Source organism: Streptomyces sp. GQ60, assembly GCF_059758875.1.
Map to the genome: position 1 here is coordinate 280,686 of NZ_JCAXEG010000003.1, position 56,435 is coordinate 337,120.

A 56,435-nucleotide genomic window follows, 5' to 3' on the forward strand; every position below is an offset into this window, starting at 1 on the left:
CGCCACCGCGGCCACCGGCCGGGCCGACGTGCACACCGCGCTCCGGGCCGGCCTGGCCGTCGTACCACCCCGGTCCCGCCTCGCCGAGGCCGTGCGCTTCGGGATCCGGGCGGCCGCGGACGCGCGGGGCACCGCCGCCGGGTTCGATACCGTCGTCGATCTGCTCCACGCCCGCTACGGCCACTACCACTGGGTCCACGCCGTGCCCAACACCGCCGTGATCGCCGCCGCCCTCACCCACGCCGACGGGGACTTCACCCGGTCCGTCTGCCGAGCCGTGTCCGGCGGCTGGGACACCGACTCCAACGGTGCCACCGCGGGCGCCCTCGCCGGACTGGTCGCGGGCTCCCCGGACGCGATCCCGGACCGCTGGACCGCACCGCTGAAGAACCGCCTCGCCACCACCGTCCCCGGCTTCGACGGCATCGGCTTCGACACCCTCGCCCACCTCACCGCACAGGAGGCAGCACGCTCATGACGGCCATCGCCGTGCTCGGCAGTACCAACATGGACCTCGTCGCCTACGTCGCCAAGGCCCCCCGCCTCGGGGAGACCGTCACCGGCCGCTCCTTCCGCACCGTCCCGGGCGGCAAGGGGGCCAACCAGGCCGTCGCCGCCGCCCGTTCGGGCGCGGAGGTGGTGATGATCGGCGCGGTCGGGGCCGACGAGTTCGGCGTACGGCTGCGCTCCGCGCTCACCGACGCCGGGGTCGAGACGGCGGCCCTGCGCACCGTCGAGGGCGCCAGCGGCACCGCGCACATCACCGTGGACGACGAGGGCGGCAACAGCATCATCGTCATCCCCGGCGCCAACGCCCGCGTCACCTCGCTGGAACCGGGCGACGCCGCCCGCATCGGCGCCGCCGACTCCCTCCTCCTCCAGCTCGAACTGCCCCTGGCGGCCGTGCTCGCCGGCGCCCTCGCCGCCCGCGCCCACGGGGTCCGGACGATCCTCACCCCGGCCCCCGCCCAGCCGCTGCCGGCCGAACTCCTCGCCGCGACCGACCTGTTGGTTCCCAACGAGCACGAGGCCGCCGCGCTCACCGGCCTCACCGACGTCCACCTGGCCGCGGCGGCCCTGCTCCAGGACGTGCCGGAGGTGGCCGTCACCCTCGGCGCGGCGGGGGTCCTGTACGCCGCCCGCGGCCGCGAGCCGGTGACCGTGCCCGCGCCGCGCGTACGGGCCGTGGACACCACCGCCGCCGGAGACACCTTCGTCGGCTCGCTCGCCGTGGCCCTGGGCGAGGGCCGGCCGATGCCCGAGGCCCTGCACTGGGCCTCGGCGGCCGCCGCACTGTCCGTCCAGCGCCCGGGCGCCCAGGACTCGATGCCGACCCGCTCCCAGACCGACGCCTTCGCCCGCTCCGGAGCCGCCTCGTGACCCCCGCCGGCCGGGGCCCCGGCACCGCCGGCCCGCCCCTGCGAGGGCTCCGCGTCCTCGACCTCGCCACCCTCTTCGCCGGTCCCCTCGCCGCCACGCTCCTCGGCGACTTCGGCGCCGAGGTCGTCAAGGTCGAGCACCCGACCCGCCCCGATCCCTCCCGGGGCCACGGCCCCGCCAAGGACGGCATCGGCCTCTGGTGGAAGCTGCTCGGCCGCAACAAGCGGACGATGACCCTCGATCTGTCCACCCCCGGCGGCCGGGACACCCTGCTGCGCCTCGTCGCCACCGCCGACGTGGTGATCGAGAACTTCCGCCCCGGAACCCTGGAGCGCTGGGGCCTGGGCTGGCCCGAACTGTCCGCCGCGAACCCGCGGCTGATCCTGACCCGCGTCACGGCCTTCGGCCAGGAGGGCCCGTACGCCCACCGCCCCGGCTTCGGCACCCTCGCGGAGGCGATGAGCGGCTTCGCGGCGATCACCGGGGAGCCGGAGGGGCCGCCGACCCTGCCCCCGTTCGGGCTCGCGGACTCGATCGCCGCGCTGACCACCGCGTACGCCGTCATGGCGGCGCTCGCCGGGCGCGACCGCACCGGGCAGGGGCAGGTGGTGGACCTGGCGATCATCGAGCCGATCCTGACCGTCCTCGGGCCGCACCCGCTCTGGTACGACCAGCTCGGCTACGTCCAGCCGCGCACCGGCAACCGCTCCACCAACAACGCGCCCCGCAACACGTACCGCAGCCTGGACGGCCGCTGGCTGGCGGTCTCCGCCTCGGCCCAGTCCATCGCCGAGCGCGTGATGCGGCTCGTGGGACGGCCGGAGCTGATCTCCGAGCCGTGGTTCGCGTCGGGTTCCGGCCGGGCCGGCCACGCGGACGTGCTCGACGGGGCGGTCGGCGGCTGGATCGCCCGCCACAAGGCGGACGAGGTGACGGCCGCCTTCGAGGAGGCCGAGGCCGCCGTCGCGCTGGTCTACGACGTACGGGACGTCATGGCCGATCCGCAGTACGCGGCCCTGGACACGGTCACCGAGGTCGAGGACCCGGAACTGGGCCCGATCCGCATGCAGAACGTCCTCTTCCGGCTCTCCGAGACCCCGGGCTCCATCCGCTGGGCGGGCCGCCCGCACGGCGCGGACACCGATGCCGTCCTCGCCGAACTCGGCCTCTCCCCGGCCGAGATCACCGCTCTCCGCACGGAGGGGGCCCTGTGATCCTGACCTGGCTCTACGTACCCGGCGACCGCCCGGAGGTGGTCGCCAAGGCCCTGCACGCCGGAGCGGACGCCGTCATCGTGGACCTGGAGGACGCGGTGTCGGCCTCCCGCAAGGAGTACGCCCGCCACGCCACCGCCGACCTGCTCGGCGACCGGCACCCGGTGCCGGTCCACGTCCGCGTCAACGCCCTGGACTCCCCCTGGGGCGGCGCCGACCTGACCGCCCTCGGCGGGCGCCCGGGTCTCGCCGGACTGCGCCTGCCCAAGATCTCGTCGCCCGAGCAGATCGTCGCCGCCGCCGACCGCACCCCCGGGGTGGCCCTGTACGCCCTGCTGGAATCGGCGCTCGGCGTGGAACGGGCCTACGAGATCGCCCGCGCGCACCCCGCCCTGCGCGGGCTGTCCCTGGGCGAGGCCGACCTGCGGGCCGACCTGGGCGTCACCGCGGAGTCGGGCCTGGACTGGCCGCGCTCCCGGGTGGTGGTCGCGGCCCGCGCGGCCGGGCTCGCGCCGCCGGCCCAGTCGGTGTTCCCCGACATCCGGAACCTGGAGGCGCTGGCGGCCTCCTGCGCCCGGGGCCGGGCCCTCGGCTTCCTGGGGCGCGCGGCGATCCACCCGCGCCAGCTTCCGGTGATCGAGCGGGCCTACCTGCCCGGCCCGGCGGAGGTCAGTGCCGCCCAGGAGGTCGTGGCCGCGGCCCGCCGCACGCCGGGCGCGGTGGCCCTCCCCGACGGCCGCTTCGTCGACCCGGCGATGCTGGCGGGCGCGGAACGGATCATGGCCCTGGCCCGCCGGAACGCGCCCGTACCCTCCTGATCGACAAGGGCGCCGGCGCGGGTCAGCCGGCCGCTGCTGTTCCGGTGGCCGCGCGACGCGTGGGCCGAGGACCTCCTCGACCGCGCCGGTGAACGCAAGACGGGAGGGGCGCCGCGCGGATGCGCGGTGCCCCTCCCGTTCGACCGGTACCCCGGTCAGAGCTTCTTGGCCCCGGGGACCTCGGCCTTGTCCTTGTCCTTGTCCTTGCCGTCGGCTTCGCCTTCGGCGTCGGCCGGCTCGGCATCGTCCTTGGCTTCGGCCTCGGCCTTGTCCTGGGTCTTGTCCTCGGCAGCGTCCTCGGCGGAGTCGGCCCCGGCTCCGGCCTTCCCGGCCGGGGTGTCCCCGTCCTCGGCGCCGGCCACCGCGTCGGCGGCGTCCGGTTCGACGACCGCCTCGCGGCCCGGCCGCAGCTTCGCCGACAGCACCAGGTACGTGACGGCGAGCACGAAGACGACGATCGAGGTCCAGACGTTGAGCCGCAGGCCCAGGATGTGGTGGGCCTCGTCGACCCGCATGTACTCGATCCAGCCGCGCCCCGCGCAGTACGCGGCGACGTACAGCGCGAACGCCCGCCCGTGTCCGAGGGTGAAGCGGCGGTCGGCCCAGATCACCAACAGGGCGACACCGACACACCAGAGGGACTCGTAGAGGAAGGTCGGGTGGTAGGTCCCGGCGACCCGGTTCGGGCCGTCGGTGATCTCCACCGCCCACGGCAGATCGGTGGCGCGGCCGTACAGCTCCTGGTTGAACCAGTTGCCCCAGCGTCCGCAGGCCTGGGCCAGCGCGATGCCGGGGGCCAGGGCGTCGGCCCAGGCCGGCAGCGGGATGCCGCGCCGGCGGCAGCCGATCCAGGCACCGACCGCGCCGAGCGCGATGGCGCCCCAGATGCCGAGGCCGCCCTCCCAGATCTTGAAGGCGTCGACCCAGTCGCGGCCCTCGCCGAAGTAGAGCTGGTAGTCGGTGATCACGTGGTAGAGGCGACCGCCGACCAGGCCGAACGGCACCGCCCACACGGCGATGTCCGCGACCGTCCCCGGCTTACCGCCGCGGGCGACCCAGCGCTTGTTGCCGAGCCAGACGGCGACGAAGACGCCGATGATGATGCAGAACGCGTAGCCGCGCAGCGGGACCGGTCCGAGATGGAGCACGCCCGTCGACGGACTGGGAATGAAGGCAAGGTTCATGGCAAGACCCGACGCTACCTTGCCGGACGGTGGTGACCGCAACCCGCCCGGCAAGCTGCTGCCGAATCGAGATGGGCCTCAGTGCCCCATGGGCATCCCGGCGTGGTCCGGGGAGGCGCCCGCGGAGCCCGGCCCGCCCGTGGCCGACCGGCCCGCCGAGCCCGCGGCCGGGGCCGAGGAGGAAGCCGAGGGCGTGCCCGAGCGGGCGGAGGAGGCCTTCGCCGAGCCCGACGCGGACGGCGACGCGGACGCGGATCCGGTTCCGGACGCCGACTTGGCCGGGGAGCCGGACGCCGAGGGGGACGGGGAGCCCTTCACGCCGCCGGGGCCGCCCTTGCCGGCCGCTTCCACCTTCTCCTTCAGCTTCTGCGGGGTCAGCTGGTTGGCCTGGTCCCCGAAGATGTCCGTGCCGTCGAGCAGCACGGTCGGCGTCCCGCGGAACTTGCCCGCGCGGAAGGCCTCCTGCGACTTGTTCACCCAGCTGTCGTGCGTACCGTCCTCGACGCACGTCCGGAAGGCGGGGGTGTCCAGTCCGTCGACCTTGCCGGCCAGCTCCAGCAGCTTGGCGTTCTTGCCGTAGGCGTCGTCGGGCTCCTCGGGCTGGTTGTCGAAGAGCACGTCGTGGTACGGGGCGAACTTCCCGGCGTCCTGTGCGCAGGCCGCGGCGTTGGCGCTCTTGAGGGAGCCGCTGCCGCCCATGTTCCCGTCGATCAGGGTGACCAGGTGGTATTCGACCTTGAGGAGGCCCTTGGCCTCCAGCTCGTGGATGGTGTCGCGGTAGTTGACCTCGAAGGACTTGCAGGCCGGGCAGCGGAAGTCCTCCCACACGGTCAGCGTGGAGGGGGCCTCGCTCTTGCCGGTCTGGATGGCGAGCGCGTCCTTGCCCGTGGCCCCGGACGGGGCCACCAGCGGGCCGCCCTTGGCGGAGGATCCGCTCTTGCCCGTGTTCGCCGCGATCAGGCCGACGACGGCCGCCAGGCCGAGCACGCCGACCACCGCCGCCGACACGACGAGGGTCCGCCGGCGCTTGTCCCTCGCCTTCTGCTTCTCGCGCTCCGCCTGGAGTCGCTCGCGGGCCGATCGTTTCGTCGCATCGCGGTTCGCACCGTCGTTCATGTCGCTCACGTTCGGCCAAACGAAGCAGGGAGGCACTCTCGTGCCTCCCTGCCCCTACTTCCACCCGATCGGGCTACAGAACCCGCTCAGGGGTCCGGCTGCTCGATCGAACGCGCCGCCCGTCAGCTCCGGCGTACGCCTTCGGCGAGCTCGCCCGCGAGCGCCTTGACGGCGGCCAGCCCGGCGGGCAGGTCCGGCGCGTCGAGCAGGAGCTTCACGAAGGCCGAGCCGACGATCACGCCGTCGGCGAAGCCGGCGACCTCCTTGGCCTGGGCGGCGTTGGAGACGCCCAGGCCCACGCAGACCGGCAGGTCGCTGGTGGCGCGGGTGCGCCGCACCAGATCGGCCGCCTGGTTGCCGACCGATTCGCGGGTGCCGGTGACGCCCATCAGCGAGGCGGCGTAGACGAAGCCGGAGCCGGCCGCCGTGATGGTGGCGAGGCGCTCGTCCTTGCTGCTGGGAGCCACGACGAAGACGGTCGCCAGACCGTGCTTGGCCGCGTGCTCGCGCCACAGGGCGGACTCCTGGACCGGCAGGTCGGGCAGGATGCAGCCCGCGCCGCCGGCCTCGGCGAGCTCGGCGGTGAACCGCTCGACGCCGTAGCGGTCGATCGGGTTCCAGTACGTCATGACCAGGATCGGCGCGCCCGTGGCCTCGTGCGCCTCGCGGACGGTCCGCAGCGTGTCGGCGATCTTGACGCCGCCGCGCAGGGCGATGTCGTCGGCGGTCTGGATGATGGCGCCGTCCAGGACCGGGTCGCTGTGCGGGAGGCCGATCTCGACCACGTCCGCGCCGCCGGCGATGACGGCCTTGACGGCCTCGATGGCGCCGTCGACGGTCGGGAAGCCGGCCGGGAGGTAGGCGACCAGGGCCGCGCGGTCCTCGGCCTTCGCCTTCGCGAGGGTCGCCGACAGGAGTTCGATGGTGCCGCTCACTTGGTCTCCCCCTCGGAGGCGTCTGCGTCGTACAGGTCGAAGTAGCGGGCGGCGGTGTCCATGTCCTTGTCGCCGCGGCCGGACAGGTTGACGACGAGCAGCCCGTCCTTGCCGAGCTCCTTGCCGAGGTCCAGGGCTCCCGCGAGGGCGTGCGCGGACTCGATGGCCGGGATGATGCCCTCGGTGCGCGAGAGCAGCCGCAGGGCCTGCATCGCCTGGTCGTCGGTGACCGCGCGGTACTCGGCGCGGCCCGCGTCCTTGAGGTAGGAGTGCTCCGGGCCGATGCCCGGGTAGTCCAGACCGGCCGAGATGGAGTACGGCTCGGTGATCTGGCCCTCCTCGTCCTGCAGGACGTAGGAGCGCGATCCGTGCAGGATGCCGGGCTCGCCCGCGGTCAGCGTCGCCGCGTGCTCGCCGGTTTCCACGCCGTGCCCGGCGGGCTCGAAGCCGACCAGGCGGACGTCGGCGTCCGGGATGAAGGCGTGGAACAGGCCGATGGCGTTGGAGCCGCCGCCCACGCACGCCGCGACGGCGTCGGGCAGGCGTCCGGCGCGCTCCAGGATCTGGCGGCGGGCCTCGACGCCGATGACCCGGTGGAAGTCGCGGACCATGGCGGGGAAGGGGTGGGGACCGGCGACCGTGCCGAAGAGGTAGTGGGTGCGGTCCACGTTGGCGACCCAGTCGCGGAACGCCTCGTTGATGGCGTCCTTGAGCGTCCGGGAGCCGGACTTCACCGCGATGACCTCGGCGCCCAGCATGCGCATCCGGGCCACGTTCAGGGCCTGGCGCTGGGTGTCGATCTCGCCCATGTAGATGGTGCATTCGAGACCGAACAGGGCGCAGGCGGTGGCGGTGGCCACGCCGTGCTGGCCGGCTCCGGTCTCGGCGATGACGCGGGTCTTGCCCATGCGCTTGGTGAGCAGCGCCTGGCCCAGCACGTTGTTGATCTTGTGCGAGCCGGTGTGGTTCAGGTCCTCGCGCTTGAGGAAGATCCGCGCCCCGCCCGCGTGCTCGGCGAACCGCGGCACCTCGGTCAGGGAGCTGGGGCGGCCGGTGTAGTTGACCATCAGGTCGTCGAGCTCGGCCGCGAAGGCCGGATCGCCCTTGGCCTTCTCGTACTCGACGGCGACCTCGTCCACGGCGGCGACCAGCGCCTCCGGGATGAACTTGCCGCCGAAGTCACCGAAGTAGCCCTCGGCGTTCGGGATGTGACCCTCGGGGTCCGGGATGAAGAAACTGCTGGCGCTGGACATGCCCAGGTACTCCTACGGATGCGACGCGGATGTCTTCACCGTATTGCGCCGTCCGCCCGCGACGCGCACACCCCGCTGGGGCATGGGCGTACGAAGGTGCGGAGCGGCCCGCCCGGAGCCGGCGGCTCGGGGGACGGACCGTAAGGGGACGCCGACGGACGCGGTGTACGACGTACACCGTCCGGCGGGTCTCGTTACGACGCGACTCCGGGTCGCCATCGCATGCCGTTGACCTGACCGGGCTCGGAGCCGATCACGTACCGGACCCGCCGCCCCCGGACGCGCCGGGCCGGGGCGCGGCAGCCGCGAGGGCGGCAGCCGCGCGCCAGGGGCGCGTGCGCCGTCGGCACACCGGCCGGGCCGGAGCCCGGTCGGGTGCGGACGGAGGGGCGGTTTCGGGCCATGGGACGGGTCAGCTCCGCCCGTGGCGCAGGGCGGGGTGGGCGCCGGCGGCGACGAGGTCGGCCACGGCCGACTTCGGGTCGCGGCCGGTCACCAGGGACTCCCCGACGAGGACGGCGTCCGCGCCCTCGTTCGCATAGGCGATCAGGTCGTGCGGCCCGCGGATGCCGGACTCGGCAACCTTGACGATGTGGGCCGGGATCTCTCCGACGACGCGCTCGAAGGTGGAGCGGTCGACCTTGAGGTCCTTGAGGTTGCGGGCGTTGACGCCGATGATCTTGGCGCCGGCGGCGACCGCGCGCTCCACTTCCTCCTCGTCGTGGACCTCGACGAGCGGGGTGAGGCCGATGGACTCGGCCCGCTCGATGAGGGAGACGAGGGCCTCCTGCTCCAGGGCCGCGACGATCAGCAGCACGAGGTCGGCGCCGTAGGCGCGGGCCTCCCACAGCTGGTACGCCGTGACGATGAAGTCCTTGCGCAGGATCGGGATGTCCACGCGGGCGCGGACGGCCTCCAGGTCGGCCAGCGAGCCACCGAAACGACGCTGCTCGGTGAGGACGGAAATGACCGCCGCACCGCCCGCTTCGTAGTCGGCGGCGAGCCCGGCCGGATCGGCGATGGCGGCCAGCGCACCCTTGGAGGGGCTGGAGCGCTTGACCTCGCAGATCACCTTGACGCTGTCGCCACGCAGGGCAGCGACGCCGTCCTTGGCCTGGGGCGCCTTGGCGGCACGCTCCTTGAGCTCGTCGAGGCTGACGCGCGCCTGCCGTTCGGCAAGGTCTTCGCGGACCCCTTCGATGATCTCGTCGAGCACACTCACGCGAGCGGCCCCCTTCCGGGTCGATGACGGTCGGCCGCCTTGCAGACACGTACAACTGCAAGGTCAGCAGTTCAAATGGTATCCGCAGGACGCCTTGCCCTCCGCACGCGGTTGACGGCGTCCCATTAAATGGACATCCGGAATCTTTACTTCAGCTATACCTCAGGGGGCCAGGAAAGAGCCCACGGGCAGGTTCCGGACAACGGAGAACACCAGGGCCACCGCACCGATCCCCCACCAGTACAACGGCCGTACGACGAGCCTCGGGGCCGGTACCCCCCGATAGGCGCGAACCAGCCACAGAACCATGAACCCGGCGAAGAAGAAGTAGCCGGCGACCGCCATCGCATTTGCCCCGATAGCTGTCACGAGATCGCCATGGGCGAACGCGTGGGCGCTGCGCAGCCCGCCGCAGCCCGGGCACAGGACCCCGGTCAGCCGGAACAGCGGGCAGGCCGGATAGTGGCCGGGCTCGTTGGGGTCCACGGTCCCCACGTACGCGAGGGCCGCGGCGGCCGCTGCCAGCGTGAGCGCCGGACGCGCCAGCCGGCCGGCCCGGGACACGGGCGCGGGAGGCGGCGCGAGGCCGGTCGTTCCAGAGGAGGCGTCCACTCGCTGATTCTCTCCGCTCATGACAAAAGGCGCAGCCCGACAGGGCCGCGCCTTTCGAAAACCGGCGTACCGACTGCCGCCCGGTCAGACCTTGGCGGCGACCCGGTTCGCGGCGATGACCTCGGCGAGGTCCTGGTGCGCGGCCTTCGGCGCACCCATGCCCGCGGCCTTCATCGCCATGCCCACGACACCGCCGATGGCGACGACGACGAAGCCCGCCCAGAAGCCCAGCGGGTTCGCCAGGACCATGAAGGCGCCGGAGATGCTGAAACCGATGAAGGCGATGATGACACCGGTCCAGGCGGCCGGGGTGTGTCCGTGGCTAGTGCCCGCCATGAGTTGCTCCTCGTACTCGGGTGTGCTCTGTCGCACGCCGCACGTGCTGTGTCGAACGCTCGATGGTCATTGTCCCGCACCAGGGGGCGACCTCGTTCACGGGGTCGGCTCCCGGTTCCCGCGGTGGTTCACGGGGTCGGGCGGTCCGGGCCGGTGGGGTCCTCGCCGCGGTCCATGGCCTTCCACAGGTCCTCGGGCCGGTCCGGATCCACCACGGCCGCCTTGCGGGGGCGCGGGCTGCCGTCACGTTCGTAGCGGCCGCCCATCGTGGGCCAGGAGCTCCCGAAGCGCAGCGCGAGCAGGCCGGCCAGCAGGATCAGCGCCCCGCCGGCGGCCGTCACGTAGGGCCACGCCGTGTGGGTCAGGCCGGCCACGTGGGCCGCGGTGTCGGCCGTCGTACGGGCCGCCGCCGCGTCCAGGGCGCGCCGGCCGTCCGCGTTGGCCAGGGCGGCCGCCCCCGCGCCCAGGCCGCTCAGCGCGAGCAGCGCCGAGACCAGCAGCCGGCTCCTGCCGCGTACGGCGAAGACGGCGACCAGTGCGGCGAGCCCGACGATGGCCAGGGCGGCGGGCAGGCCCGTGACGGCCCGCCCGTCGGCGGTCACCGGCAGCGAGCCGCCGCCGATGGCGGCGACGCCCCGGGCCCAGACGCGGCCGGAGGCGAGCAGGACGACGGTGGCACCGAGGGCGCCGAGCAGCAGGGCGACGGCCACGCTGCGGCGGCCGCCGCGGCCCGAGGGGGCCTCGGGCTCGGCGGCGGCATCGGCGTGTTCGCTTCGGGGCGGGGGTACGGCACTCACGCACCCCACTATCCCCTACGGGCTCAGCCGCCGTGGAGGCGGTTCGCCGCTGCCACCGCACGGAGCACCGCGGCGGCCTTGTTGCGGCACTCCGCGTCCTCCAGCTCGGGCACCGAGTCGGCGACGACCCCGGCGCCGGCCTGCACGTACGCCTTCCCGTCGCGCAGCAGCGCGGTGCGGATGGCGATGGCGGTGTCGGAGTCCCCGGCGAAGTCGAGGTAGCCGACGCAGCCGCCGTAGAGCCCGCGGCGGGTGGGCTCCAGCTCCTCGATGATCTGCATGGCGCGCGGCTTGGGCGCCCCGGACAGGGTGCCGGCCGGGAAGCAGGCGGTGAGCACGTCGAAGGCGGTCCTGCCCTCGGCGACGCGCCCGGTGACGGTGGAGACGATGTGCATGACGTGCGAGTACCGCTCGATGCTCATGAAGTCGACGACCTCCACCGAACCCGGCTCGCAGACCCGGCCGAGGTCGTTGCGGCCGAGGTCGACGAGCATGAGGTGCTCGGCGCGCTCCTTGGGGTCGGCCAGCAGCTCGTCGGCGAGCTCGTTGTCCTGCTGCGGGGTGGCGCCCCGGTGCCGGGTGCCGGCGATGGGATGGACCATGGCCCGCCCGTCCTCGACCTTGACCAGCGCCTCGGGGCTGGACCCGACGACGTCGAAGCCGTTCTCGAAGCGGAAGAGGTACATGTACGGGGAGGGGTTGGTGGCCCGCAGGACCCGGTACACGTCGAGCGCGGAGGCGCTGCACGGGGTCTCGAACCGCTGCGAGGGCACCACCTGGAAGGCCTCGCCGGCCCGGATCCGCTCCTTCACGTCCTCCACGGCGGCCTGGTACTTCTCGCCGCCCCAGAGGGCCGAGTACTCCGGGAGTTCGGAGTCGGGCAGCGGCATCGGCGCGTACGGGGCGGGCCGCGCGAGGTCGGCCTCCATGGCGTCGAGGCGCGCCACGGCGTCCGCGTACGCCTCGTCCACGCCCGCGGCGAGGTCGTTGTGGTTGATGGCGTTGGCGATGAGCTGGACGGTGCCGTCCCAGTGGTCCAGGACCGCCAGGTCGGAGGTGAGCAGCATCGTCAGCTCGGGGAGCCGCAGGTCGTCCTCGGTGTGCTCGCCGATGCGCTCCAGCCGGCGCACGATGTCGTAGCCGAGGTAGCCGACCATGCCGCCGGTGAAGGGCGGCATGCCGGAGGCCAGGTCGCGGGGGGTGTGCAGGGCCTCCACGGTCTGCCGCAGGGCCTCCAGCGGGTCTCCGGAGGTCGGGACGCCGACGGGCGGGGTGCCGATCCAGTGGGCCTGGCCGTCGCGGACGGTGAGGGTGGAGGCGCTGCGGACGCCGACGAAGGAGTAGCGCGACCAGGAGCGGCCGTTCTCGGCGGACTCCAGGAGGAACGTCCCGGGGCGTTCGGCGGCCAGCTTGCGGTAGAGCCCGACGGGCGTGTCACCGTCCGCCAGCAGCTTGCGGCTGACGGGGATGACGCGGCGGTCGGCCGCGAGCTTGCGGAACGTCTCAAGATCCATTGCGTGGGACCTTACCTATGATCGGCTTCGGCTATTCGGCTTCGGCGGTGGGGCCGGAGGGACCGGCCAGGGGCAGGACGTCGGCATCGAAACAGGTCCGGGCACCGGTGTGGCAGGCCGCCCCGACCTGGTCCACCTTGACGAGCACGGTGTCGGCGTCGCAGTCGAGCGCGACGGACTTCACGTGCTGGAAGTGGCCGGAAGTGTCCCCCTTCACCCAGTACTCCTGGCGGCTGCGCGACCAGTACGTGCAGCGGCCGGTGGTCAGGGTGCGGTGCAGGGCCTCGTCGTCCATCCAGCCGAGCATGAGCACCTCACCGGTGTCGTACTGCTGGGCGATGGCCGGGACCAGACCGTCGGCGGAGCGCTTGAGTCGGGCGGCGATGGCGGGATCGAGGGAGGACGTACTCATGGGGCCATTGTGCCGGGCCGGGGGGACGATCAAGGATCCCTGTCCGCCTGATGGGCAGGCACGGGGCGGGTTCCGGCCGTAGGCTGGCCCGCATGTCTACCCATGCGAAGCGTGAACGACTGCTGCTGGCCGACCTGTTGGAGTCGGCCGGACCGGAAGCGCCGACGCTGTGCGACGGCTGGCGGACGCGGGAGCTCGCCGCGCACGTGGTGGTCCGGGAGCGCCGCCCGGACGCGGCGGGCGGACTGCTGCTGAACGTCCTGAAGGCCCGCCTCGACAAGGCGATGGAGGAGTACGGGGCCAAGCCGTACGAGGAACTCATCCAGTTGATCCGGACCGGCCCGCCGAAGATGTCCGTCTACTCGCTGAAGCAGATCGACGAGCTGGCGAACGCGGTGGAGTTCTACGTCCACTCCGAGGACGTCCGTCGCGCCCAGCCGGACTGGTCCCCGCGCCCCCTGGACCCGGTCTTCTCCGACTCCCTCTGGTCCCGCCTGGAGAAGCTGGCCCGCCTGACGGGCCGACGCTCCCCGGTGGGCCTGGTCCTGCGCCGCCCGAACGGCCAGACGGCGGTGGCCCACAAGGGCGCGCCGGTGGTGACGGTGACGGGCGAGCCGGGAGAGCTGACCCTGTTCTGCTTCGGCCGCCAGGACGCTGCCGCGGTGGAACTCGACGGCCCGAAGGAGGCCATCGCGAAGCTCACGATGGCGCAGCTCGGCATGTGACAAAATTCAGCCCCGCCGGCGTTTGAGGCGCGGGGTCTGGGGCGGAGCCCCAGGGGGTCCGGGCGGAGCCCGGGGAGCGGTGGAAGGGCGGGTAGGGGACAGCCCCGCAGGGCCCCCAGCCGCGGGCAGAGGCGGCGCGCTCAGGCGAAGGCGAGTTCCGCGCGGCGGACCGCGGGGGCCGAGGTTCCCACTATCGCGCCGGCCATGCTCACCGCCGCCCCCGCCAGGAACACCGGCGTCACGCCCCAGAGGTCGGCGGCGAGGCCGAAGACGGGGTAGGCCAGCGGGGCCAGGCCGACCGCCGTGAAGGCCATCACGGAGCTGACCCGCCCCAGGTACGAGGGGTCCGTGGCCGTCTGGATGAGCGCGACGGCCAGGCCGCCGCAGATCCCGCAGACCAGCCCCGTCAGCACGGCCAGCCCCACCGCTACCGGCAGGCTCGGCGCCAGCACCAGGCCGCCGATCCCGGCGGATCCGATGATCAGGGTGAGGTTCTGGACCGCCCCGGCCCGCGGGAACCTCGGGATCAGGGTCAGCACCAGCGCGCTCGACGCCGCGCCCACACCCATCCCGCCGATGATCCAGCCGACCCCGGCCGGCCCCCAGCCGCGCTCCTCGGAGACCAGGATCAGCCCCAGCGTCATCGGCGCCGACGTGCCGAGCTGGCTCAGCGCCCCCGACAGCACCAGGGGCCCGATCAGCCCGTGCCGCCGTATGTAGGCGAGTCCCGAGCGGAGCTGCTTCCAGGGGCTCTCCCCCGACGGGGAGGCAGGGGCCGTCTCCGGCGCCGCCGGCAGCGGAGCGATCCGTACCGCCACCAGCAGCACCAGCGACACCCCGAACAGTGCCGACGCCACCGCGAAGGCCGCCGCCGGCCCGCCCAGCCCCATCGCCAGCCCCGCCACCGGCGGCCCGGCGGTGTGCCCGACGCGTTCCGCGAGGCTGCGCAGCCCCTGGACCCGTACCAGTTGCCCGGGCCCCGCGATCCGCGGCGGCAGCGCGCCGACGGCCGGCATGAACAGCGCGTCGACGATGCCGAAGACCAGCGCGACGAGCACCAGGACCCACAGGCCCGGGGAGCCGAGGGCGAGGACGAGCGCCAGTCCCAGGACGACGCCGCACCGCACCGCGTCGGAGGAGATGACCACCAGCCGGGGTCCGAAGCGGTCGGCGAGCACCCCGCCGCCCAGCATGAGCAGGGCCCTCGGTATCGCGCCGACCGCCATGACCAGGCCCACCTCGGCCGGGCCGGCCGTCTGGGCGGCCGCCCAGCCGAGGGCGAGGAAGTAGACCCCGTCCCCGACCAGCGAAGCCCCGTAGGCGGCCAGCCAGCGCAGGACATTGGCGTCCCGCCAGACGTTCCCGTTCACAGCGAGCCCCCCACGGGCAGAGCGAACCTCAGCGGACCGGGTGGCCCGCTTCCCTCAGCGCGTCCTTGACCTGGCCGATGCGCAGGTCTCCGAAGTGGAACACCGACGCCGCGAGCACCGCGTCGGCGCCCGCCGCGATCGCCGGGGGGAAGTGCGCGAGCTTGCCCGCGCCGCCCGAGGCGATCACCGGGACCGTGACGTGCTTGCGCACGGCCGCGATCATCTCGGTGTCGTAGCCGTCCTTGGTGCCGTCCGCGTCCATCGAGTTCAACAGGATCTCCCCGGCGCCCAGCTCGGCCGCCCGGTGCGCCCACTCGACGGCGTCGATGCCGGCGCTCCGCCGGCCGCCGTGGGTGGTCACCTCGAAGGAACCGGAGGCGGTCCGGCGGGCGTCGACCGACAGCACCAGCACCTGCCGGCCGAACCGCTCCGCGATCTCCTGGATGAGCTCGGGCCGGGCGATGGCGGCGGTGTTGACGCCCACCTTGTCCGCGCCGGCCCGCAGCAGCTTGTCCACGTCGTCGGCGGTGCGGACGCCGCCGCCCACGGTCAGCGGGATGAAGACCTGCTCGGCGGTGCGGCGCACCACGTCGTAGGTGGTCTCCCGGTTCCCGGAGGAGGCGGTGATGTCGAGGAAGGTCAGCTCGTCGGCGCCTTCGGCGTCGTAGAGCTTGGCCATCTCGACCGGGTCTCCGGCGTCGCGCAGGTTCTGGAAGTTGACGCCCTTGACCACGCGGCCGTTGTCCACGTCCAGGCAGGGGATCACCCGTACGGAGAGGGTCATGCCGAGCCTCCCGCGACGGGGCCGAAGGCCTCGACCTCCACCTCGACGACCATGCTCGGGTCCACGAACCCGTTGACGATGATCAGCGTCGAGGCCGGGCGGATCTTGTCGAAGAGCTCGCTGTGGGCGCGGCCCACCTCGTCCACGTCACGGGCGTGCGTGAGGTAGAGCCGGGTGCGGACCACGTGCTCGGGGCCGAGCCCGGCCTGCTCCAGCGCCTTGAAGGCCACGCCGAAGGCCTTCTTGGCCTGGTCGTACGGGCCGCCCGCGTCGGCCCCGGTGCAGCCGGAGACCAGGACCAGCCCGTTGGGGAGCTGGACGGCGCGGGAGTAGCCGAGTACGTCCTCGTAGGCGCCGCCGGAGGAGATGCGTCGGACGTCGGAACTGTTCGTGGAACCGTTCTCGGAACTCATGCGGAGACCACCTTCAGGGCTTCTTCGAGCGTGAACGCCTTGGCGTAGAGGGCCTTGCCCACGATGGCGCCCTCGACGCCGGCCCCGACGAGCCCGGCCAGTGCGCGCAGGTCGTCGAGGGAGGAGATGCCGCCGGAGGCGACGACGGGCCGGTCGGTGGCGGCGCAGACGTTCTTCAGCAGCTCCAGGTTGGGGCCGGTGAGGGTGCCGTCCTTGCCGATGTCGGTGACGACGTACCGGGCGCAGCCCTCGGAGTCCAGGCGCGCGAGGGTCTCGTAGAGGTCCCCGCCCTCGCTGGTCCAGCCGCGGCCCTTGAGGGTGGTGCCGCGTACGTCGAGGCCGACGGCGATCTTGTCGCCGTGCTCGGCGATGGCCTTGGCGGCCCACTCGGGGGTCTCCAGGGCGGCGGTGCCGAGGTTCACGCGGGTGCAGCCGGTGGCCAGGGCCGCGGCGAGCGAGGCGTCGTCGCGGATGCCGCCGGACAGCTCGACCTTGATGTCCATGGCGCCGGTGATCTCGGCGACGAGCGCGCGGTTGTCACCGGTGCCGAAGGCGGCGTCCAGGTCGACCAGGTGCAGCCATTCGGCGCCGGCGGCCTGCCAGGCGAGGGCGGCCTGGAGCGGGGAGCCGTAGGAGGTCTCGCTGCCGGACACGCCGTGCACGAGGCGGACGGCCTGGCCGTCGCGGACGTCGACGGCGGGGAGCAGTTCGAGCTTCTTCGACGTCGTCATCACAGGGTCTCGATCCAGTTGGTGAGGAGCTGGGCGCCGGCGTCCCCGGACTTCTCGGGGTGGAACTGGGTGGCCCACAGGGCCCCGTTCTCCACCGCCGCGACGAACCGCTCGCCGTGCGTGGCCCAGGTGACCTTGGGGGCCTTGATCAGCGGGTTGGTGACTTCCAGCGACCAGTCGTGGGCCGCGTAGGAGTGCACGAAGTAGAAGCGGGCGTCCTCGTCGAGGCCGGCGAAGGCCTGGCTGTCGGCCGGCGCGTCCACGGTGTTCCAGCCCATGTGGGGGACGATCGGGGCCTGGAGCGGGCCGACCGTGCCGGGCCACTCGTCCAGGCCCTCGGTCTCCACGCCGTGCTCGATGCCGCGCTCGAAGAGGATCTGCATGCCGACGCAGATGCCCATGACCGGACGGCCGCCGGAGAGCCGGCGGCCGATGATCCAGTCCCCGCGCGCCTCCTTGAGCCCCTGCATGCAGGCGGAGAAGGCTCCGACGCCGGGGACGAGGAGTCCGTCGGCGTCCATGGCCTTGTCGTAGTCGCGGGTGATCTCCACGTCCGCGCCGACGCGCGCGAGGGCGCGCTCGGCGGAGCGGACGTTGCCGAAGCCGTAGTCGAAGACGACGACCTTCTTGGTGGGGGTCACGGTGCTCACTCCCAAATTCCCTGGATCCGCAGCACTCCGGCGACCAGGCACATCACGGAGCCGATGGCGAGCAGGGCGATGACCGAGGTGGGCATCTCCTGCTTCTTGAAGGAGTAGACGCCGCCGGCCAGGAACAGGCCGAGGACGATCAGGATCGTGTTGAGCCCGTTCACGCTAGAGGGCGCCCTTCGTGGAGGGCAGGATCCCGGCGGCGCGCGGGTCGAACTCGGCGGCGTAGCGCAGGGCCCGGGCCAGCGCCTTGAACTGGCACTCCACGATGTGGTGGGCGTTGCGGCCGTACGGCACGTGGATGTGCAGGGCGATCTGGGCCTGCGCGACGAAGGACTCGAAGATGTGCCGGGTCATCGTCGTGTCGTACGAGCCGATCATCGGCGCCATGTTCTCGGGCTCGGTGTGCACGAGGTACGGGCGGCCCGACAGGTCGACGGTCACCTGGGCCAGGGACTCGTCGAGCGGCACGGTGCAGTTGCCGAAGCGGTAGATGCCGACCTTGTCGCCGAGGGCCTGCTTGAAGGCGGCGCCCAGCGCCAGCGCGCTGTCCTCGATGGTGTGGTGGCTGTCGATGTGCAGGTCGCCCTCGGTCTTGACCGTGAGGTCGAAGAGGCCGTGGCGGCCGAGCTGGTCGAGCATGTGGTCGTAGAAGCCCACGCCCGTCGAGACGTCGACCTTGCCGGTGCCGTCGAGGTTTATCTCGACGAGGACCGAGGTCTCCTTCGTGGTCCGTTCGACCCGTCCGATGCGGCTCATGCGTGCTGCTCCTTCTTCAGTGCGCGAACCGCTTCCAGGAACGCGTCGTTCTCGGCCGGGGTGCCCGCGGTGACCCGCAGCCATCCCGGCACGCCGTTGTCCCGGACCAGGACGCCCTGGTCGAGGATCTTCTGCCAGGCGGTGTGGGAGTTCTCGAACCGCCCGAACTGTACGAAGTTCGAGTCGGAGTCGGTGACCTCGAAGCCGATCCCCCGCAGCTCGGTGACCAGGCGGTCGCGCTCGGCCTTGAGCTGCTCGACGTAGCCGAGCAGGGTGTCGGTGAATTCCAGGGCGGCCAGCGCGGTCGCCTGGGTGACGGCCGACAGGTGGTACGGGAGGCGTACGAGCTGTACGGCGTCGACCACGGCCGGGTGCGCGGCCAGGTAGCCCAGGCGCAGTCCGGCGGCGCCGAAGGCCTTGGACATGGTCCGGGAGACCACCAGGTTCGGGCGGCCCTCGATCAGCGGCAGCAGCGAGTCCCGGTGGCTGAACTCCACGTAGGCCTCGTCCACGACGACCAGGCTGGGCCGGGCCGCCTGCGCGGCCTCGTAGAGGGCCAGGACCGTCTCCGCCCCCACCGCGGTGCCCGTGGGGTTGTTGGGCGAGGTGATGAAGACGACGTTGGGCTCGTGCGCGGCGATCGCCTGCTCGGCGGCCTCCACGTCGATGGTGAAGTCTTCCCGGCGCGGACCGGAGATCCACTCCGTCCCGGTGCCGCGCGCGATGAGCGCGTGCATCGAGTAGGAGGGTTCGAAGCCGATCGCGGTGCGCCCGGGGCCGCCGAAGGTCTGCAGCAGCTGCTGGAGGACCTCGTTGGAGCCGTTGGCGGCCCATACGTTCTCCCGCGCGACCGGGTGCTTGCCGGTACGGGTGAGGTAGGCGGCCAGCTCGGTGCGCAGCTCGACGGCGTCCCGGTCGGGGTACCGGTTGAGGGTGCGGGCGGCCTCGGCGACCCGCTCGGCGATGCGCGCGACGAGCGCCTCGGGGAGCCCGTACGGGTTCTCGTTGGTGTTGAGCTGGACGGGCACGTCCAGCTGCGGGGCGCCGTACGGGGACTTGCCGCGCAGCTCGTCCCGGATGGGGAGGTCGTCGATGCCGATGACGTCCGTGCCGTCCGCCGGGGCCGTCGTGCCAGTGCTGTCCGTGGTGCCGGTCATGCCTGGGGAACCTTCCACCCGAAGCGCGCCTTGAGGGCCGCGCCGTGCGCGGGCAGGTCCTCGGCCTCGGCCAGGGTCACCACGTGGTGGGTGACCTCGGCGAGGGCGTCGCGCGTGTAGTCGACGATGTGGATGCCGCGCAGGAAGGACTGCACGGACAGGCCCGAGGAGTGGCAGGCGCAGCCGCCGGTGGGCAGCACGTGGTTGGAGCCGGCGCAGTAGTCGCCCAGCGAGACCGGGGACCACGGGCCGACGAAGATCGCGCCGGCGTTGCGCACGCGGGCGGCCCAGGCGGCCGCGTCGGCGGTCTGGATCTCCAGGTGCTCGGCGCCGTACGCGTCGACGACCTTGAGGCCGTCCTCCAGGCTGTCGACCAGCACGATCGCGGACTGGCGGCCGGCCAGGGCGGGCTTGATCCGGTCCTCGACGTGCTTGGTGGCCGCGACCTGCGGCTCCAGCTCCTTCTCGACGGCGGCCGCGAGCTCCGCGGAGTCCGTGACGAGGACGGCGGCGGCCAGCGGGTCGTGCTCGGCCTGGCTGATCAGGTCGGCGGCGACGTGCACCGGGTCGGCCGTGGAGTCCGCGAGGACGGCGATCTCGGTCGGGCCGGCCTCGGTGTCGATGCCGATCCTGCCGGTGAAGTAGCGCTTGGCGGCGGCGACCCAGATGTTGCCGGGGCCGGTCACCATGTTCGCCGGGGCGCACCCGTCCGGGCCGGTGGTGCCGTACGCGAACATCGCGACGGCCTGGGCGCCGCCGACCGCGTACACCTCGTCCACGCCGAGCAGCGCGCACGCGGCGAGGATCGTCGGGTGCGGCAGGCCGCCGAAGTCCGCCTGCGGCGGGGACGCGAGCGCGATGGACTCGACGCCCGCCTCCTGGGCCGGGACGACGTTCATGACGACGGAGGACGGGTACACCGAGCGGCCGCCCGGGGCGTACAGCCCCACGCGCTCCACCGGAACCCACTTCTCGGTCACCGTGCCGCCGGGGACCACCTGGGTGACGTGCTCGGACCGGCGCTGGTTGCGGTGCACGATCCGGGCGCGCCGGATCGACTCCTCCAGGGCGGCGCGGACGGCCGGGTCGAGCTGGTCGAGGGCGGTCTTCAGGGCCTCGGCGGGCACCCGGATCCGGTCGAGCTCGACCCCGTCGAACTTCCGCGCGTACTCGATCAGCGCCGCCGTTCCACGATGGTGGACGTCCTCGCAGATGGGCCGCACCTTCTCCAGGGCGGCTTCTACGTCGAACTCGGCACGGGGCAGCAGATCGCGCAGGGCGCCACCCTCGGGGAGGGTGTCGCCGCGCAGGTCGATACGAGAGATCACCTGCCAATTCTCTCAGACCGGTTCGCGCCGCCGTTCGTCCGTATCACTGGCTGATACAAGCCACGGACGTTCCCTGATGTCACAGAGGCCCTCTAGCGTGCGGGTAAGCGCGGCGGCGTCCGCGCGGACGAGCGGAGGGGGGCCGCCATGGCCGAAGCACGCCCGGACGGGGAACCGGCCGATCTCACAGGCCCCGAACGGCTCATGTGGGACGCGTACCGGACCGGCAGCGTCTGCGATCTCAGTGCCCGTTCCGCCGACCGGGACGATCCGCACGCCGACCGGGTCTGGGGCCCCGGGCGCAGCGTCCGCGCGGCGGTGGTGGCGCTGCTGCTGCTCCACGGGCCGGGCCCGGTGCCGGGCCGGGTGGCCTCGCTGAAGCTGCGGGGCGCGCGGATCACCGGCCGCCTCGACCTCTCCGGGGGCACGGTCACCCCGTACGTCGAGCTGCAGTCCTGCCGCTTCGACGGGGAGGTCCAGCTCTCGGAGGCCCGCTTCGGCACGCTGCGCCTGGTCAACTGCGCGATACCGCGGCTGGAGGCGGCCCGCCTGCACACCGAGGGCGATCTGCACCTGCCGCGCTGCCGGGTGGCGCGCGGGATCCGGCTGACCGACGCGCAGATCGGCACCGACCTGCTGATCAGCGAGGCGGTACTGCAGCGCGACGGCAAGGGGCGGGCCCTGGCCGCCGACGGGATGTCGGTCGCGCAGGACTTCCAGGGCGAGCTGCTCCAGACCTACGGGGAGCTGAGCCTGCGCGGGGCCAAGGTCGGCGTGTCGATGAACCTGCGCGGGGCCCGCCTGAGCAATCCGCACGGGCGGCGGGCGCTGAACGCCCCGCAGCTCACCGTGGAGCGCACGCTCTACCTGACCTCGATCGCGCTCGACTACACCCCGGGCGGCTCCAGCTCTTCCACTCCCCCCTACGGGCTCGGCCACACGCCCGTGCCGGGGCAGCGCGCGCAGCACTTCGAGTGCCGGGGCGGCCTGCGGCTGGACGACGGCCGCTTCGGGGACGCCGTGGACTTCTACGGGGCCCGGTTCACCCTCACGGAGGACCAGGAGGTCTCGCTGCGCCGCATCCACACCCCGGAGCTGCGGTTCGTCGGCGAGCGGCCGGAGCGCGGGCGGGTGGTGCTGTCGGGGGCGCGGGTGGTCAAGCTGGTGGACGCCTCCACGAGCTGGCCGGGACCGGGCCGGCTGGCCATCGAGGGCTTCGGCTACGAGAACCTCGCGCCCCGGGACCTCTTCCCGCCGGCCGCCCGGCTGGAGTGGGTCGAGGCGGCCACCCCCGAGTACTCACCGGAGCCGTACGAGCGGCTCGCCGCGGTCCTGCGGGCCTCCGGGGAGGACGCGGACGCCCGCGAGGTGCTGCTGGCCAAGCAGCGGCGCCGCCGGGCTACGCTTCCGCCGGCGCTGCGCGCGTGGGGGCACCTCCAGGACTGGACGGTGGTCTACGGCTACCGGCCGGGGCGGGCGGCGCTGTGGATGGCCGTGCTGTGGGCGGCCGGGGCCGTGCTCTTCGCCGTGCACGGCCAGCCGCCGGCGCTCAAGGCGGAGGAGCACCCCGACTGGAACCCGGTGCTGTTCGCCCTGGACCTGCTGCTCCCGGTGATCGACCTCGGCCAGCAGGACCAGTGGATCCTGCGGGGCGGCTGGCAGTGGGGCACGGCGGCTCTGATCATCCTGGGATGGATCCTGGCCACGACGGTCGCGGCGGGCGCCTCCCGCGTCCTGAGGCGGGGGTGACGGCAGGGCGTCCCGGGGACCAGGGCCGGGCCCGCGGCGGATCCGGCCCCGGTCCCCGGAACACCCCTCCGCCCGCGGCCACTACCCTGTGCCTCGTGACCACCGTTCGCCTGCCCCTCTTCCCGCTGAACTCGGTGCTGTTCCCGGGACTCGTCCTCCCGCTGAACATCTTCGAGGAGCGTTATCGCGCCATGATGCGCGAGCTGCTGAAGACGGGGGAGGACGAGCCCCGCCGTTTCGCGGTCGTCGCGATCCGCGACGGCCGGGAGGTCGCCCCGACCGCACCCGGCCTGCCGGACCAGACGGCCGTGCCCGAGCGCGGCCCCGCCGCCGGTTTCGGCGCGGACCCGGTCCAGGCCTTCCACCGGGTGGGCTGCATCGCGGACGCGGCCTCGATCCGCGAGCGGGAGGACGGCAGCTTCGAGGTGATGGCGACCGGCACGGTCCGGGTCCGGCTGCTGTCGGTCGACGCGTCCGGCCCGTTCCTCGTGGCGGAGCTGGAGGAGCTCCCGGAGGACCCGGGCGACGGCGCGGGCGCACTGGCGGAGGGCGTGCTGCGGGCGTTCCGCACGTACCAGAAGCGGCTGGCGGGAGCCCGCGAACGCTCCCTGACCGGCATGGACCTCCCCGACGAGCCGTCGGTGGTCTCGTACCTGGTCGCGGCGGCCGCGGTGCTGGACATCCCGGCGAAGCAGCGCCTGCTCCAGGCCCCGGACACGGCGACCCGCCTCGCGGAGGAGCTGAAGCTGCTGCGCTCCGAGACGGCCGTCATCCGCCACCTCCCCTCGCTCCCGGCCGTGGACCTCACCCGCGCCCCGACGAGCCCCAACTGACGGACGGCGCACCGATGGCGAAGAAGAAGCCGGCGGGCACTCCGGCGATCGCGGCCCTGACGGCGGCCGGCGCCGATTACACCGTCCACGCCTACGAGCACGACCCGGCCCACCCCTCCTACGGCGAGGAGGCGGCGCAGGCCCTCGGGGTCTCCCCCGCGCGGGTCTTCAAGACGCTGCTGGCGGACGTGGACGGCTCGCTGGTGGTCGCTGTGGTCCCGGTATCGGGGAGCCTCGACCTGAAGGCCCTGGCCGCCGCGGTGGGCGGCAAGCGCGCGGCAATGGCCGACCCGGCCCTGGCGGAGCGCACCACGGGCTACGTCCTGGGCGGCATCTCCCCCCTGGGCCAGCGCAAGCGCCTCCGCACGGTCCTGGACGCCTCGGCGTCCGGCTTCCCCACGATCTGCGTCTCGGCGGGCCGCCGCGGCCTGGAGGTCGAACTCGCCCCGGCCACCCTCACCGACCTGACCGCAGCCACTGCGGCCCCGATCGCCCGCGCGTAACGCCCCCGGACCGCTCCACGGCACCGCCCAGCCCCGCCGGCGCTCGCTGGGGCGAAGGGCGGCATCATCCGGCCCCGCCGGCGTTTGAGGCGCGGGGTCCGGGGCGGAGCCCCGGGGAACGGGCGAAGGGAGGGTGGGGGACTTCGCCCCGCAGGGCCCGTCCCTCCCGGCCGGGCCTACGGCCGCGGAGGCTCCGTACCGGACGGGTCCGGCGAAGGCGACGGCGACGGCCCCGGCGCCGGGGAGGCGGCGGGATCGACAGGAGCCTGGTAGTACGCCGAAGGCCACATCGCGAGCTCCGGCGCCGGCTCACGCGGCCCCCACAGGGCCGTCAGCGCCAGGTGAACCACGACCGCGGCCATCGGCCAGCCGAGCAGCGCCCCGTGCGCGAGCAGTTCCAGCGGTGCCTCGAAGGGGACTCCCTTGCCCGCCTTCCGCGCGGCCGCCACCAGGTCCGAGGACGGGCCCAGCCACAGGCCCACGCGCCAGCCGACCAGCGCGGCGAAGACCGATCCGACCGCGAGCCCGATCACCTGCGCGGCGCCCCCGCCGCGGCGCCACAGGAAGACGGCCAGCGCGCTCAGCACGCCGAACCCGGCCGACAGCAGGAGGAAGGTCCCGTCGGCCCCGATGCGCGCCTCGCTCTCGGTGTCCCGCAGGAACACCGCCTCGCCGTTGGAGACGAACTGCACGCGCGGCGCGAGCCAGACCCACAGCAGCCCGAGGAGCACGCCGGCCACGCCGACCACGAGGGCGATGGCGGCCCCGTCGCGGATGTCGGACGGGGAGAAGGCGGGCTCCGACGCGGGCGCGGCCTCGGCCGCTGTCGCAGCCGAAGTCGACTCCGACGGCGGCTGGTCGGGCTTGTCATAAGGGGTCACGGCTTCGGTCACCCCCACATCGTGCCAGGAAGTGTTTGATTTAACGATCGGCGGCGACCGGCGTCAGCGGACCGCCGCCCGCCGATAGGCCCAGGTCGCGAGGGCGAGGGACAGGACCCCCACGCCCGCGCACACGCCGAGGTCGAGGAGGACCGCCGCCCAGTCGGGGTGCGGCTCGAAGGTCCGGGCGAACGCCTCCACGCCGTACGTGGACGGCAGCAGGTCCCGCGCCCAGACGATGACGTCCGGCATCCGCTCGGGCGGCAGCACGCCCAGCAGCAGCGCCGCCGACATTCCGAGCTGTCCCGCGAGGGTGGCCAGCTCCTGCCGGGGCGCCAGCAGGCCCAGCGCCGCGCCGAGCCCGGCGAGCGCGGCCCCGGCCAGCGGAACCACGGCGGCCAGGATCCACAGTCCGCCCATGGGCAGGCCGAACAGGACGCTGCCGAAGACGGCGGTCACCAGCGTGCCGGGCAGCGTGAACGACGCGTACGCGGCGGCGGCGCCCAGCACCACGGACGCGGGCGGCACGGGCAGCGTGGCGTAGTGGTCGAGCCCGCCGCTGGCCCGGAGCTGGCCGAAGTACTGCGCGAGCAGGTTCAGCGCGACGAAGGCGACGACCAGGACCGAGGAACCGGCGACGACGGCCCGCGCCTCGGAGCCCCCGTCGACCACGCCCCGCATCAGGATCATGATCCCGACGGACTGGAAGGTGGCCACGAACAGCAACGGGATCCGCGAGACCCGCGCGCGGGACAGCTGGGCCCGGTAGACGGCGGCCAGCGCCGGGAAGAACCGGGCGCGCGGGGCCAGTGCGCCCGGGGCGGTGGCGGGTGCGGCCGTGGTGGCGGCCGCGGCCGTCGTGGCGGCGGTGGCCGTGGTGGCGGCGGTGGCGCTCACGCCTTCACCAGTCCCTTCGAGGTGCGCCCGCCCAGGGCGAGGTACACGTCCTCCAGGCTCGGCGTGGCCAGCGTGAAATCGTCGAGGGCGGCGAAGGCCGGGCCGCCGGTCACGGCGGCCACCGCCGCCCGCGCCTCGTCGGGTCCGAGCCGCAGCACCCAGCGCCGCCCGGATTCGGCGGCCGCCCCGGCGAGCGCGGCGACCTCCGGCAGCTCCAGCGGCGGCGTGGTGCGCCAGACCAGTTCGAGCCGGACCTCGCCGGAGACCTCGGCCTTGAGCCCGGCCGGGGTGTCACAGGCGATGACCCGGCCCTGGTCGATGACGGCGACCCGGTCGAGGACGGTCTCGGCCTCGATGACGTTGTGGGTGACCAGCAGCACGGTGGCCCCGGTCTCGGCGCGGCGCCGGTCGACGGCGGCCCAGACGGCCCGCCGGGCCACCGGGTCCATGCCGGTCGTGGGCTCGTCGAGCACCAGGACGGGCCGCTCCCCCACCAGTGCGGCGGCGAAGCACGCGAGGCGCCGCTGCCCGCCGGACAGCTTCTTCAGGGGGCGTCCGGCGATCCCGGTCAGGCCGAGTTCCTCCAGTACGGAGTCCCGCGCGGCCCTGGCCCCGCGCAAGCTCAGCCCGCGCAGCCGGCCGGTGGTCTCGGCGGCCAGCGAGACCGTGAGCTCGTCGAGGGCGGTGGATTCCTGGCCGAGGTAGGAGAGCAGCCGCGCCGACCGGTCGGGGTGGCGCACGAGGTCGTGGCCCAGCAGGGTGACCGAGCCGGAGTCGGGGCGCAGCAGGCCGGTGAGCTGGCGGACCAGGGTCGATTTGCCGGCGCCGTTGGGGCCGAGCAGCCCGAAGATCTCGCCGCGCCGAACGTCCAGGGAGATCCCGTCGGTGGCACGCGTCTCGGGCAGGGCCGGGGCCCCGCGCCGTCCCCGTACCGCCGGATACGTCTTGACCAGGTCTCGTACCGCGCAGACCACGTCGGGAGCCGGTCCCGCGGCCCCTGCCGTGCCCGTATCCGCCTGTGCTGTGCCCGTACTCACGAGGGAGCAGCCTACGGGGTTGCGACCCCTACTCGGCTGCCGGGGCCGCCGGGGCCACCGCGACGGGGGCCGGGGCTGCCCCGAAGGCGGCGGCCGGTCCGGCCGGCGTTCCGGCGCCGGCCACGTGTTCCGCGGCCGCCCGCACGTCGATCTCGCGCCAGAAGCCGGCCCGGATGGCGTACCGGTCGTGCTCGTCGATCTGGTCGTCCTTGTGCGCGAGGAGTCCGAACCGGGCGGCGTAGCGCAGCAGCTCGCCGTCGATCCGGTGCGGGATCCGCGGGTACATGGTGGCGAGCTTCTGCAGGTGCACGGTCTCCGGGAGCCGTTCCATCCAGCGCCGGGCGAACACCTGGCCGACCTCGAAGGGGTCGCCGCCGACGGTGGTGATGTCCTCCTCGCGGTCCGCCCAGCGCTGCTCGGCGGAGGTGAGCTGGGCGAGGGTGGGCAGCGAGGCGGTCTCGGCGGGCTCGCCGAGCGGCCCGGCGCGGTCGATCCACCCCTTGTCGGAGGACCACCGCAGGGCGCTGCCGGCCGGGCCCGCGCCGAGGGCCTGGCCGGGCCCGGGGGCGGGTGCGGCGGTGCCGGGGCCGCGCAGGGCGCCCGCGAGGTCCTTCGGGGTCGGGACGGTCTTGCCGTTGGCGGTGGTGGTCGAGGCGCCGGCCGGCCCGCCGCCCTCCTCGGGCTCCACGGGTGCGGCGGGCCGGGTTCCGTTGCCGTTGCCGCGGGCGGCCTCGGCGAGGGCGGCCTCGGGCAGCGGCGCGGAGAGGATGGCGGCGATCTCGGGGCGCGGGGCCGGGGCCGGGGCGCAGAGTCCGGTGAGGTCGCGGGCGCGGACGGCGCGGGTGATCCAGGTGCGGTCCAGGACGCGGCGTTCGTCGGCTTCGGCGACGAGGTCCTCCGACTGGTTGTAGTCCCCGTCGGCGGCCTGGACGGCCCACAGGTGGACGGCGACCCCGTGCTCCTTGGCGGACATCAGGCCGGGCAGCAGGTCCCCGTCGCCGGTGACGAGCACGACGTCCGAGCAGGCCCGGTTGCGGGCGAGTTCGGTGAGCTCGGCGTGCATGGCCGCGTCGACGCCCTTCTGGGCCCAGCGGCCGTCGCTGCGGGTCAGGGCGCCTAGCCGGACGGTGACCCGGGGCATGACGCGCAGCCGCCGGTGCTCGGGCTGGGGCACCCGGTCGGGTGCGCCGTCGAACCAGTAGATCCGCAGGAGCGGCTGCTCGGTGTCGGCTTCGGCGCGCTCGCGCAGGCCCTGGATGAGCGCCGCATGGTCGACCGTGATCCGGGAGCGGGACGGCTCTCCTGCGAGGAGGCTCGCGGCGGCGCCCAGCAGATAGCCGGCGTCCACCAGGACGACGCAGCGGTCCACGCGTACCACCCTCTTCCCTGGGGGTCCTCTGTGTCTTTCGCGGTTTCCCCGAGTCTGCCCGACGGCAACGGCCTTGACGGCCGGAACTCGATCATCGGCGTGGCGTATCTCTCAGAGTTGCCCGGCGGGGGCTCCGACTACGCGCGGTAATGATCCAAAATGCGCCGTTTACGGCCCTGTGTGAGTGTGAAGGCGGCCCTGGCCCCTAAACCCCCCACGGAGGCATCCCATGGCCAAGAACAAGAACCGCCAGCAGCCCGCCACGTCACAGGACCGCTCCGCCGCACAGGATCCGGCGAAGAGCTCCATGGAATCCTCGCCCGCGTCCTCCGCCCCGGCGGCCCCGAGTCCGCTGCAGATGGCCGGCAAGCGCAAGGAAAAGAAGTTCGGCCACAACTGACGCCTCCACCTCGTACCCCGTACGCGGGAAGGCCCGCCCCTGTCGACAGGGGCGGGCCTTCCCGCGTACGGGGTACGAGGTGGAGGTACTGGGAAACGCCGCCTAGCCGGCCAGGCAGGACGGGCCGAGCAGCACCTTGAGGTCTCCGAAGAGCGCCGGGTCGGGCTTGACCCGGTGCTTGTCGAGCCGGAGCACGGTGGTGGTGCGGGGCCCCTGGAGCTTGATCCGCACCTCGCTGTTGCCCTGGTGGTGGCGCAGGATCTCGCCGAGCCGGGTCACCATCGGCGGGGTGACCTTGACGGTCGGGATGGTGAGGACGACCGGGGCGTTGGTGCCCGCGTTGGAGAGGTCGGGGACCATCATCTCCATCGCGACCAGCCGGGGCACGTCCTCGCGCTTGTCCAGGCGGCCCTTGACGAAGACGACGGTGTCCTCGACCAGCTGGGTGGAGACGAGCTGGTAGGTCGCGGGGAAGAACATGCACTCGATGGAGCCGGCCAGGTCCTCGACGGTGGCGATGGCCCAGGCGTTGCCCTGCTTGGTCATCTTGCGCTGGAGGCCCGAGATGATGCCGCCGATGGTGACGACCGCGCCGTCGCCGTGCTCTCCGCCGGTGAGCTGGGAGATGCCGGCGTCGGTCTTGTCGGAGAGCACGTGCTCCAGGCCGAAGAGCGGGTGGTCGGAGACGTAGAGGCCGAGCATCTCGCGCTCTTGGGCGAGCAGGTAGGACTTCTCCCACTCGACGTCGGAGAACTCCACGTCGAGGCCGAAGCCCGGCTCGTCGCTCGCGTCCGCGTCACCCATTCCGCCGAAGAGGTCGAACTGTCCCTCGGCCTCCTTGCGCTTGACGGCGACCACGTTGTCGATCATCGGTTCGTGGTGGGCGACCAGGCCCTTGCGGGTGTGGCCCATCTCGTCGAAGGCGCCGGCCTTGATCAGCGACTCGACGGTGCGCTTGTTGCAGACGACGGCTTCGACCTTGTCGAGGAAGTCCGGGAAGGTCGAGTACTTCCCCTTGGCCTTCCTGCTCTTGATGATCGACTCGACGACGTTGGTGCCGACGTTGCGCACGGCGGTGAGGCCGAAGAGGATCACGTCGTCGCCCTGGGCGGCGAAGTTCGCCTCCGACTCGTTCACGTTCGGCGGGAGCACCTTGATGCCCATCCGGCGGCACTCGTTCAGGTAGATCGCGGACTTGTCCTTGTCGTCCTTGACCGAGGTGAGCAGGCCCGCCATGTACTCGGCCGGGTAGTTGGCCTTGAGGTAGGCGGTCCAGTAGGAGACCAGGCCGTAGGCGGCCGAGTGGGCCTTGTTGAAGGCGTAGCCGGCGAAGGGGACCAGGACGTCCCACAGTGCCTTGATCGCCTGGTCGCTGAAGCCCTTCTCCTTGGCTCCCGCCTCGAAGATGACGAAGTTCTTCGCCAGTTCCTCGGGCTTCTTCTTGCCCATCACGCGGCGCAGGATGTCGGCCTCGCCGAGCGAGTACCCGGCGATGATCTGGGCGGCCTTCTGCACCTGCTCCTGGTACACGATGAGGCCGTAGGTGACGCCGAGGATCTCCTTGAGCGGCTCCTCCAGCTCCGGGTGGATCGGGGTGATCTCCTGCTGCTTGTTCTTGCGCAGGGCGTAGTTCGTGTGCGAGTTCATGCCCATCGGGCCCGGCCGGTACAGGGCCGAGACGGCGGAGATGTCCTCGAAGTTGTCGGGCTTCATCAGGCGCAGCAGGGAGCGCATGGGCCCGCCGTCGAACTGGAAGACGCCGAGGGTGTCACCGCGGCCGAGCAGTTCGAAGGTCTTGGGGTCGTCGAGCGGCAGGCCCAGGAGGTCGAGGTCGATCCCCTTGTTGGCCTTCACCATCTTGACGGCGTCGTCCATGATCGTGAGGTTGCGCAGGCCCAGGAAGTCCATCTTGATCAGGCCGAGCGACTCGCACTGGGGGTAGTCCCACTGCGTGATGGTCACGCCGTCCGTGTGCCGCACCCAGACCGGGGCGTGGTCGACGATCGGCTCGCTGGACATGATCACGCCGGCGGCGTGCACGCCCATCTGGCGGACCAGGCCCTCCACACCGCGGGCGGTGTCGATGACCTTCTTCACGTCCGGCTCGTTCTCGTACATCGCCCGGATCTCGCCCGCCTCGCCGTAGCGCGGGTGCGAGGGGTCGGTGATGCCGTTGAGGTCGATGCCCTTGCCGAGGACGTCGGCGGGCATGGCCTTGGTGAGCCGGTCGCCCATGGCGTACGGGTAGCCGAGGACCCGGGCCGAGTCCTTGATGGCGTTCTTCGCCTTGATCTTTCCGTACGTGCCGATCATGGCGACCTTGTCGTCGCCGTACTTCTCGGTCACGTACCGGATCACTTCGACGCGCCTGCGCTCGTCGAAGTCGATGTCGACATCGGGCATGGAGACGCGCTCGGGGTTCAGGAACCGCTCGAAGATCAGGCCGTGGGTGATCGGGTCGAGGTCGGTGATGCCCATGGCGTAGGCGACGATCGAGCCGGCCGCGGAGCCACGGCCGGGTCCCACCGCGATGCCCTGGTTCTTGGCCCACATGATGAAGTCGGCGACGACGAGGAAGTAGCCCGGGAACCCCATCTGGATGATGACGTCCAGCTCGTACTCGGCCTGCTTCTGCCGGTCCTCGGGGACCCCTCCCGGGTAGCGGCGGGCCATGCCGCGCCGCACTTCCTCCTTGAACCAGGTGATCTCGGTGTAGCCCTCTTCGGGGATCTCGAACTTCGGCATGAGGTTCTTGGCCTCGAACATGCCGGTGGTGTCGATCTGCTCGGCCACCAGGAGGGTGTTGCGGCACCCCTCCTGCCAGGCGTCCGAGGAGTCGACCGCGTACATCTCCTCCGTGGACTTCAGGTAGTAGCCGGTGCCGTCGAAGCGGAAGCGGTCCGGGTCGGAGAGGTTCTTGCCGGTCTGGATGCACAGCAGGGCGTCGTGCGCGGCCGACTCGTGCGCGTACGTGTAGTGCGAGTCGTTGGTGACCAGCGGCGGGATGCCGAGCTTCTTGCCGACCTCCAGGAGCCCGTCGCGGACCCGGCGCTCGATCTCGATGCCGTGGTCCATCAGCTCCAGGAAGTAGCGGTCCTTGCCGAAGATGTCCTGGTACTCGGAGGCGGCCTTCAGGGCCTCGTCGAACTGTCCGAGGCGCAGTCGGGTCTGGAGCTCGCCGGACGGGCAGCCGGTCGAGGCGATCAGGCCCTCGGACCACTGGCTGATGGTCTCCTTGTCCATGCGCGGCCACTTCGTGAGCCAGCCCTCGGCGTACGCGTCGGAGGACAGCCGGAAGAGGTTGTGCAGGCCGGTGGAGTTCGCCGCCCAGATCGTCTTGTGCGTGTATCCGCCGGAACCGGAGACGTCGTCGCGCTTCTGGTGCGGCTGTCCCCACTGGATGCGCCGCTTGTTGCGCCGGGACTCCGGGGCGACGTACGCCTCGATGCCGATGATCGGCGTGACGCCGGCCTTCTTCGCCGTGTGGAAGAAGTCGTACGCCCCGTGCAGGTTGCCGTGGTCGGACATGGCGATGTGCGTCATGCCCATCTCGTTGCACGCGTTGAACATGTCCTTCAGCCGCGCGGCACCGTCCAGCAGGGAGTACTGGGTGTGGACGTGCAGGTGCGTGAACGGCGTCTTGGTCACGGTGGGGGCCTCCGGGCGGGAGAGAGGGGGCGGCAGCTATGAATCCTACGTGGCTCCGGTGACAGTTCCCGGGCACCGACGGGTACCTTCGTCCGTTGCAGACCCAAGGACGCTTGTCCGATATGCGATCCACCCCGCGCCACCTGGAGGCACCCGCCATGGCGGTTCCCGAGACGACCGACGAGCAGCGCGCCGAGCAGATACTCGACGTGTTCGACATCGCCTTCGGCGAGCTGATCGCCGCCGACCCCGCGGCCTTCCGGGTCAAGTTCCGCAAGATGGCGGCCTCGGCCTTCGCCTTCTACCGCGGCACCGCCTGCCTCTTCTACGCCGACCTGGAGCGCGAGCGGCACGGCGGCCCGTACCTGGACGAGCGCACCGGCCGGGTGTGGATCCACGGCGATCTGCACGCCGAGAACTTCGGCACCTACATGGACGCGAACGGCCGGCTGGTCTTCAACGTCAACGACTTCGACGAGGCCTACGTAGGCCCCTTCACCTGGGACCTGAAGCGGTTCTCCGCCTCCGTCGCCCTGCTCGGCTACACCAAGGCGCTCAGCGACGACCAGATCAGCGAGCTGGTACGGATCTACGCGGCCGCCTACCGCGAGCGCATCCACGCGCTGGCCGCCGGGGCCAAGCACGAGGAGCTGCCCTCCTTCACCCTGGACACCGCCGACGGCCCGCTGCTGGAGGCCCTGCGCGCCGCCCGCCGCCGGACCCGCTTCTCGCTCCTCGACTCGATGACCGAGATCCGCGAGTTCGAGCGCCGCTTCTCCCCCGGCCCCGGGACCATCGAGCTGGACGCGGCCACCCGGTACAAGGTGCTCGCCGCCTTCGACGGGTACCTGGAGACCCTGCCCGACGAGTCCCTGGTCCGCCCGGACTCCTACCGGGTCAAGGACGTGGTCGGCCGCCGGGGCATCGGGATCGGCTCGGCGGGCCTGCCCTCGTACAACATCCTGCTGGAGGGGCACAGCGACGCCCTGGAGAACGACGTCGTGATCTACCTCAAGCAGGCGCAGACCCCGGCCGTGTCCCGGCACGTCACCGACCGGTCGGTGCGCGAGTACTTCCACCACGAGGGGCACCGGACCGTGATCTCCCAGCGGGCCCTGCAGGCGCACGCCGACCCGTGGCTCGGCTGGACCGAGCTGGACGGGTCCGGGCAGCTGGTCGCGGAGGTCTCCCCGTACGCGGTGGACCTGGACTGGTCGGACCTGGACGACCCGGAGGAGATCGCGGCCGTGGTCGCCGACCTGGGCCGGGCGACCGCGACCATGCACGGCGCGGCGGACGAGCAGGAGAGCGGCCAGACGCTGGTCCCGTTCTCCACCGAGCGGGCCATCGACGCGGCCATCGCCGCCGACGAGGAGGGCTTCGCGAACCTGCTGGTGGACTTCGCGCACGCCTACGGCGCCCGGGCCCGCGCCGACCACCAGATCTTCGTCGACCTCTTCCGCAACGGCCGGATCCTGGCTTAGGGGGTCCTCCGGCCCGCCCCCACAGGGACTCGTGGCACACTCGCGACGATGGACATATCCGGGGTGGGTCTCCGAGGGCTGCGGGCCGCGCTGTTCAGCGCGGTCGTCGTGCTGCTCTCGACCGGCTCGCACGTCCTGATGTCCCGGGTCCCGCTGCCTCCCGCCCTGGTGGGAGGGGCTTTCGCCGTGGTGTTCGCGATCGCCTTCGCCCTGGCCGGGCGCGAGCGGGGCCTCGGCCGCATCGCCGGGCTGCTCGTCCCCCTGGAGCTGGCCGCCGACACCGTCCTGACCTCCGCCCAGCACCTGTGCTACGGCCCCGCGGGCGGCCCCGTCTCGGGTCCGCTGCGCGCCCTGGGGCTGGCCGACTTCTGCGGGGGCCGCCCGGTGGGCGGGGCGCTGGCCGAGGTGGGCGGGCCCGCCGACCCGGCCGCGCTGCTGGCCGCGCCCGGACCGTGGGCGCCCTGGCTGCTGCTGGGGGCGCACGTATCGGTCGGGCTGCTCGCCTCCCTGTGGCTGCACCGCGGGGAGCGGGCGCTCGGCCGGCTGCTGCGCGCGGCGTCCGCCTGTGCCTTCCGGCCGCTGCGGATGGCCTCGGCCCGCGCGGCGCGGGCCCACGCTCCGGTGCGGAGGTCGCCGCGGGCGGCGCTGCCGGGCACGGCGGCCCGTACCCGCTTCCCGGCGCACTCCGTGGGACGGCGGGGACCTCCTCGCGCGCACGGCGCGTTCGCTCGCGCCTGACGCACGAGGCCTGTCCCCCCTTCCAGCCGGCTCCACCGCGGAGCCACACCCCGACGGAGAGAACGATGAGCGCACGCAACAGCCAGGCGAACAAGGCCGCGGCCCGCGAGAGGCTGCGCATCGAGCGCGAGCAGCAGGCCAAGAAGGCCAAGGTCCGCCGGCAGGTGTTCGTGGCGGGCGGCGTCGTGGCCGCCCTCGCCCTGGCCGGCGGCGTCGGCTACGCCGTCGTGCAGGCCGGCAAGCCGAGCGCCTGGGAGAAGGCCGCCGACGCTCCGCTGGTCGCGCCGAAGAACACCTCGGGCGAGAACGGCACGACGGTGGTCATCGGCAAGGCCGACGCCAAGAAGACCCTGGAGCTGTACGAGGACGCCCGCTGCCCGGTCTGCGCGAGCTTCGAGCAGGCGGTCGGCCCGCAGCTCAAGACGGACCTCGACGCCGGCAAGTACAAGATCCAGTACATCGGCGCCACCTTCCTGGACAACGGCTTCCCCGGCAGCGGCTCGAAGAACGCCCTGAGCGCGCTGGGCGCGGCCCTCAACGTCAGCCCCGAGGCGTTCCTGGAGTACAAGACGGCCCTCTACTCCGCGGCGAACCACCCGGAGGAGAAGGACGACAAGTTCGCCAAGGATTCCTTCCTGCTGACCGTCGCGGACCAGGTCCCGGCCCTCAAGGGCAACGCCGAGTTCAAGAAGGCGCTCGACGACGGCACCTACGACCGGTGGGCGCTGGAGATGTCCAAGACCTTCGACAAGAGCGGTGTGAAGGGCACGCCGACCCTGCAGATGGACGGCAAGAAGATCGACCCGCTGCCGCAGACGCCCGAGGCGTTCACGGCGGCGATCGACAAGGCCATCGCCGGCTGACCCTCCCCCTCGCAGCACCCCGACGGACGGGCGAACTCCCAGAGTTCGCCCGTCCGTTGCGTTGACGGGGCTGGCACCGATCGAATACCGGTCGGTAATATGATCATCCGTGACCAGTCAACTCTCCCCTTCCGCACCGGAATCGGCGACTCCGCCGACTCCCCGCCGCCGTACGGTCGTCCTGGCCGCGGCGGCCACGGCGGCACTCGTCCCCATCGCCGCACTGGGCGCCGAGACCGCCCACGCCGCCGGCGCCGCCGACGACGCGCCCTCCTTCCCGCACGGCGTCGCCTCGGGCGACCCGCTCCCCGACGGGGTCCTGTTGTGGACCCGCGTCACCCCGACCGCCGGGGCCGTACCGGGCTCCGGCGCGGGCCCGGCCATCGCGGTGGGCTGGGAAGTCGCCGAGGACAAGGCCTTCTCCCGGATCGTCGCGAGCGGCACCGTCACCGCGAGCGCGGCCTCCGACCACACCGTCAAGGCCGACGTACGCGGCCTGCGGCCGCAGACGGCCTACTGGTACCGGTTCACCGCCGGGGCCACCGTCTCCCCGGCCGGGCGCACCCGCACCGCCCCCGCCGCCGCCACCGCGCCCGCCGGGGTCCGCTTCGGCGTGGTCTCCTGCGCCAACTGGGAGTCCGGCTACTTCTCCGCGTACCGCCACCTGGCCGCGCGGGCCGACCTGGACGCGGTCCTGCACCTGGGCGACTACATCTACGAGTACCAGAGCGGCGGCTACCCCGAGGCGAAGTACGCCGTACGGCAGCACGAACCGCTGCACGAGATCCTCACCCTGGCCGACTACCGCACCCGGCACGGGAAGTACAAGACCGACCCCGACCTGCAGGCCCTGCACCAGGCCCACCCGGTCATCGCGATCTGGGACGACCACGAGATCGCCAACGACACCTGGTCCGGCGGGGCCGAGAACCACGACCCCGCCACCGAGGGCTCCTTCGCGGCCCGCGCGGCCGCCGCCCGGCAGGCGTACTTCGAGTGGATGCCGGTCCGCACCTCCACCGAGGGCACCGTCTACCGCCGGCTGCGCTTCGGCACCCTCGCCGACCTGCACCTGCTGGACCTGCGCACCTTCCGCTCGCAGCAGGCGGGCATAGGCAGCGGGGCGGTGGACGCCCCGGAGCGCACCCTCACCGGGCGCGCCCAGCTGGACTGGCTGAAGGCCGGGCTGGCCGGCTCGCAGGCCACCTGGAAGCTGGTCGGCACCTCGGTGATGATCTCGCCGGTGGCCTTCGGCTCGCTGCCGGCGCACCTGCTGGAGCCCCTCGGCGAACTGCTCGGCCTGCCCGCCGGGGGCCTCGCGATCAACGTGGACCAGTGGGACGGGTACACGGACGACCGCCGGGAGCTGCTCGGGCACCTGACGGACCGTTCCGTCCGCAACACCGTCTTCCTGACCGGCGACATCCACATGGCCTGGGCGAACGACGTCCCGGTGACGGCGGCCACCTACCCGTGGTCGCCGTCGGCGGGCGTGGAGTTCGTGGTGACGTCGGTGACCTCCGACAACATCGACGACCTGCTGCACGTGCCGGCCGACACGGCCTCCCTGGTCGCCGAAACGGCGATCAAGGCCGCCAACCGGCACGTGAAATGGCTGGACATGGACGCCCACGGCTACGGCGTGCTGGACGTGACGGCCGAGCGTTCCCAGATGGACTACTACGTCGTCTCGGACAAGCGGCGCCAGGACGCCACGGCCGCCTGGGCACGCTCGTACCGCACGCTGAACGGGACCCAGAAGGTCGAGCGGGCGGACCAGCCGGTGCGCTGACGCTCCGTCGGATTTCCCGTCCGGAGGGGCGCTTGGCGTAGACCAGGCGCCCCTTTGACATCAGAAGCAACAAATCTTTTACGTAGACCACTTGACCTGTTTATGACATGCGCACGTAAGATTCCCGCCAGCTGAGGAGATCCCTCCTGCTCTACCCCCCACTTCGCGAGGAGCACACGTGCGCGCTCTTGCCCGCATATCCCCCCTTCTTCGCCGCCGCCTGATGGGTACCGCCGTACTCGTCGGCACCCTGGCCTTCACCCCGCTCGCGGCCCCCACCACGGTCGCCGCCGCCAAGACCGGCGCCGAGGTGTGCGAGGAGGACGTGCACGAACACGCCGCGGCCAACGCCCGCGTGGCGCGCCCGAAGGACCAGCACGCGGCCGAGCCGAACGAGGTCACCGAGGCCCAGACCAAGGCCATGGACGCCGACCTCAAGGCGAAGCTCGACAAGATCTCGAAGGAGCAGCGCAGCCTGCGCGCCGCCGAGGCCGCCACGAGCATCCCCGTGTACTTCCACGTCATCCACTCCGGCACCACCGGAAAGCTGACGTCCACGGCCATCAACCAGCAGATGGCCGTTCTCAACTCGGCCTTCGCCGGCCAGGGCACCGGAAACGTCGACAGCACCTACCAGTTCACCCTGGCGGGCACCACGTACACGGACAACGCGAGCTGGTACAACCTGGCTTCCGGCTCCACGGCCGAGAAGGCCATGAAGAGCACCCTGCGCCAGGGCGGTCCGAACGCCCTCAACTTCTACACCGCCAACCTCTCCGGCGGGCTGCTGGGCTGGGCCACCTTCCCCAGCTCCTACGCCTCCCAGCCGTCGATGGACGGCGTGGTCGTCCTCGACACCTCGCTGCCGGGCGGCACCGCCGCCAACTACAACGAGGGCGACACCGCGACCCACGAGGTCGGCCACTGGATGGGCCTCTACCACACCTTCCAGGGCGGCTGCAACGGAAGCGGTGACTCCGTCTCGGACACTCCGGCCGAGAAGAGCGCGGCCTACCAGTGCCCGACGGGCCGTGACACCTGCGCCAGCAAGGCGGGCGTCGACCCGATCCACAACTTCATGGACTACACGTACGACGCCTGCATGTACCAGTTCACCGCGGGCCAGGTGGCCCGCATGAAGAGCATGTGGACGGCCTACCGCGCCTGACGCTCCGGCGATCTGACGCACTCATGACGATGGGGCCCCGCACGCGCGGGGCCCCATCGCCGTGTTCCGGCTGAAGACCGTCCTGCCGACCGGCCTGCTGACCGTCCTGATGACCGTCCTGATGACCGGCCAGACGACCGTTCTAAAGACCGTCGAGGAAGGCCAGGGCGACCGCCCAGGCCTGCTCCGCGGCCTCGGCGTCGTAGTCGTCCAGCCCCGGGTCCGTGAACAGGTGCCCGGCCCCCGGATAGCCGTGGACCTCCACGTCCGCCCCGGCCTTGCGCATCCGCAGGTACCAGGCCGTCAGCCAGTCGTGCGGCTCGAAGGGGTCCGGGTCGGCGATGTGCAGCTGCACCGGCAGCTCGTCGACGTAGACGCCCTCCTCCAGGTCGGCCGTCCCGTGCAGGAGCAGCAGCCCGCGCGCCTTCTCGTCGGCGAGCGCCAGGTGCTGGGCGATCGAACCGCCGAAGGAGAAGCCGGCGTAGACGAGCCCCTGGTCGGAGTAGGGGGCGGAGGCCAGTACCGCCCGCTTGAGCAGCTCGTCACGGCCGATCTCGTCCTGGTGGGCCATGCCCTCCTCGACGGTCTCGAAGGTGCGTCCCTCGAAGAGGTCGGGCACCTGGACCTGGTGTCCGGCCGCGCGCAGCCGGTCGGCCGCCTCCCGCACGGCGGGCCGCAGCCCGTAGGTCGAATGGAAAAGCATGATGTTCATGCCCCCATCGTGCCAGTTTCGGCGGACCCCCTCCGGTTACGTTGGCCTGCATGGACACGGACTCCCTCCTGCGCCCGATCGCGGCCGTCGCCGGCACCCTGGCCATCACCCTGCTCGCGGGCTGGCTGCTGGACCTGCTGCTCCGCCGCGCCGACGCCCGGCACAGCGAGACCCCGCTGTGGGGGCTGCTGCGCCGCTGCCGCCCGCCGTTCCTGGTGGTCCTGGCCGCCTCCCTGCTCCAGGCCGTGCGCCGGCGCGCGGACGGACCCGGGCACGTCCTGACCCTGGTCCTGATCGCCGCCGCCGCGTGGCTGCTGATCCGCATCACGACGGCGATCGTGGACTCCACTTACGCCCGCTACGCGGCCGACGCCTCCGACCAGGCCAGGGTCCGCCGGGTGCGCACCCAGGTCACACTGATCCAGCGGGTGGTCACGGCGGTGGTGGTCGTGGTGGCCCTCGGCGCGATGCTCCTGACGTTCCCCGAGATGCGGACGGTAGGCGCCTCGATGCTGGCCTCGGCGGGCGTACTGGGCATCGTGGCGGGCATCGCGGCGCAGGCCGCCCTCGGCAACCTGTTCGCCGGACTCCAGATCGCCTTCGGCGACACCGTACGGATCGGCGACACGGTGGTCGTGGACAAGGAGTGGGGCACGGTGGAGGAGATCACCCTCACCTTCCTCACCGTCCGCACCTGGGACGAGCGCCGGATCACGATGCCGGTGGCGTACTTCACGAGCAAGCCCTACGAGAACTGGTCGCGCGGTGGCGCGCAGATGACGGGCACCGTGTTCTGGCACCTGGACCACAGCGCGCCGGTGGACCTGATGCGCGAGGAACTCCAGCGGATCCTGGAAGACATCCCGGAATGGGACTGCCGCACCGGCTCCCTGGCCGTCACCGACACCACCCCGCACACCATCCAGGTCCGCGCGGTGGTCACGGCGAAGGACGGCGACGCCGTCTGGACGGTCCGCTGCGCGGTCCGCGAACGCCTGATCGACTGGCTGGTCACCCACCACCCGTACGCCCTCCCGCGCATCGCCACATCGGAGGCGATCCCACCACCACGCCCCTGACCCGCGGACAACCCAGCCCGCCGAAGCTCCAGCCCCGCGGTAGGGGACTTCGCCCCGCAGGGCACGCCCCACCCCCCCTCAGCCCGGAGCCGTGAAGGTCAGCCGGAACAGCGCGCCCCCGCCCGGGGCGGCTTCGGCCACCAGCTCCGCCCCGTGCGCCCGCGCGATCTGCCGGGCCATCGCCAGCCCGAGCCCCGACCCGGGCAGCGCCCGAGCCGCCCCGGCCCGGTAGAACCGGTCGAAGACGTACGGCAGGTCCGCGTCCGCGATCCCGGGCCCGTGATCCCGTACGGTCACCTCCGCGCACCCGCCCCGCACCGCCAGGCCGACCTCCACCTCGGCCCCCGCCGGGCTGAACTTCGCCGCGTTGTCCAACAGGTTCCCCAGCAGCCGGCTCAGCCGCGCCGGCACCCCGGCCACCACCACGGCCTCCTCCGGCACCCGCACCCGGAACGCCACCCCCGGCCAGTGCGCCCGCGCGGCCCCCACGCAGTACTCCACCAGCGGAGCCAGCCGCGCCTGTTCCACCAGCAGCTGCGGCTCCTCGTCGCGGGCGAGCTCGATCAGGTCGTTGACCAGCCCCGTCACCTCCCGCAGCTGCCGTCCGAGCGCCAGCGAGGCCCGCTCCCGCTGCTCCGCCGTCAGCCGGTCCCCCCGGGCCAGCAGTTCCGCGTTCGTCCGCAACGCGGTCAGCGGGGTCCGCAGCTCGTGCGAGGCGTCCGCGACGAGCCTGCGCTGCGCGGTGACGGACTGTTCCAGTTCCCCCAGCATGGTGTTGAAGCTCCCGGCCAGCCGCGTGACCTCGTCCTCGCGGCCACGCCCCGGAGGCGGCAGTTCGATCCGGTGCCTCGGGTCCCGGGTGGCCGCGATCCGCTCGGCGGTGGCGGTGAGCCGGGTGACCGGTGCCAGACCCGTCCGCGCGACCCAGTAGCCGAGCAGCGCGGCCAGCAGCACCCCGGCCGCCGCCGTCAGCGCCAGCCACCACGAGGCCTGCTCGATGCCGTCCTCCACGGTGTCCGCGCGCAGCGCCACCTGGAGCGCCCGCCCCTTGCCGTAGTCGGTGGTCAGCATCCGCGCCGGATGCCCGGCGTGCACGATGGCGGTGTAGTACGGGGCCCGCGTGCCCGCCGCCACGGCCCGGGCGGCCGGGGTGACCGGGAGCAGGTACGGGGTCTCGGGGTCGCGCCCCGGATCCGCCGGCACCACCTCGGCGCAGGCGGGCGCCGCCCGGAACCGGCACTCCCCGGCCAGCGTCCCGGGTCCGGAGTCCGGATTGCGCTGGGCGGCGAGGCGGGCGGACTGGGTCAGGCTGAGGTCGAGCTGGCTGTACAGCGCCCCGCGCACGACGAGGAAGGCCGCCGCGCACACGCCGAGCGCGACGAAGGCCACCGCCGCCGTGACGGCCAGGGCCAGCCGCGTCCGCAGCGGCCGCCTGCGCCGCCACCGCGCTCCGATCCCCCGCCGGCTCACGCGGCGTCCAGCCGGTAGCCGACCCCGTGCACGGTGTGCACCAGCCGGGGCTCGCCGCCGGCTTCCAGCTTCCGGCGCAAGTAGCCGACGTAGACGGCCAGGGAGTTGGAGTCCGGCCCGAAGTCCCGGCCCCACACCAGTTCCAGGACCAGCTCACGCGGCAACACCTGCCCGGGGTGGCGCAGGAGCAGTTCGAGCAGCGCCGACTCGGTGCGGCTGAACTCCAGCGGCCGCTCGCCGCGCCGCCCGGTGCGCGTGGCCGGGTCGAGGACGAGGTCCCCGTACGCGAGCACGGGCGCGCCCCCGGCCGGTTCGGGGGCGGCCCGCCGCAGGAGGGCCCGGACCCGGGCCACGAGCTCGTCGAGCGCGAACGGTTTGACCAGGTAGTCGTCGGCGCCCGCCTCCAGCCCGTCGACGCGGTCGCTCACCGCATCCAGCGCCGTGAGGACGAGGACGGGCGTACGGTCGCCCACCGCGCGCAGCTGCCGGCACACGGCGAGCCCGTCCAGCACCGGCATCATCACGTCGAGGACCACGGCGTCCGGCTGCCAGAGCGCCACCTCGGACAGCGCGGCCAGCCCGTCGGCCGCGCCGCGCACCTCGTACCCCTCGACGGCGAGGCCGTCCTCGACGGCGGCCCGCACCTCGGGCTCGTCGTCCACCACCAGAATCCGCTGCATGCGGCAAAGCCTCCCAAATGCTCCGGGAGAACCTCTTAGAACCTTCTTAGGGCGCACCGGAAGTCTGCACCCATGACCTCCTCCCCCTCGCCCTCGCGCTCACACCGGCCGCTTTCCGTCGTGATCGGCGCGGGCGGCACCGGCGGCCACATCTATCCCGGCCTCGCCCTGGCGGAGGCGCTGCGCGCCGCCGTCCCGAACGCCGTGGTCTCGTTCATCGGCACCGAGCGCGGCCTGGAGACCGAGCTGATCCCGGCCGCCGGCTACCGCCTGCACACCGTGGACATGATCCCCTTCGACCCCGCGCTGGGCGCCAGGCGCTACCTCCTCCCGGCGGCGCTGCTGCGCTCGGCCGGGCAGGCGCGGGCCGTGCTCCGGGCGCAGGGCGCGCAGGTGGCCGTCGGCATGGGCGGCTACCCGAGCGCCCCCGCCGTGCTCGGGGCCCGGCTGGCCGGACTGCCGGCGGTGATCCACGAGTCCAACGCCGTGCCGGGCCGGGCCAACCAGTTCGCGGCCCGCCTCACCCCGCACATGGCGGTGGCCTTCGACCGCAGCCGGGAGCACCTGGCGGGCGGGGCCCGGGCACTGACCACCGGAATGCCCATCTCCGCGGCCCTGTCGGGCCTCGCCGAACTGTCCCGCCCCGAGCGGGCGGCCTTGCGCGCGGAGGCCAGGCGGGAGCTCGGGGTGCCGTACGGACGGCGGCTGGTGGTGTTCAACGGCGGCAGCCTGGGCGCCGTACGCCTGACCACGGCCGCGGCCGGGCTGGCGGCCGCGTGGCAGACGCGGGAGGACGTACAGCTGCTGATCAAGACGGGCCCGGCGGCGCTCGCGGACACCGTGGCCGGGCTGTCCGCCTCGGGCGGGCGGCGGATCGCACGGGCCGTGCCGTACCTGGACCGCATGGACCTCGTCTACGCGGCCGCCGACCTGGTGGTGTGCCGGGCCGGCTCGGCGACGGTGGCGGAACTCGCGGCGACCGGGGTCCCGGCGGTGCTGGTCCCCTACCCGTACGCCCCGGGCGACCACCAGACCCACAACGCCCGGGTGCTCTCCGACGCCGGCGCCGGCCTGCTGCTGGCGGACGCCGAGGCGACGGCCGGCCGCCTCGCGGAACTGCTCGCCCCGCTCCTGGCCGACCCGGCGCGGCTGGCGGCCATGGCCGGCGCGGCCGACCCGGGCCCGCACGCGCGGGCCGCCGAACTGCTGGCCTCGCAGGTCCTGCGGGTGGCCGGCTTCCCCTCCTTCTCCCCCACTCCCCTGGAGCTCGTATGACCCCGCACGCCCCCACGCCCACGCCCACGCCGATGCCGATGCGCGCTGCCGCCGACTGGAGCGGCCGGACCGTCCTCGTCACGGGCGCCGAGGGCTTCATCGGCTCCACCCTCGTCGACCTGCTGGTCGCGCGGGGCGCGAAGGTGCGCGCCTTCGTGCACTACAAGCCGTACGCCGAGAAGGGCCACCTGGCCCGGTACCTGGCCGACCCGGACGGCCCGGTGGAGATGTGGGCCGGCGACGTCCGGGACGCCGGCCGGGTCAGCGACGCGGTGGCCGGCTGCGACACGGTCTTCCACCTGGCGGCGCTGATCGGGATCCCGTACAGCTACGCCTCGCCCGGCGCGTACGTGCAGACCAACGTCACCGGTACCGAGAACATGGCCGAGGCCTGCCGCCGCCACGGCGTGCGCCGCCTCGTCCACACCTCCACCAGCGAGGTCTACGGGACGGCCCTGACGGCCCCGATCTCCGAGAGCCACCCGCTCCAGCCGCAGTCCCCGTACTCCGCTTCGAAGATCGGCGCCGACATGATGGCGCTCTCCTTCCACCACGCCTTCGAGCTGCCGGTGACGGTGGTCCGGCCGTTCAACACCTACGGGCCCCGCCAGTCGGCCCGCGCGGTCATCCCCACCATCCTCGCCCAGCTCCACTCGGGCGCCCGGGAGGTCCGCCTGGGCTCCCTGACGCCCACCCGGGACTTCACCTACGTGACCGACACCGCGGCCGGCTTCCTCGCGGTCGCCGCATGCGACCGGGCCCTGGGCGAGGTGGTCAACCTCGGCAGCGGAGAGGAGATCTCCATCGGCGACCTGGCCGGCGCCCTGATCACGGCCTCGGGCCGGGACGCGGAGGTGGTCGTCGACCCGGCCCGGCTGCGCCCCTCGGGCAGCGAGGTTCAGCGCCTGCTGTCGGACAACGCCCGGGCCCGCGACTGGGCCGGCTGGAAGCCCGAGGTCTCCCTCCAGGAGGGGCTGACCCGCACCTCGGAGTGGATAGCGGCCCACCTCCACCTCTTCGCCCCGGACCGCTACCAGGTGTAGGCCGGGCCGCCCGGCCCGGTCGCGGAACCAGGCGAGACCGCGCCTATGGACTGCGCAGACTGCGGACGTCCAGATGCCGGAGGACCCGGTCGACGATCTCCGGATCGGCGCCGGGTTCGCTGCGCGCGGCCAGCACCTCGTGCCGGGCCGCGGACATCATCTCCCGCTGGATGCGCTGGACGTCGCGGATCCGCTCCACCCGCTTCGCGTACGCCTCGCGCCGTTCCTCGTCGACCATGTCGGGGCTGATCCTGGCGCCCACGTCGTACGCCCTCCGGTGGAGGATCTCCACCAGGTCCTCGGGCAGGTCCTCCACCTCCTCGATCTCCTTCAGCCGCCGCTTCGCGGCCTTGGCGGCGCGGATCGCCAGGGCCCGGGCGATCTCCGCCTCCGCGTCCGAGTCGGCCTCCACGCCGAGCCGGCGGACCAGCCACGGCAGGGTCAGCCCCTGGAGCACCAGGGTGGTCATGATCACGGCAAAGGCGATGAAGACGATCTCCTGGCGGGCCGGGAAGGGGTCCCCCGCGTCCGTCTCGAAGGGAATGGCGAGCGCCAGCGCCACGGAGGCCACGCCCCGCATCCCCGCCCACCACATGACCACGGACTCCCGCCAGCTCAGCGGGATCTCCTCGTCGTAGTCGCGGCGCGAGTGGAGCCGTTTCGCGAGCCAGCCGGCGGGCAGCAGCCACACCAGCCGTACGCCGACCACCACCGCGACCACGGCCGCCGCCCACCCGGCCATCTCCCAGCCCCGGCCGCCGACCGCCCCGAAGACGTTGTGCAGCTCCAGCCCGATCAGCCCGAAGGCGACACCGGTGACCAGCATGTCGACGACCTCCCAGAACGTGTGCCCGGCGAGCCGGCCCAGCACGTCGTCGGCGTCGTTCGCGTACTCGGCGAGGAACAGCGCCGTGGTCAGCACGGCCAGCACGCCGGAGCCGCTGAACTCCTCGGCCACCACGTAGGACACGAACGGCACGAGCAGCGTCAGCCCGATCTGGAGCGTGGCGTCCCCGAGCCGCCCCATGAGCCGGTTGGCCGCCCAGCCGAGCGCGAGCCCCACCGCGACGGCCACGACGGCCGACAGGACGAACTCACCGAGCGCCTCGGGCCACGAGAAGCTGCCGCTGACGGCGGCGGCGATGGCCACGTGGTAGAGCACGATGGCGGTGACGTCGTTGAAGAGCCCCTCGCCCTCCAGGATCGACACCATGCGCCGGGGCAGCCCGAGCGACCCGGCCACGGCGGTGGCGGCGACGGGGTCGGGCGGGGCGACGAGCGCGCCGAGCGCGACGGCCGCAGCGATCGACAGCCCCGGCACCAGGGCGTGCGCGGTGAAGGCGACGGCCACGGTGGTCACGAAGACGAGCGCGACGGCCAACAACAGGATGGGCCGCACATTGGCGGCGAACTGCCGCCAGGAAGTCCGCTGCACGGAGGCGTACAGCAGCGGGGGCAGCACGAGCGGCAGGATGTACTCGGGCGGGATGTCGACGTTGGGCACCACGGGCACCAGGGCGAGCACCACCCCGCCGAGCGTCATCAACACCGGCGAGGGCAGCCCCAACCGGTCCCCGAGCGGCACCGTCACCACGGCCCCGAGCAACAACACGAACAACAGCAGGAGCTGATCCACTCCCACACCCTGCCAGCCCACCGCACCCGGCGACGCGGACCGGGCTGCGTGTCGGGCTCTGCCAGATCCGGCCCCGCCGGCGTTCGAGGCGGGACGGCCCCCGCAGGGCTGCTCACACCCGCCCCGGCCGGGGCTACGGCAGCGCGCGCCGCATCGACCGGTGCGGGATCCCCGCGTCCTGGAACTCCGGCCCGTAGGCCACGTAACCGAGCCGCTCGTAGAACCCCATCGCATGGGTCTGCGCGCCCAGATCGACGGCGGAGAGCCCGAGCCGGACCGCCTCGGCCTCGATCGCCCGCACCAGCGCGACCCCCACCCCGAGTCCGCGCGCGGACCCGGTGACGGCCAGCCGGCCCAGCGAGCCGACCTCCGGGGAGCCGGTCTTGCCCAGGGCACGCGGCCCGTACAGCAGCCGACCGGTGCCCAGCGCGACCCCGTCCGGCCCCTCGGCCAGCACGTGCAGCGCGATCTCGTCGTACGCGTCGTACTCGATGGACTCCGGGACGGACTGCTCGACCACGAAGACCTCGGTCCGCACGGCGAAACAGGCCTTCATGTCCGCCTCGGTGACGGCGACCCGTACCGCGACGCCGTCCGAGGTCACTCGCTCTCCTTGCGGATCACGTCCAGCGCGTTCTGCAGGTCGTCCGGGTAGGTGCTCGCGAACTCGACCCACTGCCCGTCCGACGGGTGCTCGAACCCGAGCCGCACCGCGTGCAGCCACTGCCGGGTGAGCCCGAGGCGCTTCGCGACGGTCGGGTCGGCGCCGTAGGTCAGGTCGCCGACGCAGGGGTGCTTGTGCGCGGCCATGTGCACGCGGATCTGGTGCGTGCGGCCGGTCTCCAGCTTGATGTCCAGCAGCGAGGCGGCGCGGAAGGCCTCGATCAGGTCGTAGTGCGTGACGGAGGGCTTGCCCTCCTGGGTCACGGCCCACTTGTAGTCGGCGGTGGGGTGCCGCCCGATCGGCGCGTCGATCGTGCCGCTCATCGGGTCCGGGTGGCCCTGCACCAGCGCGTGGTAGCGCTTGTCGACGATCCGCTCGCGGAACTGGTTCTTCAGCGAGGTGTACGCGCGCTCCGACTTCGCGACGGCCATCAGGCCGGACGTGCCGACGTCGAGCCGGTGCACGATGCCCTGGCGCTCGGAGGCGCCGGAGGTGGAAATGCGGTAGCCGGCCGCGGCGAGGCCGCCGATGACGGTGGTACCGGTCCAGCCGGGGCTGGGGTGGGCGGCGACGCCGACCGGCTTCATGATGACGACGATGTCGTCGTCGTCATGGATGATCTCCATGCCGGGGACGGGCTCGGCCACGAGCTCGACCTTCCGGGGCGGCTCGGGCATCTCGACCTCGAGCCAGGCGCCACCGTGCACGCGCTCGGACTTCCCGACGACACTGCCGTCGACCAGCACCTTTCCCGCGGCCGCGAGTTCGGCCGCCTTGGTCCGGGAAAAACCGAACATACGGGCGATGGCGGCATCGACGCGCTCGCCCTCGAGGCCATCGGGAACGGGCAGGGTGCGGATCTCGGGAATCGTACTCACCTGTCGAGTATGCAGGACTCGACAGGAGACGATTCCCGCGATCGGTCCTCGGAGGCCTTGCCGGATCAGTCCTTGTGGACGGTGCCGTCCGGGTCGAGGCCCTTGAACGACAGCAGCACGATCAGGATCCCGCCGCACACGATCGCCGAGTCCGCGAGGTTGAAGACCGCGAAGTGGGCGGGTGCGATGAAGTCGACGACCGCTCCGCGGAAGACGCCCGGCGAGCGGAAGATCCGGTCGGTCAGATTGCCCAGCGCCCCGCCCAGCAGCAGGCCCAGCGCGATCGCCCAGGGCAGGCTGTACAGCTTCCGCGCGAGCCGCACGATGACCACGATGACGGTGGCGGCGATGCAGGTGAAGAGGATCGTGAAGGCCTCGCCGAAGCCGAAGGCGGCGCCGGGGTTCCGGATCGCGTCGAACTTCAGCAGGTCTCCGACGACCTGGATCGACGGCTGGTGCTCCAGCTTCGCGACGACGAGCATCTTGCTGCCCAGGTCGACCACATAGGCGATCAGCGCCACGACGAGCAGCGCGACGATCCGCCGCCGCCCCTTGGGCGCGGCGGATTCCGGCTGGGTGCCGTCGTCCCCGACCTCCGGCGTACCGATGATGCGCTCCGCCTCTGCCACGTGAGTCCCTCGAACTAGCTCGAACCAGGTTGTCGGCGGCACGGCGCCGACCGACCCGCCAGGTTCCTGGACCCTGACGAGACACGAGAGTACGTCAGGGCACCCTCCGGCCGCTGCCCGGCCGCCGCCCGGCCCGGAGGCCGACGGAGGCCGACGGAGGCCGCCCCGGCCCCGCCCGCGCCCGCCCGGGGCCCGCTCAGCCGCCGCTCAGTGCCGCCGCTCCTGCTTCTGCTTGCAGTCCACGCACAGCGTGGCCCGCGGGAAGGCCTGCATCCGCGCCTTGCCGATGGGCCTGCCGCAGTTCTCACAGAGGCCGTACGTGCCCGCCTCCAGCCGTTCCAGCGCGCGCTCGGTCTGCTCCAGCATCGAGTTGGCGTTCGCGGCGAGGGCGAGCTCGGACTCCCGGGTGATGTTCTTGGTCCCGGTATCGGCCTGGTCGTCGCCCGCGCCGTCGCCGGAGTCCCGCATCAGCCCGGAGATGGCCGCGTCGGAGGCCCGGAGCTCGGCGCGCAGCCGCAGCACCTCGCTCTCCAGCTCGGCCCGCGCCTCCGCCACCTCCTCCGGGGTCCAGGGGTCCTCGCCGGGGCGTACGGCGAGCTCGCCGGGCGCCAGGCCCGCCCCGCCCCGCACCTTGGGCAGCCCGCTGGTCGCGGCCGTGGCCGTCTTCCTGGCCGTGCCGGTGCTCTTCTTGGCAACCACTTTCCGGGCTCCCGTCTCGTGCGCGGCCTCGGCCGCCCCCTCGGCCCCGGCCGTCTTGGCCGTGGCCTTCTTCGCGGCCGTCTTCTTGACGGCGGCCGCCGTCCTCGTAGCCACCGTCTTCTTCGTGGCCGCCGTCTTCTTCCCGGCGGCGGCCCCGTCCACCGGTCCGGCCTCCCGATCCGGGGCCGTCATTTCCGTCACCGGCTCCTTCGCCGGCTTCTCCGCAGCCTTCCCGACAGCCTTCTTGGCAGTACTCCCGGCGGTCTTCTTCGCCACCATGGCCGCGGCCCCTTCACATACTGTGATCATTGCTCGCGAATCGTGCCGGAACGATAAATCGACTCCGGCCCCGCGGCAACGGGGCACGCGTCCATCGAGGTCAACCTGCATCCGTTGTGCCCAGCAGGGAGCCCGGTAATCCGCCCCACCCGCCCCACCGCACCCCGGACCGGCCCGTCGGCCCATTCGGGTCATTCCAGACCCCCGTCAGCCCTCTGCCCGCACCCCCGCGCCACGCCCCGCAAACCGGTCTGCCGACCAGCCCCCCGGCCCGTACACTGGGCCCAGCGAAAGGCATGGATGGGGACGAGTAGCGTCGGACGCAGCCAGGAGCGACCCGGGGACGGTGAGAGCCCGGGGGCGAGCGCGATGCGAAGGATCACCCCGGAGCCGCCGGAAGAAAGCCCACCGGGATTCCCGTAGGGCGAGTAGAACCGGCTTCGCACCCCAATGAGGGGGTCGTCGGACCACAGGTCCGGAGGCCAAGGAGGGTGGTACCGCGGGAGCAGCAGGTCCTCGGAAACGAGGGCGGCTCTCGTCCCTCCGGACGGAAGTGACATCCCGCCGGAGGAAGAGTTCAGCCTCATGACCACACCGCCGCAGTACCGCCCGGTACCCGCCCAGGTCGACCTGCCTGCCCTCGAGCACGCGGTCCTCGACTTCTGGCGCGAGAGCAAGACCTTCGCCAAGACGCTGGAGCAGTCCGAGGGACGCCCCGAGTGGGTCTTCTACGAGGGCCCGCCCACCGCTAACGGCATGCCCGGCGCGCACCACATCGAGGCCCGCGTCTTCAAGGACGTCTTCCCCCGGTTCCGCACCATGCGCGGCTACCACGTGGCCCGCAAGGCCGGCTGGGACTGTCACGGCCTGCCCGTCGAGCTGGCCGTCGAGAAGGAGCTGGGCTTCAACGGCAAGAAGGACATCGAGGCGTACGGCATCGCCGAGTTCAACGCCAAGTGCCGCGAGTCGGTGACCCGCCACACCGACGCGTTCACCGAGCTCACGAACCGGATGGGCTACTGGGTCGACCTCGACGACGCCTACCGCACCATGGACCCCGAGTACGTCGAGTCCGTGTGGTGGTCGCTGAAGGAGATCTTCAACAAGGGCCTGCTCACCCAGGACCACCGCGTCGCCCCCTGGTGCCCCCGCTGCGGCACCGGCCTCTCGGACCACGAGCTGGCCCAGGGCTACGAGACGGTCGTCGACCCCTCGGTCTTCGTCCGCTTCCCGCTGACCTCCGGCCCCCTCGCGGGCGAGGCGGCGCTGCTGGTCTGGACGACCACCCCCTGGACCCTGGTGTCCAACACCGCGGTGGCCGCGCACCCGGACGTCACGTACGTGGTGGCGCGCCGTACCGGCGTCGAGGACTCGGAGAAGCTGGTCGTCGCCCAGCCGCTGCTGGAGAAGTCCCTCGGCGAGGGCTGGGAGGCCACCGGCGAGTCCTTCACGGGCAAGGAGATGGAGCGCTGGACGTACCAGCGCCCCTTCGAGCTCGTGGAGTTCCCGGCCGAGGCCCACTACGTCGTGAACGCCGAGTACGTCACGACCGAGGACGGCACCGGTCTCGTCCACCAGTCCCCCGCCTTCGGCGCCGACGACCTCGCGGTCTGCCGCGCGTACGGCCTGCCCGTCGTGAACCCGGTCCGCCCCGACGGCACCTTCGAGGAGGAGGTCCCGCTGGTCGGCGGCGTCTTCTTCAAGAAGGCCGACGAGAAGCTGACCGCCGACCTCGACGCGCGCGGCCTGCTCTTCAAGCACATCGCCTACGAGCACAGCTACCCGCACTGCTGGCGCTGCCACACCGCGCTGCTCTACTACGCGCAGCCGTCCTGGTACGTCCGCACCACCGCCGTCAAGGACGCGATGCTGCGGGAGAACGAGAAGACCAACTGGTTCCCGGACTCCGTCAAGCAGGGCCGCTTCGGCGACTGGCTGAACAACAACATCGACTGGGCGCTCTCCCGCAACCGCTACTGGGGCACCCCGCTGCCCATCTGGCGCTGCGAGGAGAACCACCTCACCTGCGTCGGCTCCCTCGCGGAGCTGAGCGACCTGACGGGCACGGACCAGTCGGGTCTGGACCCGCACCGCCCGTACATCGACGAGGTCACCTTCCCCTGCACGGCGGAGGGCTGCGCCCTCACCTCCGTCCGCGTGCCGGAGGTCATCGACGCCTGGTACGACTCGGGTTCGATGCCGTTCGCGCAGTGGGGCTACCCGCACAAGAACAAGGAGATCTTCGAGAAGCGCTATCCGGCGCAGTTCATCTCGGAGGCCATCGACCAGACGCGCGGGTGGTTCTACACGCTGATGGCGGTCGGCACCCTCGTCTTCGACAAGTCCTCCTACGAGAACGTGGTCTGCCTGGGCCACATCCTCGCCGAGGACGGCCGCAAGATGTCCAAGCACCTGGGCAACACCCTGGAACCGATCCAGCTGATGGACCAGCACGGGGCCGACGCCGTCCGCTGGTTCATGGCGGCCGGCGGCTCCCCGTGGGCGGCGCGCCGCGTCGGCCACGGCACGATCCAGGAGGTCGTCCGCAAGACGCTCCTCACGTACTGGAACACGGTCGCCTTCCAGGCCCTGTACGCCCGGACGTCGAACTGGGCCCCGTCGGCCTCCGACCCGGCGCCCGCGGACCGCACGGTCCTCGACCGCTGGCTGCTCTCGGAGCTCCACACCCTGACGACCGAGGTCACGGAGGCGATGGAGTCCTACGACACCCAGCGCGCCGGCAAGCTCCTCTCCTCCTTCGTCGACGACCTCTCCAACTGGTACGTCCGCCGCTCCCGCCGCCGCTTCTGGCAGGGCGACGCGGCCGCGCTGCGCACCCTGCACGAGGTGGTGGAGACGGTCACCCGCCTCCTCGCCCCCCTCACCCCCTTCATCACGGAGCGGGTCTGGCAGGACATGATCGTCCCGGTCACCCCGGACGCCCCGGAGTCGGTGCACCTGACCACGTGGCCGGTCCCGGACGCCTCGGCGATCGACCCGGGCCTGTCCCAGCAGATGCTGCTGGTACGCCGCCTCGTCGAGCTGGGCCGCGCGACGCGGGCCGAGTCGGGCGTGAAGACCCGCCAGCCGCTGTCCCGCGCGCTGGTCGCCGTATCGGGCTTCGAGACGCTCTCCCCCGAGCTGCACTCCCAGATCACGGAGGAACTGAACGTCTCCTCGCTGGCCTCCCTCTCGGAGGTCGGCGGCTCCCTGGTCGACACCACGGCCAAGGCGAACTTCCGCGCGCTGGGCAAGCGCTTCGGCAAGGGCGTGCAGGACGTGGCGAAGGCGGTGGCCGCGGCCGACGCGGCGGCGCTGTCCCTGGCCCTGCGCTCCGGCTCCGCCGAGGTCGAGGTGGACGGCGCCCCCGTCACCCTCACCCCGGAGGAGGTCATCATCACGGAGACCCCGCGCGAGGGCTGGTCGGTGGCGTCCGACTCCGGCGCGACGGTCGCCCTGGACCTGGAGATCACTCCGGAGCTGCGGCTCGCGGGCCTGGCCCGTGACGCGATCCGGCTGATCCAGGAGGCCCGGAAGAACTCCGGACTCGACGTGGCCGACCGGATCGCCCTGCGCTGGTCCTCGTCGGACCCGGAGCTGGTGAAGGCCCTGACGGACCACGCGACCCTGATCGCGGACGAGGTCCTGGCCACGGACTACGCCTCCGGCGAAGGCGACGCCACGTACGGCGACCCCTTCGCGGACGAGCCCCTCGGCCTCACGTTCCGCCTCCGCAAGGCGTAGCCCTTCGCGGCTGTGGCCCGGCCCCCTGATGGGGTCCGGGCCACAGGTGTTTCTGTCCCCTACCCGCCCTTCCACCGTTCCCCGGGCTCCGCCCGGACCCGGCGCTGAGGCGAATCCAGCCTCGCCGGCGTTTGAGGCGCGGGGTCTGGGGCGGAGCCCCAGGGGCGGGCACAGCCGGAAACGGGCCGGGCCCGGTGCCCCCGAAGGGGAACCGGGCCCGGCCCGAACCGTCTGCCGACGGCTACCGCTTAGTTGTCGTCCTCGTCGATCAGGAAGCCCCGCATGGGAGACGGCGCCTGCTGCATCGGCTGCGGAGCGGCCGGCCGCACCGGAGCCATCGGCTGCGTCATCGCCGGGGACATCTGCTGCTGGCCGCCACCGTAGGAGGGGGCCATCGGGGACGGACCACCCATGGGCGACGGGCCGCCCATCGACGGACCACCCATGGAGTGCATCGCACCGGCCGGAGCCATCGACGGGGTCGGCGACGGCGGCAGCGCGGGACCGGCGGGGTTCCGCGGCGGAGCCAGCGAGTCGTCGGCCTGCGTCTCCAGCTGGCGCAGCTGCGACTCCAGGTAGGACTTCAGACGGGTGCGGTACTCACGCTCGAAGCCCCGCAGGTCCTCGACCTTGCGCTCCAGCGTGGCGCGGGCGGACTCCAGGGAGCCCATCGCGACGCGGTGCTTCTCCTGCGCGTCCCGCTCCAGCGCGTCGGCCTTGGCGCGGGCGTCCCGCTCCAGGCCCTCGGCGCGCGACCGGGCCTCGCCGACGATCTTGTTGGCCTCGGAGCGGGCCTCCGCGATCGCCTGGTCGGCGGTCTGCTGCGCGAGCGACAGGACGCGGGCGGCGCTGTCGCCACCGGGACCCTGCTGCGGAAGCTGCTGCGGCTGCTGGTGCATCTGCTGGCCCATGGGCTGCATCTGCTGGCCCATCGGCTGCATCTGCTGCCCCATGGGCTGGCCCATCTGCTGGCCGAGCGGGTTCTGGCCACCCATGGACTGCTGCTGCATGGGGTTGCCCATCGGGCCGGGACCCTGCTGGCCCATGCCCTGCTGGCCCATCTGCTGCTGGCCCATCTGCTGCTGGCCCATCTGCTGCTGGCCCATCTGCTGCTGCCCACCCATGGTGTGCTGCTGCATGGGGTTGCCCATCGGGCCGGGACCCTGCTGACCGTGCCCACCGGGGCCGGCCGGAAGCTGGGGCGGGCCACCCGGAAGCTGCGGCGGACCCATCTGGGGCTGCTGCTGCGGGGGGCCGGATATGGCCGCGGGCACGGGGGCGCCGGGGCCACGCTGGTCCTGGGGCTCGGGCTTGCGCATGCCCTGCTGCTGGTTCTGCGCGGCGGCACGCGTGGCGGCCGCCAGCTTGGCGCGCAGGTCCTCGTTCTCGCGCAGCAGGCGCGTCAGTTCGGACTCGACCTCGTCGAGGAAGGCGTCGACCTCGTCCTCGTCATAGCCTTCTCGCAGGCGGACGGTCGTGAACTGCTTGTTCCGCACGTCCTCGGGAGTCAGCGGCATGTCTTCTTCACCTCTACGTAGTCGTCGGCAGTCGGCAGGACCGTATCGGGACTGTCCCCGCGCCTGCGGGGAAGCTCATCGTTCACACGCTTCTCGCAGCGGTGCTCACGAAACTGATGAGGATGTAAACGATGATCATCAGAACGAAGAAGGACAGGTCGAGTGCCACGCCCCCGAGACGCAACGGCGGGATGAGCCGCCGAAGAAGCTTGAGCGGTGGATCGGTGACAGTGTAGGTGGCCTCCAGAACGACCACCATCGCCTTGCCGGGTGTCCATGAACGTGCGAACTGGAACACGTAGTCCATGACCAGTCGGAAGATCAGCACGATGAGGAAGCACATCAGCGCGATGTAAACCACTTGCAGTGCTACGCCCATCCCGCGCTTCCCTCTCCCCTGCTTCCGCTCTGTACCCGGTCCCGTATCTGACGGATCGGTCTAGCTTTGGTTGAAGAACCCGCCCTCCGCGATGCGGGCCTTGTCCTCCGCCGTGACATCGACGTTAGCAGGAGACAGCAGGAACACCTTCTGTGTCACGCGTTCAATGCTGCCGTGCAGACCGAAGACGAGGCCTGCGGCGAAGTCGACCAGACGCTTCGCGTCCGTGTCGTCCATCTCCGTGAGATTCATGATCACCGGAGTGCCCTCACGGAAGTGTTCCCCGATGGTACGGGCCTCGTTGTAGGTCCGGGGGTGCAGCGTCGTGATGCGGTACGGCTCCCGCTCGGAGACGACCTTGGGCATGATCACGGGGGCGTTCTTCTCCAGATTCGAGCGTTCGGGTGTGATGGACGCCACGGGGGCGATTCGCGCAGGACGTCCGTTTTCAACCGGCATTGGGATGGGTTCCCGTGGCGCCGGGGGCTGGGAGACTCGTACCGGTTCGTCCGATACGGGCGTTTGATGCGAAACGGGTGGCTGTCGGCGGTCCCGCTCGCGCGACCGCTCCGGCTCCGGCTCGGGTTCGAACTCGTCGTCGGGGTCGTACCCCGGGTTGTCGTACCGGTCGTCCTCCACGAGGCCGAGGTAGACCGCCATCTTGCGCATCGCGCCGGCCATTCTCTGAGTCCTCCGCTCTGTGGTGGATCGCCCTGTCGCAGGTGTATCGCCGTGTCGCGAATGTCACCAACTGCCCGCGATCCACGTGGCCTGTCCGCTCATCAGCGGAAATGACCATATTTTCTGCTGTGGTCCGACTTTCTTCGCGACGTTACCCGAGCCGGGGTCTCGCGCCGAGTACCGCAGTGCCGACGCGTACATGTGTCGCACCGGCCGCAACGGCCTGTTCCAGGTCTGCGCTCATCCCGGCCGACACCATCGTGGCAGCCGGATGGTCCGCGCGCAGGCGGGATGACAATTCCACCAGCCGCTCGAAGGCCGCTTGTTCGCGTCCCGCGTAGCGCCCGGCCAGCGGAGCGACCGTCATGATCCCGTCGATGCGCAGTCCGGGGGCCGCCGCCACGAGGTCCGCCAACTCGGCGAGCTGCTCGGGCGCCGCGCCGCCGCGGGCCCCCCGTTCGCCCGACTCGGCGTCGAGGGCGATCTGCACCAGGCAGCCCAGTTCCCGTCCGGCTCCTTCCGCGGCACCCGAGAGGGCCGTGACGAGCTTGGGTCGGTCGACGGACTGCACGAGGTGCGCGTATCCCGCCACGGAACGGACTTTGTTCGTCTGCAACTGGCCGACGAAGTGCCAGGTGAGCGGCAGATCCGCACAGGCCTCGGCCTTGGGGGCCGCGTCCTGGTCCCGGTTTTCCGCCACGTGACGGACACCCAGGTCCGCCAGCAGTCGTACGTCGTTCGCCGGATAGGTCTTGGTGACCACGATCAGGGTCACCTCTTCCCGCTTGCGGCCGGCGGCCGCGCAGGCGGCCCCGATCCGCTCCTCCACCCGCGCGAGGTTCTCGGCGAGCTCGGACTTACGATCCGTCATTCTTCAGTCCAACCAGACATATCCGGCAAGCCGCCCGGTCATCCGGTCGCGGCGGTACGAGAAGTGGTCCCGCGACTCCAGTGTGCAGACCGGGGAACGGCCGAGGTCGGCCACCCCCGCCTCCGCG

55 protein-coding genes and 1 pseudogene (2 of these 56 cut by a window edge) are annotated in these 56,435 nt (G+C 72.4%); 18 read left to right on the plus strand and 38 right to left on the minus strand.

The genetic code is table 11. The features are described 5' to 3' along the window. The 4 genes in view from AC6CKD_RS09925 to AC6CKD_RS09940 are tightly spaced (each overlapping or abutting the next) and all read left to right on the plus strand, a layout consistent with a single transcriptional unit that may run on beyond the window. Positions 1-478, plus strand: partial view of an ADP-ribosylglycohydrolase family protein gene (locus AC6CKD_RS09925; protein ID WP_498326946.1) — the final stretch only. The gene continues 1,214 nt to the left of window position 1, outside the view; the window shows 478 of its 1,692 coding nt (coding positions 1,215-1,692); its start codon lies off the left edge, out of view; the stop codon is at positions 476-478. Then, a complete protein-coding gene (gene rbsK, locus AC6CKD_RS09930; protein WP_498326574.1) occupies positions 475-1,380 on the plus strand; it encodes a ribokinase in 906 nt (301 codons plus the stop codon). Before AC6CKD_RS09925 ends, rbsK begins: the two co-directional genes overlap by 4 nt. Then, positions 1,377-2,594: a CaiB/BaiF CoA transferase family protein gene (locus AC6CKD_RS09935; protein ID WP_498326575.1), complete on the plus strand. Its 1,218-nt coding sequence runs from the start codon at positions 1,377-1,379 to the stop codon at positions 2,592-2,594. Before rbsK ends, AC6CKD_RS09935 begins: the two co-directional genes overlap by 4 nt. Continuing rightward, positions 2,591-3,412: an HpcH/HpaI aldolase/citrate lyase family protein gene (locus AC6CKD_RS09940; RefSeq protein ID WP_498326577.1), complete on the plus strand. Its 822-nt coding sequence runs from the start codon at positions 2,591-2,593 to the stop codon at positions 3,410-3,412. The genes AC6CKD_RS09935 and AC6CKD_RS09940 overlap by 4 nt, the downstream gene beginning before the upstream one ends. Positions 3,413-3,567: 155 nt before the next feature. On the opposite strand, the gene lgt is transcribed toward AC6CKD_RS09940, so the two are convergent. The 11 genes and pseudogenes from lgt to hisI form a co-directional block, all read right to left on the minus strand. Continuing rightward, the gene (gene lgt / locus AC6CKD_RS09945) at positions 3,568-4,596 is read right to left on the minus strand and encodes a prolipoprotein diacylglyceryl transferase (protein WP_498326579.1); all 1,029 of its coding nucleotides are present in this window, start codon (positions 4,594-4,596) and stop codon (positions 3,568-3,570) included. A gap of 330 nt (positions 4,597-4,926) precedes the next feature. Then, positions 4,927-5,712 (minus strand): annotated as a pseudogene (locus tag AC6CKD_RS09950) (DsbA family protein); the annotation flags it as partial. 122 nt (positions 5,713-5,834) lie between these two features. Beyond that, positions 5,835-6,647, minus strand: coding sequence for a tryptophan synthase subunit alpha (gene trpA, locus AC6CKD_RS09955; protein ID WP_498326580.1), 813 nt, complete (start codon positions 6,645-6,647; stop codon positions 5,835-5,837). Further along, positions 6,644-7,900 (minus strand): tryptophan synthase subunit beta, encoded by a 1,257-nt coding sequence (gene trpB / locus AC6CKD_RS09960; protein WP_385370911.1) that lies wholly within the window; start codon positions 7,898-7,900, stop codon positions 6,644-6,646. Before trpB ends, trpA begins: the two co-directional genes overlap by 4 nt. Before the next feature lie 194 nt (positions 7,901-8,094). Next, the gene (gene trpM / locus AC6CKD_RS09965; RefSeq protein WP_498326582.1) at positions 8,095-8,304 is read right to left on the minus strand and encodes a tryptophan biosynthesis modulator TrpM; all 210 of its coding nucleotides are present in this window, start codon (positions 8,302-8,304) and stop codon (positions 8,095-8,097) included. Between the two features lie 8 nt (positions 8,305-8,312). Beyond that, positions 8,313-9,122 carry an indole-3-glycerol phosphate synthase TrpC gene (trpC, locus tag AC6CKD_RS09970; RefSeq protein ID WP_243330285.1) on the minus strand — a complete coding sequence of 270 codons (810 nt, stop codon included), beginning with the start codon at positions 9,120-9,122 and terminating at the stop codon, positions 8,313-8,315. A 162-nt stretch (positions 9,123-9,284) separates the two neighbouring features. Beyond that, positions 9,285-9,755, minus strand: coding sequence for a DUF2752 domain-containing protein (locus AC6CKD_RS09975; protein WP_498326583.1), 471 nt, complete (start codon positions 9,753-9,755; stop codon positions 9,285-9,287). Positions 9,756-9,818: 63 nt separating this feature from the next. Continuing rightward, a complete protein-coding gene (locus tag AC6CKD_RS09980) occupies positions 9,819-10,070 on the minus strand; it encodes an HGxxPAAW family protein (protein WP_498326584.1) in 252 nt (83 codons plus the stop codon). Between the two features lie 128 nt (positions 10,071-10,198). Beyond that, positions 10,199-10,876, minus strand: a complete 678-nt coding sequence (locus AC6CKD_RS09985) for a TIGR02234 family membrane protein (protein ID WP_498326585.1) — start codon at positions 10,874-10,876, stop codon at positions 10,199-10,201. A gap of 14 nt (positions 10,877-10,890) precedes the next feature. Continuing rightward, positions 10,891-12,381 carry an anthranilate synthase component I gene (locus AC6CKD_RS09990; protein ID WP_498326586.1) on the minus strand — a complete coding sequence of 497 codons (1,491 nt, stop codon included), beginning with the start codon at positions 12,379-12,381 and terminating at the stop codon, positions 10,891-10,893. Between the two features lie 31 nt (positions 12,382-12,412). Further along, positions 12,413-12,793, minus strand: coding sequence for a phosphoribosyl-AMP cyclohydrolase (hisI, locus tag AC6CKD_RS09995; protein ID WP_254383608.1), 381 nt, complete (start codon positions 12,791-12,793; stop codon positions 12,413-12,415). Positions 12,794-12,885: 92 nt separating this feature from the next. Here hisI and AC6CKD_RS10000 point away from each other — a divergent pair, with 92 nt between their 5' ends. After that, the gene (locus tag AC6CKD_RS10000; RefSeq protein WP_498326588.1) at positions 12,886-13,518 is read left to right on the plus strand and encodes a TIGR03085 family metal-binding protein; all 633 of its coding nucleotides are present in this window, start codon (positions 12,886-12,888) and stop codon (positions 13,516-13,518) included. Positions 13,519-13,658: 140 nt separating this feature from the next. On the opposite strand, the gene AC6CKD_RS10005 is transcribed toward AC6CKD_RS10000, so the two are convergent. Genes AC6CKD_RS10005 through hisD form a run of 9 tightly spaced genes read right to left on the minus strand, consistent with a single transcriptional unit; the run spans position 13,659 to position 20,710 of the window. After that, complete coding sequence (locus tag AC6CKD_RS10005) at positions 13,659-14,888, minus strand: MFS transporter (RefSeq protein WP_498326590.1); 1,230 nt, start codon at positions 14,886-14,888, stop codon at positions 13,659-13,661. A gap of 28 nt (positions 14,889-14,916) precedes the next feature. Beyond that, positions 14,917-15,672 (minus strand): imidazole glycerol phosphate synthase subunit HisF, encoded by a 756-nt coding sequence (gene hisF, locus AC6CKD_RS10010; RefSeq protein ID WP_498326591.1) that lies wholly within the window; start codon positions 15,670-15,672, stop codon positions 14,917-14,919. Further along, positions 15,669-16,085 carry a RidA family protein gene (locus tag AC6CKD_RS10015; RefSeq protein WP_498326592.1) on the minus strand — a complete coding sequence of 139 codons (417 nt, stop codon included), beginning with the start codon at positions 16,083-16,085 and terminating at the stop codon, positions 15,669-15,671. Before AC6CKD_RS10015 ends, hisF begins: the two co-directional genes overlap by 4 nt. After that, complete coding sequence (gene priA / locus AC6CKD_RS10020; RefSeq protein ID WP_385370929.1) at positions 16,082-16,816, minus strand: bifunctional 1-(5-phosphoribosyl)-5-((5-phosphoribosylamino)methylideneamino)imidazole-4-carboxamide isomerase/phosphoribosylanthranilate isomerase PriA; 735 nt, start codon at positions 16,814-16,816, stop codon at positions 16,082-16,084. Before priA ends, AC6CKD_RS10015 begins: the two co-directional genes overlap by 4 nt. Beyond that, positions 16,816-17,457, minus strand: a complete 642-nt coding sequence (hisH, locus tag AC6CKD_RS10025) for an imidazole glycerol phosphate synthase subunit HisH (protein ID WP_498326947.1) — start codon at positions 17,455-17,457, stop codon at positions 16,816-16,818. Before hisH ends, priA begins: the two co-directional genes overlap by 1 nt. Before the next feature lie 5 nt (positions 17,458-17,462). Then, on the minus strand, positions 17,463-17,630 hold the full coding sequence (locus AC6CKD_RS10030; RefSeq protein ID WP_243330269.1) for a CG2302 family histidine operon protein: 168 nt from the start codon (positions 17,628-17,630) through the stop codon (positions 17,463-17,465). Position 17,631: 1 nt separating this feature from the next. Next, positions 17,632-18,225, minus strand: a complete 594-nt coding sequence (gene hisB, locus AC6CKD_RS10035; RefSeq protein ID WP_215035049.1) for an imidazoleglycerol-phosphate dehydratase HisB — start codon at positions 18,223-18,225, stop codon at positions 17,632-17,634. Further along, complete coding sequence (locus tag AC6CKD_RS10040) at positions 18,222-19,382, minus strand: histidinol-phosphate transaminase (protein WP_498326594.1); 1,161 nt, start codon at positions 19,380-19,382, stop codon at positions 18,222-18,224. Before AC6CKD_RS10040 ends, hisB begins: the two co-directional genes overlap by 4 nt. After that, the gene (gene hisD, locus AC6CKD_RS10045) at positions 19,379-20,710 is read right to left on the minus strand and encodes a histidinol dehydrogenase (protein WP_498326595.1); all 1,332 of its coding nucleotides are present in this window, start codon (positions 20,708-20,710) and stop codon (positions 19,379-19,381) included. Before hisD ends, AC6CKD_RS10040 begins: the two co-directional genes overlap by 4 nt. 147 nt (positions 20,711-20,857) lie before the next feature. Between hisD and AC6CKD_RS10050 the strand changes: the two genes are divergently transcribed. From AC6CKD_RS10050 to ybaK, 3 genes are all read left to right on the plus strand, one after another. Continuing rightward, complete coding sequence (locus tag AC6CKD_RS10050; protein WP_498326596.1) at positions 20,858-22,459, plus strand: oxidoreductase; 1,602 nt, start codon at positions 20,858-20,860, stop codon at positions 22,457-22,459. A gap of 95 nt (positions 22,460-22,554) precedes the next feature. Next, the gene (locus tag AC6CKD_RS10055; RefSeq protein WP_498326597.1) at positions 22,555-23,292 is read left to right on the plus strand and encodes an LON peptidase substrate-binding domain-containing protein; all 738 of its coding nucleotides are present in this window, start codon (positions 22,555-22,557) and stop codon (positions 23,290-23,292) included. Positions 23,293-23,306: 14 nt separating this feature from the next. After that, a complete protein-coding gene (gene ybaK, locus AC6CKD_RS10060; protein ID WP_498326598.1) occupies positions 23,307-23,795 on the plus strand; it encodes a Cys-tRNA(Pro) deacylase in 489 nt (162 codons plus the stop codon). Positions 23,796-23,971: 176 nt separating this feature from the next. On the opposite strand, the gene AC6CKD_RS10065 is transcribed toward ybaK, so the two are convergent. Genes AC6CKD_RS10065 through AC6CKD_RS10080 form a run of 4 tightly spaced genes read right to left on the minus strand, consistent with a single transcriptional unit; the run spans position 23,972 to position 27,979 of the window. Continuing rightward, positions 23,972-24,688, minus strand: coding sequence for a hypothetical protein (locus AC6CKD_RS10065; protein WP_498326599.1), 717 nt, complete (start codon positions 24,686-24,688; stop codon positions 23,972-23,974). Between the two features lie 51 nt (positions 24,689-24,739). Further along, a complete protein-coding gene (locus AC6CKD_RS10070; protein ID WP_498326600.1) occupies positions 24,740-25,573 on the minus strand; it encodes an ABC transporter permease in 834 nt (277 codons plus the stop codon). After that, a complete protein-coding gene (locus tag AC6CKD_RS10075) occupies positions 25,570-26,610 on the minus strand; it encodes an ABC transporter ATP-binding protein (protein ID WP_498326602.1) in 1,041 nt (346 codons plus the stop codon). Before AC6CKD_RS10075 ends, AC6CKD_RS10070 begins: the two co-directional genes overlap by 4 nt. Before the next feature lie 28 nt (positions 26,611-26,638). Then, positions 26,639-27,979 (minus strand): NYN domain-containing protein, encoded by a 1,341-nt coding sequence (locus tag AC6CKD_RS10080; RefSeq protein WP_498326603.1) that lies wholly within the window; start codon positions 27,977-27,979, stop codon positions 26,639-26,641. Positions 27,980-28,208: 229 nt separating this feature from the next. Here AC6CKD_RS10080 and AC6CKD_RS10085 point away from each other — a divergent pair, with 229 nt between their 5' ends. Next, positions 28,209-28,379, plus strand: a complete 171-nt coding sequence (locus AC6CKD_RS10085; protein WP_498326604.1) for a hypothetical protein — start codon at positions 28,209-28,211, stop codon at positions 28,377-28,379. Positions 28,380-28,481: 102 nt separating this feature from the next. Here AC6CKD_RS10085 and dnaE read toward each other — a convergent pair whose 3' ends face one another. Further along, complete coding sequence (dnaE, locus tag AC6CKD_RS10090; protein WP_498326606.1) at positions 28,482-32,027, minus strand: DNA polymerase III subunit alpha; 3,546 nt, start codon at positions 32,025-32,027, stop codon at positions 28,482-28,484. A 158-nt stretch (positions 32,028-32,185) separates the two neighbouring features. Here dnaE and AC6CKD_RS10095 point away from each other — a divergent pair, with 158 nt between their 5' ends. The 5 genes from AC6CKD_RS10095 (at position 32,186) to AC6CKD_RS10115 (ending at position 38,072) form a co-directional block, all read left to right on the plus strand. Beyond that, positions 32,186-33,511, plus strand: coding sequence for a DUF2252 domain-containing protein (locus AC6CKD_RS10095; RefSeq protein ID WP_498326949.1), 1,326 nt, complete (start codon positions 32,186-32,188; stop codon positions 33,509-33,511). A gap of 48 nt (positions 33,512-33,559) precedes the next feature. After that, complete coding sequence (locus AC6CKD_RS10100; protein ID WP_498326607.1) at positions 33,560-34,249, plus strand: hypothetical protein; 690 nt, start codon at positions 33,560-33,562, stop codon at positions 34,247-34,249. A 65-nt stretch (positions 34,250-34,314) separates the two neighbouring features. Then, positions 34,315-35,112 (plus strand): DsbA family protein, encoded by a 798-nt coding sequence (locus tag AC6CKD_RS10105; RefSeq protein ID WP_498326608.1) that lies wholly within the window; start codon positions 34,315-34,317, stop codon positions 35,110-35,112. A 109-nt stretch (positions 35,113-35,221) separates the two neighbouring features. After that, entirely contained in the window at positions 35,222-36,904 is a 1,683-nt protein-coding gene (locus AC6CKD_RS10110) for an alkaline phosphatase D family protein (RefSeq protein ID WP_498326609.1), read from the plus strand. A gap of 223 nt (positions 36,905-37,127) precedes the next feature. Further along, positions 37,128-38,072 carry a zinc metalloprotease gene (locus AC6CKD_RS10115; protein WP_498326950.1) on the plus strand — a complete coding sequence of 315 codons (945 nt, stop codon included), beginning with the start codon at positions 37,128-37,130 and terminating at the stop codon, positions 38,070-38,072. A gap of 142 nt (positions 38,073-38,214) precedes the next feature. Here the strand turns inward: AC6CKD_RS10115 and AC6CKD_RS10120 are convergent, their stop codons facing one another. Continuing rightward, positions 38,215-38,784, minus strand: coding sequence for a dienelactone hydrolase family protein (locus tag AC6CKD_RS10120; protein WP_498326610.1), 570 nt, complete (start codon positions 38,782-38,784; stop codon positions 38,215-38,217). Positions 38,785-38,834: 50 nt separating this feature from the next. Here AC6CKD_RS10120 and AC6CKD_RS10125 point away from each other — a divergent pair, with 50 nt between their 5' ends. Continuing rightward, the gene (locus AC6CKD_RS10125) at positions 38,835-39,863 is read left to right on the plus strand and encodes a mechanosensitive ion channel family protein (RefSeq protein ID WP_498326612.1); all 1,029 of its coding nucleotides are present in this window, start codon (positions 38,835-38,837) and stop codon (positions 39,861-39,863) included. A gap of 78 nt (positions 39,864-39,941) precedes the next feature. Here the strand turns inward: AC6CKD_RS10125 and AC6CKD_RS10130 are convergent, their stop codons facing one another. After that, positions 39,942-41,333 (minus strand): sensor histidine kinase, encoded by a 1,392-nt coding sequence (locus tag AC6CKD_RS10130; RefSeq protein WP_498326613.1) that lies wholly within the window; start codon positions 41,331-41,333, stop codon positions 39,942-39,944. Next, positions 41,330-42,013, minus strand: coding sequence for a response regulator transcription factor (locus AC6CKD_RS10135; protein ID WP_243330199.1), 684 nt, complete (start codon positions 42,011-42,013; stop codon positions 41,330-41,332). Before AC6CKD_RS10135 ends, AC6CKD_RS10130 begins: the two co-directional genes overlap by 4 nt. Before the next feature lie 72 nt (positions 42,014-42,085). Here AC6CKD_RS10135 and AC6CKD_RS10140 point away from each other — a divergent pair, with 72 nt between their 5' ends. After that, on the plus strand, positions 42,086-43,288 hold the full coding sequence (locus tag AC6CKD_RS10140; RefSeq protein ID WP_498326614.1) for a UDP-N-acetylglucosamine--N-acetylmuramyl-(pentapeptide) pyrophosphoryl-undecaprenol N-acetylglucosamine transferase: 1,203 nt from the start codon (positions 42,086-42,088) through the stop codon (positions 43,286-43,288). Next, positions 43,285-44,331, plus strand: a complete 1,047-nt coding sequence (locus AC6CKD_RS10145) for an SDR family NAD(P)-dependent oxidoreductase (protein ID WP_498326615.1) — start codon at positions 43,285-43,287, stop codon at positions 44,329-44,331. The genes AC6CKD_RS10140 and AC6CKD_RS10145 overlap by 4 nt, the downstream gene beginning before the upstream one ends. Positions 44,332-44,374: 43 nt before the next feature. Here AC6CKD_RS10145 and AC6CKD_RS10150 read toward each other — a convergent pair whose 3' ends face one another. From AC6CKD_RS10150 to AC6CKD_RS10170, 5 genes are all read right to left on the minus strand, one after another. Continuing rightward, complete coding sequence (locus tag AC6CKD_RS10150) at positions 44,375-45,967, minus strand: Na+/H+ antiporter (protein WP_498326616.1); 1,593 nt, start codon at positions 45,965-45,967, stop codon at positions 44,375-44,377. A 133-nt stretch (positions 45,968-46,100) separates the two neighbouring features. After that, positions 46,101-46,523, minus strand: a complete 423-nt coding sequence (locus tag AC6CKD_RS10155; RefSeq protein WP_498326951.1) for a GNAT family N-acetyltransferase — start codon at positions 46,521-46,523, stop codon at positions 46,101-46,103. 44 nt (positions 46,524-46,567) lie between these two features. Next, positions 46,568-47,509 (minus strand): RluA family pseudouridine synthase, encoded by a 942-nt coding sequence (locus tag AC6CKD_RS10160; protein ID WP_498326617.1) that lies wholly within the window; start codon positions 47,507-47,509, stop codon positions 46,568-46,570. A 65-nt stretch (positions 47,510-47,574) separates the two neighbouring features. Next, entirely contained in the window at positions 47,575-48,138 is a 564-nt protein-coding gene (gene lspA / locus AC6CKD_RS10165; protein ID WP_498326618.1) for a signal peptidase II, read from the minus strand. Positions 48,139-48,345: 207 nt separating this feature from the next. After that, positions 48,346-49,116, minus strand: a complete 771-nt coding sequence (locus AC6CKD_RS10170) for a TraR/DksA family transcriptional regulator (RefSeq protein WP_498326619.1) — start codon at positions 49,114-49,116, stop codon at positions 48,346-48,348. Between the two features lie 585 nt (positions 49,117-49,701). Here AC6CKD_RS10170 and ileS point away from each other — a divergent pair. Then, positions 49,702-52,860 (plus strand): isoleucine--tRNA ligase, encoded by a 3,159-nt coding sequence (gene ileS, locus AC6CKD_RS10175; protein ID WP_498326620.1) that lies wholly within the window; start codon positions 49,702-49,704, stop codon positions 52,858-52,860. A gap of 248 nt (positions 52,861-53,108) precedes the next feature. Here ileS and AC6CKD_RS10180 read toward each other — a convergent pair whose 3' ends face one another. From AC6CKD_RS10180 to pgeF, 5 genes are all read right to left on the minus strand, one after another. After that, positions 53,109-54,377: a DivIVA domain-containing protein gene (locus AC6CKD_RS10180; protein ID WP_498326622.1), complete on the minus strand. Its 1,269-nt coding sequence runs from the start codon at positions 54,375-54,377 to the stop codon at positions 53,109-53,111. A gap of 82 nt (positions 54,378-54,459) precedes the next feature. After that, positions 54,460-54,756, minus strand: a complete 297-nt coding sequence (locus AC6CKD_RS10185) for a YggT family protein (protein WP_112450285.1) — start codon at positions 54,754-54,756, stop codon at positions 54,460-54,462. A gap of 60 nt (positions 54,757-54,816) precedes the next feature. Continuing rightward, entirely contained in the window at positions 54,817-55,437 is a 621-nt protein-coding gene (locus AC6CKD_RS10190) for a cell division protein SepF (protein WP_498326624.1), read from the minus strand. Positions 55,438-55,588: 151 nt separating this feature from the next. Further along, positions 55,589-56,308 (minus strand): YggS family pyridoxal phosphate-dependent enzyme, encoded by a 720-nt coding sequence (locus AC6CKD_RS10195; protein ID WP_498326625.1) that lies wholly within the window; start codon positions 56,306-56,308, stop codon positions 55,589-55,591. 3 nt (positions 56,309-56,311) lie between these two features. Beyond that, positions 56,312-56,435, minus strand: partial view of a peptidoglycan editing factor PgeF gene (gene pgeF, locus AC6CKD_RS10200; protein WP_498326627.1) — the 3' portion only. It continues 608 nt past the right edge of the window; 124 of the gene's 732 nt are visible here — the last part of the coding sequence; its start codon lies beyond the right edge, outside the window; its stop codon occupies positions 56,312-56,314.

Coding starts and splice junctions, on each gene's coding strand:
- AC6CKD_RS10140 (WP_498326614.1), top strand. CDS start 42,086: ATGACCTCCTCCCCCTCGCCCTCGCGCTCACACCGGCCGCTTTCCGTC.
- AC6CKD_RS09980 (WP_498326584.1), bottom strand. CDS start 10,070: ATGGCGGGCACTAGCCACGGACACACCCCGGCCGCCTGGACCGGTGTC.
- AC6CKD_RS10000 (WP_498326588.1), top strand. CDS start 12,886: ATGTCTACCCATGCGAAGCGTGAACGACTGCTGCTGGCCGACCTGTTG.
- AC6CKD_RS10085 (WP_498326604.1), top strand. CDS start 28,209: ATGGCCAAGAACAAGAACCGCCAGCAGCCCGCCACGTCACAGGACCGC.
- AC6CKD_RS10040 (WP_498326594.1), bottom strand. CDS start 19,382: ATGACCGGCACCACGGACAGCACTGGCACGACGGCCCCGGCGGACGGC.
- AC6CKD_RS10180 (WP_498326622.1), bottom strand. CDS start 54,377: ATGCCGCTGACTCCCGAGGACGTGCGGAACAAGCAGTTCACGACCGTC.
- hisB (WP_215035049.1), bottom strand. CDS start 18,225: ATGAGCCGCATCGGACGGGTCGAACGGACCACGAAGGAGACCTCGGTC.
- hisI (WP_254383608.1), bottom strand. CDS start 12,793: ATGAGTACGTCCTCCCTCGATCCCGCCATCGCCGCCCGACTCAAGCGC.
- AC6CKD_RS10125 (WP_498326612.1), top strand. CDS start 38,835: ATGGACACGGACTCCCTCCTGCGCCCGATCGCGGCCGTCGCCGGCACC.
- AC6CKD_RS10145 (WP_498326615.1), top strand. CDS start 43,285: ATGACCCCGCACGCCCCCACGCCCACGCCCACGCCGATGCCGATGCGC.
- trpM (WP_498326582.1), bottom strand. CDS start 8,304: ATGGCCCGAAACCGCCCCTCCGTCCGCACCCGACCGGGCTCCGGCCCG.
- hisF (WP_498326591.1), bottom strand. CDS start 15,672: ATGACCCTCTCCGTACGGGTGATCCCCTGCCTGGACGTGGACAACGGC.
- ileS (WP_498326620.1), top strand. CDS start 49,702: ATGACCACACCGCCGCAGTACCGCCCGGTACCCGCCCAGGTCGACCTG.
- AC6CKD_RS10115 (WP_498326950.1), top strand. CDS start 37,128: ATGGGTACCGCCGTACTCGTCGGCACCCTGGCCTTCACCCCGCTCGCG.
- AC6CKD_RS10195 (WP_498326625.1), bottom strand. CDS start 56,308: ATGACGGATCGTAAGTCCGAGCTCGCCGAGAACCTCGCGCGGGTGGAG.
- AC6CKD_RS10095 (WP_498326949.1), top strand. CDS start 32,186: ATGGCGGTTCCCGAGACGACCGACGAGCAGCGCGCCGAGCAGATACTC.
- AC6CKD_RS10100 (WP_498326607.1), top strand. CDS start 33,560: ATGGACATATCCGGGGTGGGTCTCCGAGGGCTGCGGGCCGCGCTGTTC.
- AC6CKD_RS10015 (WP_498326592.1), bottom strand. CDS start 16,085: ATGAGTTCCGAGAACGGTTCCACGAACAGTTCCGACGTCCGACGCATC.
- AC6CKD_RS10170 (WP_498326619.1), bottom strand. CDS start 49,116: ATGGTGGCGAAGAAGACCGCCGGGAGTACTGCCAAGAAGGCTGTCGGG.
- AC6CKD_RS10185 (WP_112450285.1), bottom strand. CDS start 54,756: ATGGGCGTAGCACTGCAAGTGGTTTACATCGCGCTGATGTGCTTCCTC.
- AC6CKD_RS09990 (WP_498326586.1), bottom strand. CDS start 12,381: ATGGATCTTGAGACGTTCCGCAAGCTCGCGGCCGACCGCCGCGTCATC.
- AC6CKD_RS10155 (WP_498326951.1), bottom strand. CDS start 46,523: ATGAAGGCCTGTTTCGCCGTGCGGACCGAGGTCTTCGTGGTCGAGCAG.
- rbsK (WP_498326574.1), top strand. CDS start 475: ATGACGGCCATCGCCGTGCTCGGCAGTACCAACATGGACCTCGTCGCC.
- lgt (WP_498326579.1), bottom strand. CDS start 4,596: ATGAACCTTGCCTTCATTCCCAGTCCGTCGACGGGCGTGCTCCATCTC.
- AC6CKD_RS10050 (WP_498326596.1), top strand. CDS start 20,858: ATGGCCGAAGCACGCCCGGACGGGGAACCGGCCGATCTCACAGGCCCC.
- AC6CKD_RS10120 (WP_498326610.1), bottom strand. CDS start 38,784: ATGAACATCATGCTTTTCCATTCGACCTACGGGCTGCGGCCCGCCGTG.
- AC6CKD_RS09975 (WP_498326583.1), bottom strand. CDS start 9,755: ATGAGCGGAGAGAATCAGCGAGTGGACGCCTCCTCTGGAACGACCGGC.
- AC6CKD_RS10135 (WP_243330199.1), bottom strand. CDS start 42,013: ATGCAGCGGATTCTGGTGGTGGACGACGAGCCCGAGGTGCGGGCCGCC.
- AC6CKD_RS10105 (WP_498326608.1), top strand. CDS start 34,315: ATGAGCGCACGCAACAGCCAGGCGAACAAGGCCGCGGCCCGCGAGAGG.
- AC6CKD_RS10190 (WP_498326624.1), bottom strand. CDS start 55,437: ATGGCCGGCGCGATGCGCAAGATGGCGGTCTACCTCGGCCTCGTGGAG.
- trpB (WP_385370911.1), bottom strand. CDS start 7,900: ATGTCCAGCGCCAGCAGTTTCTTCATCCCGGACCCCGAGGGTCACATC.
- ybaK (WP_498326598.1), top strand. CDS start 23,307: ATGGCGAAGAAGAAGCCGGCGGGCACTCCGGCGATCGCGGCCCTGACG.
- priA (WP_385370929.1), bottom strand. CDS start 16,816: ATGACGACGTCGAAGAAGCTCGAACTGCTCCCCGCCGTCGACGTCCGC.